We start from the raw sequence: 44,546 nt of genomic DNA on the forward strand, positions 1-44,546 counted from the left end.
GATCGATTGCCGGCTGATTCCGATCCCCAGCGCCGAGTATCCGGTGCCGGCGCCGCGGCCGTCCAATTCGGTGCTGTGCTCGGACCGCCTGATCGGACGCTTTTGCGATCTGCCCGATTGGCGCGAGGCGCTGCGATTATGCCTGGAGGAATAGGCGGCGGCGCGGAACGGCAAGGATGAAGAGAAACCGGGCGTCGCCCCCTCCGGTTCTTATTGCCGATAAATAATATTTATTTCAACCGCGCTTATCGCCGCGGCGGCATAGCGGCGCCATAGCGCGCGAATATATGCCGCGATGCCGGCATAATCCGATCCGATCGCGTATAGGATGCGCTTCGGATAAGAAGAACCGGTGTTGTCCTGATAATGTAGTATATTCCGCTCACCGCTAAGGTTTTATGCCTATAACTCGTACAAAAGGAATCACGATGGATTTATCGAATATGTCGGCGCCCGAGCTGCGCAACCTTCAGGACAAAATCAAGCAGGAAATGAAAAAGCGCGAGCACCGCGATATCGCCAAGGCGCGCGAGCAAATTCTGGCGATCGCCCAGAGCGTCGGCATTCCCTTGAAAGAGCTGGTCGCCAGCGGCGTGCGCGCCAAGACCGGCAGCGTGGCGGTGCGTTACCGCAACCCCGACGACGAGTCGCAGCAGTGGACCGGCCGCGGCCGCCAGCCGAAATGGGTGAAGCAATGGACCGATTCGGGCAAATCGATCGATCTGCTGCGGGTATAATTCGGTATACTTCCTCGGCGCGCGGAACCGCAGTCCGGTTCGGCGAGCCGCCCTTGGCGCCGCGGCGGACGTCGTTTGACGCCGCCCGGGCCTTCCCGTTGATGTTTGGCGATACCGCGGCGCCGGCCGGTTTGGCATGGCGCGCGGCTTCGCGCGTTTTGAAAATACTATGGTCTCCCTGTCGAAAACAATCTTTAAAGCTTACGATATTCGCGGCATCATCGGCAAAACCCTCGACGCCGATGTGGCGCGGCAGATCGGCCGCGCCTTCGGCCGGGCCGCGCTGGCCAAGGGCCAGAGCCGCGTCGTCATCGGCCGCGACGGCCGCTTGTCCGGACCCGAACTGATCGCCGCGCTGGCCCAGGGTTTGCAGGCGGCCGGCGTCGACGTGATCGACCTGGGCGTGGTGGCCACGCCGATGGTCTACTACGGCACCAACGTGCTCGACACCCAGTCCGGCATCATGGTCACCGGCAGCCACAACCCGCCCGACTACAACGGCTTTAAAATGGTGTTGGCGGGCGAGGCGATCCACGGCGAGACGATCCAGGCGCTGTACCACGGCATCGTTGCGCACCAGGCCGACGCCGGCGCCGCCGACGCCGGCAAGACCGGCGCCTACTCGACCCACGACATCCGCGCCGCCTACCTCGAACGCATCCTCGGCGACGTCAAGCTGGCGCGCCCGATCAAGATCGCGGTGGACTGCGGCAACGGCGTCGCCGGCGCCTTCGCCGGCGACCTGTTCCGCGGCATGGGTTGCGAAGTGATCGAGCTGTTCTGCGAAGTCGACGGCACCTTCCCGAACCACCATCCCGACCCGGCCCATCCGGAAAACCTGCAAGACCTGATCCGCTGCCTGCGCGACTCCGACGCCGAGATCGGCATCGCCTTCGACGGCGACGGCGACCGCCTCGGCGTCGTCACCAAGGACGGCCAGATCATCTACCCGGACCGGCAGATGATGTTGTTCGCCGCCGACGTGCTGACGCGCCATCCTGGCGAGCAGATCTTGTACGACGTCAAATGCACGCGCCACCTGGCGCCGTATATCGCCAAGCACGGCGGCCGGCCGCTGATGTACAAGACCGGCCACTCGCTGGTCAAGGCCAAGCTACGCGAAACCGGCGCCCCGCTGGGCGGCGAAATGAGCGGCCACATCTTCTTCAAGGACCGCTGGTACGGCTTCGACGACGGCATGTACGCCGGCGCCCGCCTGCTGGAAATCCTGACGCGCGAAAGCGACCCGTCGGCGTTGCTCAACAGCCTGCCGCAGTCCGACAGCACGCCCGAGCTGCACCTGGAGTTGAAGGAGGGCGAGAACGTCGCGCTGATGGAGCAGTTGCACGCCAACGCCGAGTTCCCCGGCCACCAGCAGATCATCACCATCGACGGCTTGCGCGTCGAGTACGCCGACGGCTTCGGCCTGGCGCGCTCGTCGAACACCACGCCGGTGATCGTGATGCGCTTCGAGGCTGAAACGCCGGCCGCGCTGGCGCGCATCCAGGCGCAGTTCAAGAGCGTCATCCTGGCCGCCAAGCCGGACGCGCAACTGCCTTTCTGAGCCGGATGGGGGCGCCTGCCGGCTCGGCCAAGCCGTTGAACATCCTGCTGGTGCGCGTCTCCTCGATGGGCGATGTGCTGCACAACCTGCCGATGGTGGCCGACATCGCCCGCCATTTCCCCGACGCCCGTATCGACTGGGTCGTCGAGGAGGCTTATACCAGCCTGGTGCGGCTGAACGGCCGGGTCGGCACGATCCTGCCGTTCGCGCTGCGGCGCTGGCGCAAAAGCCTGGGCAGCAAAGCCACCCGGGCCGAAATCGGCGCCTTCTTCAAAACCCTGCGCGAAAAACGCTACGACTACGTGTTCGACACCCAGGGCCTCTTGAAGACCGGCGTCGTCATGGGCGCGGCGCGGCTGGCGCCGGGCGGGCACAAGGTCGGCCTGGCCAACGGCAGCGAAGGCTCGGGCTACGAAGGCATCTCGCGCCTGTTCCACAGCAAGAGCATCGCGCTCGATCCGCGCACCCACGCGGTGGCGCGCGGCCGCCTGGTGGCCGGCGCCGCGCTCGGCTACCAGGTCGACACGCCGGCCGATTTCGGCCTGCCCGACGGCCCCCGGCCGGAACCGCGGCCGGACTGGATGCCGGCGCAGCCGTACGCGGTGTATTTCCACGGCACCGCGCGCGACGCCAAGAAGTGGGCGGCGCAAAACTGGATAGACCTGGGCGCGCAACTGGCGCCGATGCCGATCCTGCTGCCCTGGGGTTCGGCCGCCGAGCTGGCCGAGGCCGAACTGCTGGCGGCGGCGCTGCCGAACGCGCGCGTGCTGCCGAAGCTGTCGATGGCCGACGCCGTCACGCTGGCGCGCCACGCCGCGCTGGCGGTCGGCGTCGACACCGGCCTGACCCACATCGCCGCGGCGTTCACGCGCCCGACGGTGGAACTGTACTGCGATTCGCCGCGCTGGAAAACCGAGGGCAACTGGTCGCCGATGATCATCAACCTGGGCGACCGCGGCGCGCCGCCGGGCGTGGCGCAAGTGCTGGCCGCGGCCAAGAGCTTGCTGGCCCAGAGTTTGCCGACGCCATAGTGTTACGCTTCTATTCCCTGATGTGGTGGTTGGCGCTGCCGCTGGTGTTGGCGCGGCTGTGGCTGCGCGGGCGCCGGGAACCCGGCTACCGCCTGCACTGGGCCGAGCGGCTCGGCTGCTACGGCCGGCGTCCGCCGGGCGCCGCGCCGATGACCGTCTGGCTGCACGCCGTCTCGGTCGGCGAGACCCGCGCCGCCGAGCCGCTGGTGGATGCCCTGCTGGCGGCCTGGCCCGAGTGCCGCATCGTCCTGACCCATATGACCCCAACCGGGCGCGCCGCCGGGCGCGCGCTGTTCGCCCGGCACGGCGCGCGCCTGCTGCAATCCTATCTGCCCTACGACACCGGCGGCATGGTGGCGCGCTTCATCGCCCGTTTCGAGCCGCGCCTGTGCATTTTGATGGAAACCGAGGTGTGGCCGAACCTGATCGCCCAGTGCGGCCGGCGCGGCGTGCCGGTGGCGCTGGTCAACGCGCGCCTGTCGCAGCGATCGCTGGGCAAGGCGCGCCGCTTCGGCCGCCTGCTGCTGGACGCCGCGCGCGGCATCAGCCTGGTGGCGGCGCAGACCGAGGCCGACGCCGCCCGCGTGCGCGAGCTGGGCGTGGCGCGGGTCGCCGTCACCGGCAGCATCAAATTCGACGTCGCGCCGGCGCCCGCGGCGCTGGCCGCCGGCGCGCGCCTGCGCGGCCAGATCGGCGCCCGTCCGGTGCTGCTGTGCGCCAGCACGCGCGACGGCGAGGAGGCGCTGATCCTGGACGCCTACCGCCGCGCCGCGCTGCCGCCCGAGCTGCTGCTGGTGATCGTGCCGCGCCACCCGCAACGCTTCGACGAGGTCGCCGCGCTGGTCGGCGGGCACGGCCTGGCGCTGCGCCGGCGCACGCAACTGGCGTCCGACGGCGCCGCGCTGGCGGCCGGCGTGCAGGTGCTGCTGGGCGACTCGATGGGTGAAATGTTCGCCTATTACGCCGCCTGCGACTGCGCCTTCGTCGGCGGCAGCCTGCTGCCGCTGGGCGGGCAGAATCTGATCGAGGCCTGCGCGCTGGGCAAGCCGGTGCTGACCGGGCCGCACACCTTCAACTTCGCGCTGGTGACGCAGGACGCCATCGAGGCCGGCGCCGCCGAACTGGCGGCCGACGCCGACGCGCTGCTGCGCCAGGCCGGCGCCCTGCTGCGAGACGAGGCCCGCCGCGCCGCGATGGGCGCCAGCGCGCTGGCCTTCGCCGGCCAGCACCGCGGCGCCACCGCGCGCACGCTGGCGCTGCTGCGGCCGCTGCTGGCGTAAGCCGACCGACGACAATCGCGTTAACCGAGCGGCGCGCTACCACAGCGCCGGCAGTTCCTGCGAGCGTTTGCGCAGCGCCTGCTTGGCGCCGTCGTAGTCCGGGTAGACCGATTCGACGGTGGCCCAGAAGCGCGCGCTATGGTTCATTTCCAGCAGGTGCGCCAGCTCGTGCGCGACGACGTAGTCGACCAGCGGCAGCGCGAAGTGGATCAGGCGCCAGTTCAGGCGGATTTTGCGCTGCACCGTGCACGAGCCCCAGCGCGTGCCGGCCGACGACAGCGCGAACGAGTGGAAGCTCACGCCCAGCTTGGCGGCGTAGACGTCGAGCCGCTCGGCGAACAAGCGCCTGGCCTCGTCCTGCAGCCAGGCGCGAACCTTCTCCTTCAATTGTTGTTCGGTGCCGGCCGGCGGGACCCAGACGTGCAGCTCGCCCGAGTCGCGGTTGATGCTGGCGCGGTGGCGCGCCGCGTAATGCAGGCGCAGCGTGATGGAGCCGCCCAGGTAGGGCAGCGCGGCGCCGTCCGTCCACACCACCGGCGGGCGTTGCAGGCGCTGGGCGCGGCGTTCGCGCCGTTCGTGCAGTTTGGATAAAATCCAGCCCTGCTTGGCGCGGATGGCGTTGTCGATTTCGGCCAGCGTGATGCGCTTGGGCGCGGTCACGCGCAGGCCGTCGTCGTCGATCATGAAGCCGATCGAGCGCCGCGTCGAGCGGCGCAATTCGTATTCGATGCTGTGCTGGCCCAGTTGCAGCTGGCGTAGCGGCGGCGCGTCGGGCGCGCGCGGCGGCGAGGGCAGGGCGGCCGGCGGCGGCGCGCTCCATAGCAGCGACGGCGGCGTCGATGGCGGTGCTGGCGGCGTCGGCGGCGCGCCCGGCGCCTTGGCGGCGGCCGGGGCGTCCTGCGCGAACAAATCCAGTTGCTGACCGTTGACCTCGAGTGACTTCATTTGCTGTCGCAGTGTCGGTTCCTGGATCGTCGCGCCGATGCCGTCTAGCCAGCGCTGTAGGCGTGAGGCGAAATGACGCGCATTTCTGATTCTATCCAATTTTCCACCTGTTGCATCATGCTGTCCGGCGTGTGGCCTTCCGGCGAAATCGGTTTGCCTATCGAGACCGTGATCAAGCCCGGCCGCTTCAAAAACGATTGCTTGGGCCAGCATTCGCCCGAGTTGTGCGCAATCGGCACCACCACGGCGCCGGTGTCGATCGCCAGCCGGGTGCCACCGCTTTTGTATTTGCCCTTCTGTCCGACCGGAATGCGCGTGCCTTCAGGGAACATGATAATCCATTGGCCGTCCGCCAGGCGGCGTTTGCCGTGCGCGACCACGTTCTTGAAGGCGTTCTTGCCCTGTTTGCGGTCGATCGGGATCATGCGCAGCAGCGCCATGGCCCAGCCGAAGAAGGGGATGTACAGGATTTCCTTCTTGAACACGTAGACCAGCGGGCGCGGCAGGCTGGGCAGCAGGAAGATGGTTTCCCAGGCCGACTGGTGCTTCGAGAGCACGATGGCCGGCGCGTCGGGGAAGTTGTCGGCGCCCTTGACCTGGTAGCGGATGCCGCAGATGACCTTGGCGCACCACAGGATGAAGACGTTCCAGCGCGAGGTCACCCAGTAGCGCTTGTTGTACGACAGCGGCGCGGCGAAAAAGCACACGCAGGCCCAGACGATGGTGGCGACGATCATGATGACCATGAACAGCAGGGAACGCAGAAACAGGGAAGTATTACGCAATGCGGGCTCCAGATTAAGTGCTAAGGGCGGTGTTCGGGGGCGCCGCCGGCGCCGTTTTCAACAGGTGGCCGACCATCCCCGCCAAGTCGGGGAAGACCAGGGTGCCGGGCGGCAGGCCGCCGTCGGCGTGGGTTTTCTCGCCCTTGCCGGTCAAAACCAGGTAGGGCGCGCAGCCGCTCTTGAAGCCGGCCTGCAGGTCGCGCAGCGAGTCGCCCACGGTCGGCACGCCTTTCAGCGTGGTCTTGTAGCGCTGCGAAATTTCATCGAACATGCCGGGCTTGGGCTTGCGGCAGTCGCAGCCGTCGACCGCCGCGTGCGGGCAGAAGAAGATCGCGTCGATGTTGGCGCCGACCTGCTGCGCCAGCGCGTGCATCTTCTGGTGGATCGCGTTGAGGATCGTCATGTCGAAGAACTCGCGCGCGATGCCGGACTGGTTGGACGCCACCACGACGCGGTAGCCGGCCTGGTTCAGGCGCGCGATCGCCTCCAGCGAGCCGGCGATGGGCAGCCATTCGGCCGGCGATTTGATGAAGTCCGGCGAGTCGTGGTTGATGACGCCGTCGCGGTCGAGGATGATCAGTTTCATCGCCGGTGCTCCCATCAGGCGGCCAGTTTCGAGATGTCGGCGACGCGGTTCATCATGCCGTGCAGCGACGACAGCAGCGCCAGGCGGTTGTTGCGCAGCGCCAGGTCCTCGGCCATTACCATGACGTCGTTGAAGAAGGCGTCGACGTCGTCGCGCAGCTGGGCCAGGGTCTTCAGCGTGCCGGCGAAGTCGCCGCCGGCGAACGCCGCGTCGACCTGCGGCTGCACCCGCAGCAGCGCCGCCGCCAGGTTCTTCTCGGCCGCGTCCCGCAGCAGCGCGGCGTTGACGCCGGCCGCCGCGACCTGGCTGAGCGCCTCCTCGTTCTTTTTCAGGATGTTGGTGATGCGCTTGTTGGCCGCGGCCAGCGAGGCGCTCTCCGGCAGCGCGGCGAAGGCTTGCACCGCCTCCAGGCGCTGCACGATGTCGTCCAGGCGGTCCGGGTTCTGCGCCACCACGGCCTCGATCTCGTTGGGCGAGAAGCCGCGCTCGCGCAGGATGCCGCGCAGGCGTTCGAGCATGAAGACGGTGACGTCGGCGACCGGGTCCTTGAAGCCGGGCAGCGCGGCGAAGGGCCGCGCGGCGTCGGCCAGCAGGCCGCCGATCGACAGCGGCAGGCGTTTTTCCAGCAGCATGCGCAGCACGCCCAGGGCGTGGCGGCGCAGCGCGAACGGGTCCTTGTCGCCGGTCGGCTGCAGGCCGATGCTCCAAATGCCGACCAGGGTTTCAAGCTTGTCGGCCAGCGCCACGGCGGTGCCGGTGGCGCTGCCCGGCAGGCCGTCGCCGGCGAAGCGCGGCTGGTAGTGCTCGGAGGCGGCCAGCGCCACCTCGTCGTGCTCGCCGTCGTGGCGCGCGTAGTAGGTGCCCATGATGCCCTGCAGCTCGGGGAACTCGCCGACCATGTCGGTCAGCAGGTCGGCCTTGGCCAGCATCGCGCCGCGTTCGGCCAGGCCGACGTCAAAGCCCAGCTTGGCGGCGATGGCGCCGGCCAGCGCCTTGACGCGCTGCATGCGCTGCGCCTGGCTGCCCAGCTTGTTGTGGTAGACCACGTTGGCCAGCAGCGGCAGGCGCGCCTCCAGGGTTTTTTTCTTGTCTTGCTCGAAGAAGAACTTGGCGTCCGACAGGCGCGGGCGCACCACCCGCTCGTTGCCGCCGACGATGTGCTCGGGCGTCGCCGTCTCGATGTTGGAGACGATCAGGAAGCGCGAACGCAGCTTGCCGGCGCTATCGGTCAGGGCGAAGTACTTCTGGTTGGTCTGCATCGTCAGGATCAGACATTCCTGCGGCACGTCGAGGAACTCCTCCTCGAAGTGGCACTCGTAGACCACCGGCCATTCGACCAGCGCGGTCACTTCGTCGAGCAGCGCTTCCGGCATCAACACCAGGTCGGCGCCGGCCTTGGCCAGCAGCTGGGCGCGGATGCTGTCCTTGCGCGCGTCGTTGCCGGCGACGACCTTGCCTTCGGCTTGCAGCTGCTCGGCGTAGTTGTCGGCGTGGGTGATGCTGACGGCGTGGGCGCGCTCGGCGCACAGGAAGCGGTGGCCCAGCGTGGTGCGACCCGCTTGCAGGCCCAGCAGCGTGAGCGGCACGACGTTGATGCCGTGCAGCGCCAACAGGCTGTGCGCCGGGCGGACGAATTGCACGGTGCTGGCGTCGGGGCGCTGATAGCTCATCAGCTTGGGAATCGGCAGCTTGGCGGCCGACTCTTCCAGCGCGCCCTGCAGGCCGCTGGCCAGCGCGCTGCCGGGCGCGGTGTGGGTGTAGAAGAAGCTGTCGGCCTTGCCGTCGGCGGCGCGTTCCAGCTCGGCCACGGTGACGTGGGAAAAGCCCAGCGCCGCCAGTTTCTTGGCCAGCGGCGCGGTGCCGGCGCCGCTGGCGTCGAGCGCCACGCTGACCGGCAGGATTTTTTCGCGGATCGCCTTGTCGGGCGAGACTTCGCGCACGTTTGTGATGGCCACGGCCAGGCGGCGCGGCGTGGCGTAGGTGGTGGCGACGCTGTCGGCTTCGAGGAAGTCGCGCGCCTTGAGGCCGTTGTAAATGCCGGCGGCGAAGGCGGCGCCCAGTTTGGCCAGCGCTTTCGGCGGCAGTTCTTCGGTCAGCAGTTCGATGAGCAGTGTGTGGTTCATGGTGTCTTGGTGCGTTACGGTGAAGCGGCGCTTACGCGGCGCAGGGCGCGGCGGCTGGCGCGGCGGGGCGGTCGGCGGCGTCGAGCATCGGGAAGCCGAGGCGCTCGCGCGACTCGTAATACGCTTGCGCGACCAGGCGCGACAGCGTGCGCACCCGGCCGATATACGCGGCGCGCTCGGTCACCGAGATGGCGCCGCGGGCGTCGAGCATGTTGAAGCTGTGCGAAGCCTTCATGATTTTCTCGTAGGCCGGCAGGGTCAGCTGCAAGTCGATCAGGCGCTTGGCCTCGGCCTCGTAGTTGGCGAACTGGGCGAACAACAGCTCGGTGTTGGCGTGCTCGAAGTTGTAGGTCGACTGCTCCACCTCGTTCTGGTGGAAGACGTCGCCGTAGGTCAGCTTCTTGGCCACGCCGTTCTCTTCCCATTCGGTCCAGACCAGGTCGTAGACGTTTTCCACGCCCTGCAGGTACATCGCCAGGCGTTCGATGCCGTAGGTGATTTCGCCCAGCACCGGCTTGCAGTCGAGGCCGCCGACTTGCTGGAAGTAGGTGAACTGGGTCACTTCCATGCCGTTCAGCCAGACTTCCCAGCCCAGGCCCCAGGCGCCCAGGGTCGGGCTTTCCCAGTCGTCTTCGACGAAGCGCACGTCGTTTTGCTGCAAGTCCAGGCCGAGCGCGGCCAGCGAGCCCAGGTACAGGTCGAGGATGTTTTCCGGCGCCGGCTTCAACACCACCTGGTACTGGTAGTAGTGTTGCATGCGGTTCGGGTTGGCGCCGTAGCGGCCGTCCTTCGGCCGGCGCGACGGCTGCACGTAGGCGGCGCGCCAAGGCTCCGGTCCGATCGCGCGCAGGAAGGTGCCGGTGTGGAAGGTGCCGGCGCCGACTTCCATGTCGTAGGGTTGCAGCAGGGCGCAGCCCTGTTTGTCCCAGTAGGATTGCAGCGTCAGGATAATTTGTTGAAATGTGAGCATCGTGGTTGGTCTCTACGCGAATGACGGCGCGCGCCGGGCGAGGGCCTGGCGTCGCAAAGCGCTTAATTTTAGCGGGTTTTAAAGGCAGGCTGTGACTCTTCCAGCAACTATCTGCCGACTATCAGCAAATTCGTGCGTTCAGGCGTCATCGGCCCGGTTGTTGCGTTTCATTGGGACCGGCGCCGGCCCGCCTGCGCTGGCGCCGCGCCAGCAGGCCGGCGCCGGCCAGGGCCAGCGCGGCGATGGCGAGTATGAGTTTATTGCCAAACAATATATACGGCGTCACGCCGCCCATGCCCTGCACCGTCGCCGCCAGCGTGGCGCGGGTGTGCGGCGCCAGCGCGCTGGCGATGGCGCCGCGGCCGTCGACGACGGCGGTGCCGCCGGTGTTGCCGGCGCGGAGCATCGGCCGACCCGTCTCCAGGCTGCGCATTTGCGAAATTTGCAGGTGCTGGGGCATCGCCGTCGAGTCGCCGAACCAGGCCAGGTTCGACATATTGATCAGGATCGAGGCCGGTTGCCGGCCGGCGCGGTGCGCCGCCGCCAGCTGGTCGGCGATTTCCTCGCCGAACAAGTCTTCGTAGCAGATGTTCGGCAGCACCAGCTGCTCGCGCACCGCGAACGGCGCCTGCACCGGCGCGCCGCGCTGCATGTCGCCCAGCGGAATGGCCATCATCGCCACCAGCCAGTGCAAGCCGTCCGGGGTCGATTCGCCGAACGGCACCAGGTGGTGCTTGTCGTAGCGGTAGGTCGGCGCGCCGTCGCGCGGGGCGAAGCCGACGGCGCTGTTGGCCACCTGCGACGGGCGTTCCAGCAGCGGCATGCCGAGTAGGACGTGGCTGTCCGACTTGACGGCGAATTGGGCCAGGCTGGACAGGTATTCCGCCGGCAGCTGGTGCGGGAACAGCGTCACCGCCGTTTCCGGCGTGGCGATCAGGTTGGCCGGCGCGGCGGTGACGGCGCCGTGGTACATGCGCAGCGCGTCCTCGACGTTGGCGGGATTGAATTTCTGGTCTTGCGGCACGTTGCCCTGCACCAGGCGCACGCTGAGCGGGCGCCCGAACGGTTCGGTCCATTGGACCTGGGTCAGCGCGAAGCCGGCCGCGAAGGTGCCCAGCACCAGGGCGGCGGCGGCCAGGCGGGTGCGGTGCGCCAGCAGCAGCAGCGCGCCGGCGCTCAACGCCGCCAGCCAGCCCAGGCCGTAGACGCCGAGCAGCGGCGCGTAGCCGGCCAGCGGGCTGGCGTTGTGGGCGTAGCCGGCGACGACCCAGGGCAGGCCGGTGAAGAACCAGCCGCGGCACCATTCCTGCAGCGCCCACGCGGCCGGCAGCACCAGCAGGTTCATCAGCGGCAGCGGCAGCAGCCAGCGCCGGCGCAGCCAAGCCGCGCCGGCCATGGCCAGGCCGACGTATAGGCCCATCAGCGCCGCCAGCAGGGCCACCGCCAGCGCCGCCAGCGGCGCCGGCATGGCGCCGTAGCGGTGCATCGAGATGAACAACCAGTACATGCCGGCGCCGAACCAGGCCGCGCCGTAGGCCCAGCCGACCAGGAAGCCGCCCTTGACGGCGTTGGCGCGCAGCATTTGGTAGAACAGGACGGCCAGGCTGGCGATTTGCAGCGGCCAATAGCCGAACGGCGCGAACGCCAGCACGGCGCCGGCGCCGGCCAGCGCGGCGATCAGCATGCGCCCGCGGATGGGGCGGGGCGGGGCGGGCGGGTCGCCGGGGCGGGCGCGTCGAAAGCGCATTTAGACGTCGGACACGGCCGCGTCGGGCAGCTTTTCAACCAGCAGCACGTGGACCTGCCGGGCGTCGGCGCGCAACACCTCGAAGCGCAGGTTGCCCAGGTCGAACACGTCGCCCTTGTGCGGCATGCGCCCCAGGTGGTTCGAGACCAGGCCGCCGATGGTGTCGACGTCCTCGTCGGCCAGCGCGGCGCCGAGCGTGTCGTTGAACTGGCCGATCTCGGTGAGCGCCTTGATGCGCCAGCGCGGGCCGTGCTGGCCCTCTTTGATCGAGAGGATGTTGTCCTCCTCCTCGTCGAAGTCGTATTCGTCCTCGATGTCGCCGACGATCTGCTCGAGCACGTCCTCGATGGTGATCAGGCCGGCCACGCCGCTGTATTCGTCGACGACGATGGCCATGTGGTTGTGGTTGGCGCGGAAGTCGCGCAGCAGCACGTTCAGGCGTTTCGACTCGGGGATGAAGATGGCCGGGCGCAGCATGTCGCGCACGTCGAAGCTTTCCTCGGCGTAGTAGCGCAGCAGGTCTTTCGCCAGCAGGATGCCGATCACCTTGTCGCGCTCGCCCTCGATGGCCGGGAAGCGCGAGTGGGCCGTGGCCAACACGGTCGGCATCCATTCCTCGATGGGTTTGCTGATGTCGATCATGTCCATCTGCGAGCGCGGCACCATGATGTCGCGCGCGGACAGGTCGGACACCTGGAACACCCCCTCGATCATCGACAAGGCGTCGGCGTCGATCAGGTTGCGCTCGTGCGCATCGTGCAGGACTTCAAGAAGTTCCGCGCGGTTCTCTGGCTCGGGGGAAATCAGTGCGGTCAGGCGTTCAAACAGTGACCGGTGGGGCTTGGCGTCATTTTTGACGCCACTAGGGTGCTCTTGCATAGGAGGCGTGAGCCGTTGTTACGAAGGGGTATAGGATACACCAAAAGGCCGGCGTTGATGGATTTTGTCGGAAAGGCATGGCCGCGCCGGGCTAGGGGGCGTTGTTAATCGTGCGCGGCGACGCCGCGAAAGCGGGCCGGCGCGCCGCGAACGCTATGCCGCCACGCGCGCTTTCAGCGCCAGCACGGCGGCGCGCCACTCCTCGTAGTGCTCGCTTTCCTGCCATAGTTGGCGCAACTCGGACTGCTCGCCGAGGACCCGCTCGATGGCCCGCAGCGCCTTGCCGGCCAGCGCCGGCGAGACTTTCTGCTTGCGCTGGGCGACCCAGCGGTCGATGTCGGCGCCGCCGCCGTCGTCCTCGTCGCCGCCGTTACCTTGTAGCCGCGCCAGCACGTCGATCGCCGCCAGCGCCTCGGCGCCGAACGGCGCCTCCAGCTCGCCGTCGCCGAGGGCGTAGTCGAGCGTGCTCTCGATCGGCTCCAGGTTGCCCGCCTCCTGCAAATCCTGCGCCCAGTCCAGCGCGTAATCGTTGCCGTATGTATCGACAGACCATGTACCCATGTAGTGCTCCTTCAATGGCGATGTTCGTAGCTCGGGTGAGCCCGCCAGGGCGTAACCTGCCTGGCGCCGGCGGCCGCCAGGCGTCGGATGACGCCGCGCTAATCCGCGGCCTAGTGAGCGGCTTCTCAGCCTTGCGCTTCGGCGGCGTACGGGTCGGCGACGCCGAGCTTGGCCAGGATCTCGGTTTCCAGACCCTCCATCTCGGCGGCCTCTTCGTCGTCCATATGGTCGTAGCCCTGCGCGTGCAGCACGCCGTGGACGATCAGGTGCGCGGTGTGCGCCTCGACGGTTTTGTTCTGCTCGGCCGCCTCGCGCTCCAGCACGTCGGTGCACAGGACGATGTCGGCTTGGGTCGGCGCGTCGTCGGCCACGCCGCCGCCCATGTCCTCGCCCTCGTTGTAGGCGAACGTCAGCACGTTGGTCGCATAGTCCTTCTCGCGGTAGTCGCGGTTCAGGGTGCGGCCCTCGTCGGCGTCGACGAAGCGGATGGTCAGCTCGGCCGGGGCGAACAGCGCGGCCTTGACCCAGCGCCGCACCTTCGGCCGCGTGATGCTCCCTTGCAGGCGCGGGTCGGGGTATTGCACCGACAGGGATAGCTTATTTTTTTCGATCATTTTTTTTCGTCGATGTCAGAAGGGGGGCCAGCTCGTGCGCCACCGCTTGCGCGCTCTGCGCGCTTTCATAGGCGTCGACGATGCGCGCCACCAGCGGATGGCGCACCACGTCGGCGCTGGTGAACTGGGTGAAGGCGATGCCGCGCACGTCCTTCAGCACGGAAATCGCGTCGATCAGGCCGCTCTTCTGGCTCTTCGCCAGGTCGACCTGGGTGACGTCGCCGGTGATCACCGCCTTGCTGCCGAAGCCGATCCGCGTCAGGAACATCTTCATCTGTTCGACCGTGGTGTTCTGCGCCTCGTCGAGGATGACGAAGGCGTGGTTCAAGGTGCGCCCGCGCATGTAGGCCAGCGGCGCGATCTCGATGACCTGTTTTTCAAACAGCTTCTGGGTGCGGTCGAAGCCGAGCAGGTCGTACAGCGCGTCGTACAGCGGGCGCAGGTAGGGGTCGACCTTTTGCGCCAGGTCGCCCGGCAGGAAGCCCAGCCGCTCGCCGGCCTCGACGGCCGGACGGGTCAGGATGATGCGCTTGACGGCGTCGCGTTCCAGCGCGTCGACGGCGCAGGCCACCGCCAGGTAGGTCTTGCCGGTGCCGGCCGGGCCGACGCCGAAGCTGATGTCGTGTTCCAGGATGGCGCGCAGGTAGGCGATCTGGTGCGGGGTGCGCCCGCGCAGGTCGCTGCGGCGCGTCTTCAGCACCGGGCTCTGGATGTCCGGTTCGACGAAGGGCGTGGCCGGGTTGTGCTCGGACGCGGCCGACAGGTTGGCGCGCTGCTCGACCAGGGCCAGTTGCACCTCTTCCAACGGCACCACCTTGTTGGCGATGGCGTAAAACTGTTCGAGGATGGCGACGGCGCGCTCGGCGTTGCTGCCGCCGACGATGAAGCGCTCGCCGCGGCGGAAGATGGTGACGTCGAGCGCGGCGGAGATTTGCCGCAGGTTTTCATCGAGCGGCCCGCACAGGTGGGCCAGCCGGCTGTTGTCGAGCGGCTCGGGGACGAAGTAGTGCGGTTGGATCGGGGTCTTGGTTTTCAAGAGGCTCTTTTCAGGTCGACGGCGGCGGCCACCAGGTCGCCGCGCAGGGTGTAGGAGTGGCTGGCGCTGATGCGCACCTCGACCAGCTGGCCGATCAGGCGCGCCGCGTCGGCGCCGGCGTCGAAGTTGACGACGCGGTTGTTTTCGGTGCGCCCCTGCAGTTCGCCGGGGTCTTTCTTCGACGGGCCCTCGACCAGGATGCGCTGCACCGTGCCGACCATCGCCAGGCTGTACCGCTTGGTGTTGGCGTCGATCGCCGCCTGCAGTCTTTGCAGGCGCGCCAGCTTGACCTCGTGGGGGGTGTCGTCGGCCAGGCTGGCGGCCGGGGTGCCGGGGCGTTTGCTGAAGATGAAGCTGTAGCTGTTGTCGAAGCCGACGTCGGCGATCAGCTTCATCATCGCCTCGAAGTCGGCCTCGGTCTCGCCGGGGAAGCCGACGATGAAGTCGGACGAGATGGCGATGTTCGGCCGCACCGCGCGGATGCGCCGGATGATCGACTTGTATTCGAGCCCGGTGTAGCCGCGCTTCATGGCGCCGAGGATCTTGTCGCTGCCGTGCTGGGCCGGCAGGTACAGGTGGTCCACCAGTTGCGGGATCTTGGCGTAGGCGTCGATCAGGCGCTGGGTGAATTCCTTCGGATGGCTGGTGACGAAGCGGATGCGCTCGACGCCGGGGATGGCGGCGACGTATTCGAGCAGCAGCGCGAAGTCGGCCACCTCGCCGTCGCCGTCCATGACGCCGCGGAAGGCGTTGACGTTCTGCCCCAGCAGCGTGATTTCCTTGACGCCCTGGGCGGCCAGCCCGGCCACCTCGGCGAGCACGTCGCCGAAGCGCCGCGAGACCTCCTCGCCGCGGGTGTAGGGCACCACGCAATAGCTGCAATATTTGCTGCAGCCTTCCATGATCGAGACGAAGGCGGCGGCGCCGTCCACCTTGGCCGGCGGCAGGTGGTCGAACTTTTCGATTTCGGGGAAGCTGATGTCGACCTGCGGCTGGCCGCTGCTGCGGCGCGCGCTGATCATCTGCGGCAGGCGGTGCAGCGTTTGCGGGCCGAACACCATGTCGACGTAGGGCGCGCGCGCGACGATGGCGGCGCCCTCCTGCGAGGCGACGCAGCCGCCGACGCCGATCAGCAGGCCGGGTTTCGCCAGTTTCAGTTCGCGCAGCCGGCCCAGGTCGGAGAACACTTTCTCCTGCGCCTTCTCGCGCACCGAGCAGGTATTGAGCAGGATCACGTCGGCGTCTTCCGGATTGTCGGTGCGCACCAGGGCGTCGGAGGCGCCCAGCACGTCGGCCATCTTGTCCGAGTCGTACTCGTTCATTTGGCAACCGAATGTTTTGATGAAAACTTTTTTCTGCATGGAATAAGGCGCCTAAGGGTTGTGCCGGGGGCGCGCAGGCGGGCGCGGCGCTGTGCGCATGGCGAGCAATTCAGGACGCTAGTTTAGCGCAGTTTCGCGGCGCCGGCCACGGCGCGCCGGCCCGGCAAGCGGACCCGACGCTTTAAGGTACTGGCCTAAGCCGATGATTTGTAACAATTTCCTACGCGTCCTTGCGTGCGACGTTATCCATCCCTATGTGTTGAAATGACAGCGTTGCTCGGGATTCCAGCGGGTTGATTGATGTTGAACAACGTTCGCATCCGACGCTTAGGCTGCAAGCGGACGCTTTTGGCATAGAATATTGTTTAAAGGGCAATTTCACTGAAGAGATTGCCAACATGCCTCGCCCACGCCGACGCCCGCTCCATTTTATTCTTGGAGGAAATAAATCACGTGGGTCCGTTGTTTAACCCGCTGCTCAACCTGTAGTGCAACTCGTTCTTCAAACGTTTGTTCAATCCTGTTCAAGCGATATACGACACATTATTTGTGGAACTTATTTGGCGAAACTAAGTCTTCCTTAAGTTCGAAACGGCATTCTTTTCACAACTTACCAGACGAGGAAAATCATGGCACATCATTCTCTTGCTTCCCAAGAAAGCTACAACCCGAACCATCTGCTCGACATCCTGTTGGGCAAAATGCAGCTGAAAAACGACGCTGCGCTGTCGCGCCTGCTCGAAGTGGCGCCGCCGGTCATCAGCAAGATCCGCCACCACCGCCTGCCGGTCGGCGCCTCGCTGCTGATCCGCATGCACGAAGTGACCGGCATGAGCATCCGCGACCTGCGCGACCTGATGGGCGACCGCCGCACCAAGTACCGCCTGTCCGACGCGCAGGGCCGCCCCAAGGCGGAAGAGCGTCCGGATGCGTCGCAGGAGTCGTCGTCGAGCTATGCCCACTGAGGCCGGCGCGCTGTGGCGCTCGCTTGCCAACCGGCATAGTGCATCCGCCGCCGGGTCCTTCGGGTCCGGCGGCGGCCTCCCGCCCGTGCCCGTCTGACCTGACCGCGGCGACTTCCAGCCCGCCAACGCAAGTGCGCCAGCGCGCCCCGTATCGACCGCCCCGCTTGAGTGCGTCAAGGTCGCCCCACCGCTTTACGCCAGCAGTATCGTGGTGATCTCTTCGTACTGCAGCTCGGTTTCGCGGAACAGCTGCAAATACGCTTCCTCGTCCAGTCCGAGCGCGCTCCACGCCACCGTCGACACCCGCGGCACCAAGTCGTCGGCGCCGCCCGCCAGGTCGAGCGCATAGACCACCGCGTCGGCCACGTGGATGATGGAGGCCAGGAAACCGGCGCCCGGCGCCTCCGGATCGTGGTGCCCGGCGATGGCCAGGCGCATCGTGTCGGAAAAATTCCAGTGTTCCGCCAACGCCAGCCCGGCGTCGACATGGTCGACCCCGAGCACGGCGCGTTCTGCCTGCAGCATGCTGCAGTCGTGCGCGGCGCGGTGGGCGATGGCCTCGCTGAAACGCTGCGGAAAACTCGTCACCAGCACCAGCCGGCCAATGTCGTGCAGCAGCCCGGCGGTGAAGGCGTAGTCCTGGTTGAAGCGGATCTGCCGCGCCAGCACCTTGGCGCAGGCGGCGGTGGCGATCGAGTGGCGCCAGAACGCCTTGTCGTCGAAGCCGGCGCAGCGCCCCTCCGGGAAGCAGCCGGTGACGGCGGCGGCGGTGATCAGGTTGCGCGTGGTCTGGAAGCCCAGGTAGGTGATGGCTTGCTGGATCGTGGTCACCTTGACCTGCAGGCCGTACAGCGAGGAATTGGCCAGGCGCAGGGTTTTCGCCGTCAGCGCCTGGTCGTGGGACACCTTCTTGGCCAGCACCGAGATGTCGATGTCCTCCTGGTCGATGCTGTTGAGCAGCTCCATCACCACCGCCGGCAGCGACGGCAGGTCGGCCAGGTTGTGTACGATATCGTCGCGGGTCAGCGGCGCGGCGCTCATGGCGCCGGCTCCTTGCCCAGGCGGTAGTCTTCGACGAAGCGGCGCAACAGGCCGCTGGCCCAGTCCTGCTGGTCGTCGGGGTCGTTGTGGCGGAACAGCCGCGCCAGGCGCTGCTGGGCGTGGCCGTGGGCGCTCGCCAGCTCCTCCTCCGAGACGGCGCCGTTGGCGATGGGCAGCATTTCAATGCCGTGGCGCGGCATCAGCGCCAGCATCGCCTCGCTCAACACGGTGCCCTGCGGCAGCAGCACGTGGCCCTGCACGTCGAGCAGCTCATCGGATAAAACCATTCCCGCTTGCACTTGCGCCAGTGCAAGGTGCCGGTAGCTTGCCGTCATCGCGTGTCCCCCTGTTGAATAGCTCCGATCTTACCACTCACGGAATGTTCCGGGGTTTGGTCTTGCCAGCGCCTGGCTGGCCGGCTGGCGGCACGAAGTCGTCCCGCCGCTCCGACGGCGCCAAGTATTTCCGGGCGGCCCTCGGCCCGCACTTGTCGAGATTGGCACATTGGCGGCACCACGTCCCCCCTTTTACGGATGAGGCAACCGCCTGCCACTCGTGTCCCCGATGGCACAGCCAGGACAATTTCTGCGCCAGGGTGACGACGTGCCCCGAAAGCAGATGGCCGCCGCGTTCCTTTGCCAGTTCCGAGAGTTGCGCGTGGCGTTCCGCCGCCGGCATCCTTCCGCTGCATCTGGGGCACCATTTGCCACCCATGATATTGGATGGGGACGCCGACCAAAGGTGGCCTTCGCCACATTGCCATTGCATTTTCCGGTGGGCGGTCGTGTAGTCGTCTGACAGGCATAGCCCGCCGCGCTCCCTGGCGACGGCGTGGTATTTCCGCATCAGCGTGGGAGTGTGCTTATCAATAATCCCGCACTGCGGGCACCAGCGCCCATGGGTTTTCACCGAGGCGAGCGTGGCGTCCCATTGATGGCCGCGGCGGCATTCCCAGGTCAGCTTATCGCGCGCACCGAGATAGCATGCCGAAACCAGCCGGCCGCCACGTTCAACGGCCAACTGGCTAAGGATCGCGTGATGTTCTTCCTTCGAGCCGCGTCCGTAGCACTTCGGGCACCATTGCCCGCTCTTGATATTGCCGGGTGGCGCCTCGAAGGTATGACCCCGAGCGCAACGCCAAGCCAGCTTATTCCTATTGTCGAGGTAATGCGTCGACAGCAGTTGGCCGCCGCGCTCGAGCGCGATCTGGCGACACTGCGCCAGCATTTCCTGCTTCGGCAAACGGCCGCGGCATCGCGGGCACCAGGAAGGGCCATTTTTTACGGAACCGGGGGAAGCCATCCAGATGTGACCGTTCGCACACTGCCATTCCAGCAGATCGTGGCTGCCGACATAGACGGTGGAGAGCAACTGGCCGCCGCGCTCTTGCGCCAGGCGCGCCAACATGGCGTGTTGCTCGTCCGCCGGCATGTAACCGCGGCATTTGGGACACCATTTCCCTCTGCCGATATTGGCCGGCGTCGCCGGCCATTGGTGGCCCGCGGCACATTGCCATAGCAGTTTGGTGTGGGAATTCGCATATTCCGACGACAGGCACTGGCCATCGCGCTTCCCGGCTAAGCGCTGCATGTCTTCAATGGTGAGACGGCGCGACAAGCGCGTACAAGTAGCGCACCAAAAGCCTTTGAACAGAATTCTGAGTTCGGTTTCCCACTCATGTCCGCGGGCGCAACGCAGGCGGTAGCGTTGCCCGACGATGTGGGTAAAGCTCGGCGCCAGGCAGGTTCCCCCATGCAGTTCGGCGATCGTCTGCAGCAACAGCAGTCCGTTTTGCTGACGCACCGCGGCCGCTCTGCCCAGGATGGGGTAACGGCTGCGCAAATCGGCAATAGCGCGCAATGGCGCGACTAATCTCGTTGGTCGAATGATGGCGGCGCTCCTATTTGGGCGCAATGCCGCCGATGGCGAAGTGGCTGGCGCCGACACTGACGACTTGACCGCCATGACTGCTAGGGTCGTTTAAGCGTATGACGCTACGCATGGCTATCCCTCATTTGGTAAAACGGTCATGCATTATTGTCCGGCACACTACACACGAGTTTGCGCAAAGACAAAACAATGAGTTTTCCCGCTGACGTGCTTGGCCAGCAACAGGTCGTCGTTGACGCCCTCGCCACTGCCCAGGCGCAGCCGGATAGGGCGGTTGGCTTCGCTCAGACCGGGGGGCACGGCCGGGCCGGATCGCTTGGTGGATGTCATGGAGGAGGGTCCTGGCTGGTGGGCGGCCTGGCGCGGCCGGAAAAATCGCCTGCATTGCAAGCGACGCAATATGCTGGAAGTGTAAGCCGGTCCGGTCGACGGTATTTTTCCTTGAGGCAACATGTGCTGGCGTCCGTCATCTTTTAGTTTGCGCGAAATTCGGCCAAACCAGCTGCAAAGGCCGGGGGCGGACCGGAATGCCGCTAACTTAAATGAGCGCACGCGTAAGCCGACGCCAGTCGGGATACGCCCTGGCGGGCTAACCGATCTACGAAAATCCTGAACTTAGCGGCATTGGGGGCAGACCCCGAGGGTCCGATCCCGCTTCGCGGCCGCCGGTTCTATGCCGCGCCGGTCTAGCGGTTCGTCTTGCCAAGACGCGGGCCATACCGTACATTGGGACGTTGCCGTCAAATTCGCTTCCGCCCGCGCCGCGGCGGCCGAAGCCCTGGCAGAGGGAGAGTGCACCGATGGTCCGTATTCAAGTCCGGCTGACGCTGCTATTCGTGGTCATCGTCACGCTGGTGCTCGCCATTTCCGGCAGTTATACCCAGTACAGCCTGGGCAAGGACCTCGAATCGGGCAGCCAGCGCCTGCGCGAGGGCGTGCTGACGCGCCTGCAAACGAGCCTGCCGTCGGCGCTGTGGGACCTCGACAAGTCCAAGGTCGACAGCATCGTCGCCGCCGAGATGCTGCCGCCCGAGCTGGTGGCGATCCGCGTCTACGACTCCTCGGTCGGCCTGTTCTCCGGCAAGGCCCGCGACGCCGCCGGGCGCATCGTCTCGATCGCCTCGGAGCTTGTGGTGGCCGGCGCGCCGGTCGAGGCCAACCTGGTGTTCCGCGATTCGGTGGCCGTGTCGGCGTCGAGCAAGCCGGTGACGGTGGGCAAGGTGGTGGTCAATTTCAGCCGCGCCCAGATCGACGCGGCGCTGGTGGCCGAGGTGCGCCGCAAGGTCATCGAGGTGCTGCTGCTGGACTCGATCCTGGTGGCGGCGCTGGCGCTGAGCCTGCGCATCGTCTTCGACCCGCTCAAGCAGTTGCGCGACGGCCTGGTCGACCTGGCCACGCGCGGCAGCGACGACGTCGAGGAGTTGCCCGACAACCGCCGCGACGAGCTCGGCGACGTGATCCGCGGCTTCAACGCGGTGCAGCGCAAGCTCAAGTCGATCATCGAGCGCATCCGCGAGGCCGAGGACGCGGCGCGCCGCTCGGAGCAGCAGACGGCGCGGGCGATGGACGAGCTGCGCCGGGCGCAGGAGTCGCTGCTGCAGTCGGAGCGGCTGGCCTCGCTGGGCAGCCTGGTGGCCGGCGTCGCCCACGAAATCAACACGCCGGTCGGCATCGCCCTGACCAGCGCCTCGGTGCTCAAGGAGGCCACCGACGAGGTGCTCGCCGCCGTCGGCGGCGGCAACGTCAAGAAGTCCGACATCCTGCGCTACCTCGAGACGGCCGGCGAAAGCGCGCGCCTGATCATGAACAACGCCTACCGCGCCGCGCACCTGATCCACAGCTTCAAACAGATCGCCGCCGACCAGGTCAGCGAGGCGCGCCGCCATTTCGAGCTGCGCGAGTACATCGGCGAGGTCGTCTCGAGCCTGCAGCCGTCGCTGAAGAAGACCCGCATCGGCATCGCCATCGACTGTCCCGACGACATCACGCTCGACAGCTACCCGGGCGCGCTGGCGCAGGTGCTCACCGACCTGACGCTCAATTGCGTCGAGCACGCCTTCGACGCCGACACCGAGGGCTTGATCGCCATCGGCGTGCGGCGCGACGGCAGTTGGATCGAGATGCAGGTCAGCGACAACGGCAAGGGCATCCCGGCCGACATGCTCGACAAGGTGTTCGACCCGTTCGTGACGACCCGCCGCGGCCAGGGCGGCACCGGCCTGGGTTTGAATATCGTGTTTAACTTGATCGTCAAGCAGTTTGGCGGCACTATTTCGGTCAGTAGCACGCCCGGACACGGCGCCCGCTTCACCTTGCGCATCCCGCGCCAGACGCCGGCGCCGGACGACGCGGCGGGCGCCGAGCCGGCCGCCGCCGCGGCGCTGCCGTAGCGCGGCGGCGCAGACCAGGAGGAGAAGGCGATGAACGCAGAGCAGCACGTGGCATTGTTGCGGGGGATAAATGTCGGGCGGGCCAAGCGCGTGGCGATGGCCGACCTGCGCAAATTGTTGGGCGAACTCGGTTACAGCGACGTGCGCACCTTGCTCAACAGCGGCAACGTGGTGTTCGGCGCGGCCGGCTTCACGCCGGCCGAGTCGGCCGCGCGCATCGAGGAGGCGCTGGTGCTCAAGCTGGGCGTGGCGGCGCGCGCGACCGTGCTCGACGCGGTGCGGTTCGGCGAGATCATCGCCGGCAACACCCTGCTGGCGCTGGCCGACGACCCGTCCAGGCTGCTGGTGTCGGTGTTCAAGCAGCCGGCCGACCTGGCGCGCCTGGCGCCGCTGCTGCGGCAGGACTGGGCGCCCGAGGCGCTGGCGGCCGGCCCGTGGGCCGCCTACCTGTGGTGTCCGGCCGGGGTGCTGGCCAGCCGCGCGGCGGCGGCGCTGGGCGCGCTGCTGGGCGACGCGGTGACCTCGCGCAACTGGGCGACGATGCGCAAACTGCAGGCGCTGCTGGACGGGCCGCCGCCCCGCTGAGCGGGGCGCCGCGGCGCCGCCGCCTCGCATACAATGGCGCTTTCGAAGGGAAGCGCGCGCAGGCGCGGGTGCCGCAATGAACAAAGAAATACTCAAGGGCGTGCTGATCGTGTTGCTCGGCGTCGCCGCGCTGCTTGGCCTGTCGGTGCTGATGGCCGATTCCGGGCCGGACAAGGCCGGTTGCATCGCCCGCGCGCTGAAGAGCAACGTCGCGGTCGGCAACATCGAGCGCGTGTGCAGTCTGCGCAGCTATCCGTAATGGCTGGCACCGCCCAAAAAAATCCCGCGCGCGGCGGGATTTTTTTTTGGGGAGGGGGCGGGCGCTCAGGCTGGCGCGAACTTCTCGGTGTCGTTGCCGCGCGCCGTGCACAGCAGTAATACCAGGCCGAGCATCAGCATCGAATAGCTGCTCGGTTCCGGCACCGCCGACGCCACCGCGATATGGTCGATGAAGGCGGTGGAGTCGCCGCTGGCGTTGAGCCCGGCGAAACGCAGCACCCCCGGCGCCGCCGCGGCAAAGCTGAGCGCGTGGCCGGTCCAGCCGGCGCCAAAGCCGACCTGGACGGTTTCGAGCACGACGCCGTTGAACGACACTTGATAGGTTTCGGCGCCGCCGTAGTTGCCGCGGCCGGCGTCGGCCCAGGACAGCGCGTAGACGCCCGGCGCGGCCAGGGTCAGCGTCTGTTCCAGGTAGCTTTGGTTTTGCAGGCCGGCCAGCAGCGCGCCGTACGGCGAGTTCGGCACGCCCCACGGCGCGCTGTCGCTGTGGATCAGGGCGAACTGGCCGCTCCAGCCGGGCACCGCGCCGCACTCGTGGCCGGCCACGTTGAGATAGCAATAGGAACCGTCGACCATGTTGGCGCCGGCGTCTTCAAAGCTGCCGTTGGCGACGTGGCCGGTGGGCGCGGCGTGCGCTGCGCCGGCAAGGAAAAGTGTGACTAGTGCGGTGTGGACCAAGCAGAGCGGCTTCATTCTATGCTCCTGTTATCGACGTGGAAGGGTGTGGTACAGCCCGTCGCGGTCAGAAGCGTCCGCCCGGCGGGGGGCGGCTTGACTGTGATGCGCTGAAGTTTCCATTAGATCACAATCGCTAAAATTTTGATATCACTATTTTCTTTGTGTCATTATTGTTGCCTACAGGGAAACTTTCAGGCGGCGCCGGCGGCCGCCGCGCTCAGCCCGGGAAGCTGGCGGCGAACGCTTGCCGCGCCGGGTGGTGGACGATGTCGCGCCGCCACACCAGCACCGTGGTGACGCCGGCCAGCGCCGCCGGCAACGGGTGCGCGCGGATGCTTTTCGCCAGGCTGCGCTGGCGCAACACTTCCTTGGGCATCAGCGCCACGCCCATGCCGGCGGCGACGCAGCCGATGATGGCCTCGAAGGTACCGAACTCGGCGACGCGGCCGACGCCGACGCCGGCGTCGCCGAACCAGGCCTCCAGGCGGCGCCGGTACGAACAGCCGGCGCGGAACACCAGCAGCGCCTTCCTGGCGACGTCGTGCGGCGTGGCGACCGGGCCGTGCGCCAGGTCGGTCAGCAGCACCAGCTCCTCCTCGAACACCGCCAGTTGCGCCAGTTCCGGGCACGCCACCGGCGCCGCCACCAGCGCGCAGTCCAGGCGGTGCTGCACCACCGCCTGCACCAGGTAGTCGGTCGGGCCGGTGTCGAGCAACAGCTCGACGTCGGGGTGCAGGCGGTGGAAGGCCGCCAGCACCAGCGGCAGGCGGGCGGCGGCGGTGGTTTCCATCGCGCCGATCTGCAGCTTGCCCGACGGCGCGCGGCGCCCTTGCACCGCGGCGGCGGCCTCGTCGGCCAATTGCAGCAGCCGGTCGGCGTAGTCGAGCAGGCGCGCGCCCTCGGCCGTGATCAGCAGGCGCCGTGCGCTGCGGTGGAACAGCGCCACGCCCAGCGCCTCCTCCAGCTGGGCCAGGCGCGCCGAGACGTTCGACTGCACCCGGTTCAGCCGCGCCGCCGCCCGGGTGACGCTGCCTTCTTCCGCCACCGCCTTGAATATGCGCAACGCCGCCAAGTCCATCGCCGCCCTCGATTCTTAAAAAGTGATTGATGGTTTCATTATTATTCATTTTTTAAAATACGTGCGGCGATTTACAGTGCCCCATCCATCCACCCTACGCAAGGAGCAGGTATGCCATCGCTTCCCACCCCGGCGCCGGCGGTACTGCTGGCCAGCAGCTTCGCCTTCGTCGTCGTCCAGCTCGACGTCACCATCGTCAACGTCGCGCTGCCGCGGATCGGCCTCGAACTCGGCGCCGGCGTCGGCGCGCTGCAATGGGTGGTCGACGCCTACATGCTGGGCTTCGCCGCGCTGCTGCTGTCGGCCGGCGCGCTGGGCGACCGCTTCGGCCACCGCCGCGTGTTACTGGCCGGTTTCGCCTTGTTCGCCGCCACCTCGGCCGCCTGCGCGCTGGCGCCGCACGCGCCGGCGCTGAACGCGGCGCGCGCCGCCCAGGGCGTGGCCGCCGCGCTGCTGGTGCCGAGTTCGCTGGCGCTGCTGCGCGCCGCCTACGGCCACGACCGCCAGCGGCTGGCCGCGGCTGTGGCGTGCTGGACCGCCGCCGGCGGCGTGGCGATCGCCGCAGGTCCGCTGCTGGGCGGCTTGCTGCTATCGGTGGCCGGCTGGCGCAGCGTGTTCTGGGTCAACCTGCCGATCTGCGCGCTGGGCTTTGCGCTGACGCGCGCGCTGGCCGAGGCGGCGCCGGCGGCGCCGCCGGCCGGGACGCCGCGCCGCCCCTTCGACGTCGCCGGCCAGTTGCTGGCCATCGTCGCGCTGGTGGCCCTCATCGGCGCGCTGATCGAGGCCCAGTCGCTGGGGCAGTCGCACCCGCTGGTGCGCGGCGCCGCGCTGCTGGCGCTGCTGGCCGGCGCCGCCTTCGTCGCGGTTGAACGGCGCAGCGCCGCGCCCATGCTGCCGCTGCAACTGTTCGCCCGGCCCGGCTTCGCCGCCGCGGTGCTGTTCGGCGTCCTACTCAACTTCGCCTACTACGGCGTGCTGTTTGTGCTGAGTTTTTACCTGCAGGCGCTGCGCCACTTCTCGGCGCTGCAGAGCGGCCTGATGTTCCTGCCGCTGACGGCCACCTTCATCGCCTCCAACCTGGCCGGCGGCTGGATGGCGGCGCGCGCCGGGGCGCCGGCGACGATGGTGCTCGGCGGCCTGATCGGTTGCACCGGCTACGCGCTGCTCGGCCTGCTCGGTGTGTCGGCCCGCGCCGGCTTCCTCGACATGCTGCCCGGCCTGGCCTTGATTCCGGCCGGCATGGGGCTGGCGGTGCCGGCCATGACCACGGTGATCCTGGCCGGCGTCGAGCCGCGCCTGGCCGGCACCGCCTCGGCCGTGCTGAACGCGGCGCGCCAGGTTGGCGGCGCCGCCGGGGTGGCGCTGTTCGGCGCGATGGCGGCGGCCGGCTCGCGCGTCGAGGCGATCGGCGCGGTGCGCGCGGCGATGGTGTGGTCGGCGCTGCTGCTGTTGCTGGCGGCGACGCTGGCCTACCGCTGCCGCGGCGGGCTGGGGGCGCCGCGCCCGGCCGCGCAACCCGCCTGACGGCCCCTGCCGACACTATGCCCAAGGATATAATGTCGGCTTGGGCACATGACGGGGGGGGGCAATGGCGGGCGACGGCGGTTTCGATATGGCGGCGATGCGGCTGGCGGCCGGCAACGCCAGCGCGTTGCTGAAGGCGATGGCCAATCCGCAGCGCCTGCTGCTGCTGTGCCAGCTGGCGCAGGGCGAGCGCAGCGTCGGCGCGCTCGAGCAACTGCTCGGCATCGCCCAGCCGACGCTGTCGCAGCAGCTCGGCGTGCTGCGCGGCGAAGCGCTGGTGGCGAGCCGGCGCGAGGGCAAGCAAGTGTTTTACCGCGTCGCCAGCGCGCCGGCGCTGGCCGTGCTGCAACTGTTGTACAGCCAATTTTGCGCCGCCGAAGCGTTGCCGGACGCAGCGTAAAGCGCGCCGCCGATATACAATCGACGCCATTCCGACGACTTCGAACAGGCTGCCCCGACAATGATGAACACGACCGACAACGGCGCCGCGGCGCGCCCGGCGGCGCCGCTGCTGGCGGCGCTGGGCGCGCTGGCGCTGGCCGGCTGCGGCGCCGTCCAGCGCGCGCCGGCGCCGGCCGCGCCGCCGGCCAATCCGCAGGTGCTGCTGCTGGGCGAGGTGCACGACAACGCCGCCGGCCACCGCGCCCGCTTCGACGAGTTGCGCCTGCGCGTCGAGGCCGGCTGGCGCCCGGCCATCGCGATGGAGCAGTTCGACCGCGAACACCAGGCCCTGCTGAGCAAGGCGCAGCGCGACTGCGCCGACGCCGAGTGCGTGATCCGCGTAATGGCGGCGCCGCGCTGGGACTGGGCCTTGTACCGCCCGGTGATCAGCCTGGCGCTGCAATACGATCTGCCGCTGCTGGCCGCCAACCTGTCGCGCGCCGACGCCTCGCGCACGGTGCGCGACGGCATCAAGGCGAGCTTCGACGCCGCCACCGTCGCCGCCTACCAGCTGGACGCGCCGCTGCCGGCGGCGATCCGCGCCGGGCAGCAGCGCGAAATCGTCGCCGGCCACTGCAATATGCTGCCCGATTCGATGCTCGGCGGCATGGTCGACGCGCAGATCGCGCGCGACATCTGGATGGCCAAGATCGTGCGGGCGCAGGCGCCGCGCGACGTCGTTCTGCTGGCCGGCAACGGCCATGTGCGCAAGGACTTCGGCGTGGCGCGCTGGCTGGCGCGGACGGCGCCGGCGCTGACGTTGCGCAGCATCGGCTACCTTGAAGCGGGCGGCGCCGTCGCCGCCGATGCCTACGACGCCACCCGCACGGTGGCGCCGCAGACCCGGCCCGACCCCTGCGCCGGATTGCCGGTGAAATAGAAGGTGAAATAGGTGCGACGGCCGCCGCCCGCGGCCATCGTTGAATCGACGCCATAGGAGTTGCCATGCAATGTGTATTCCCCCCACCGGCCCAGGCCACCGTCGCGGTCGTCGGCAGCGACGCCGTGTTTCCGGTCCACCGCATCTACTGCGTCGGGCGCAACTACGCCGAGCACGCCAGGGAGATGGGCCACAGCGGGCGCGAGGCGCCGTTTTTCTTCATGAAGCCGGCCGGCGCCGTGTTGCCGGTCGCCGCCGGCGCGCTGGGGCGCATGCCGTACCCCGCGATGACGGCCGACCTGCAACATGAAATCGAGCTGGTGGTGGCGATCGGCAAGGGCGGGCGGGCCATCGCCGCCGCCGACGCGCCGGCCCACGTCTGGGGTTACGCGGTCGGTCTGGACATGACGCGGCGCGACCTGCAGGGCGAGGCCAAGCGGCTGGGGCGGCCCTGGTGCGCCGGCAAGGGCTTCGAGCATTCGGCGCCGATCGGACCGATCACCCCGGCGGCGGCGGCCGGCGCCATCGACGGCGCCGCCATTGCGCTGACGGTGAACGGCGCGGCGCGCCAGGGCAGCGCCATCAGCATGCTGATCTGGAACGTCGCCGACACCATCGCCCACCTGTCCACCTACTTCGAGCTACAGCCGGGCGACCTGATTTTCACCGGCACGCCGGCCGGCGTGGCGGCGGTGACGCGCGGCGACGTGCTCGAGGGCAGCATCGACGGCCTGGCCGGCCTGCGCGTCAAAATCGTCTGAGCGCGCCTGACTTGGCGGTCGCCGCCGGCTGGCCGGCCGCGCGCACGTCGGCCTTGCGCCGCGGAATCCGGCTGGCGCTGCTGTATTCGGCGTCGGCGCGCGCTGGCGCCGCCCAGGGCGCGCCTGGCGCGGCGGAAACGGCAAGCCGTTTCATGCGCGCGCGCTTGATTCAGCGCAAACGCGGCGCGGCGCGGCGCGCTTAGTCTGGACTCCAGCTCACCATTGCGCCACGGCGTGAAGGGCAGGAAACATGAAGGTCGACCAGGACCCATCGAAGCCGTGGCAGATACCGTTGTGGTATTGGTTGCTGCTGCCGCTCGTCATCCTGCTGGTGCAAGGCATCGGCGACGCCCGCACCACCGAGCAACTGGCCTACAGCGACTTCAAGCAGCTGCTCAAGGCCGGCAAGGTCGAGGAACTGCTGGTTGGCAACGACACAATCAAGGGCAAGCTGCTCACCGACGGGCTCGACAAGGTACTGCCGAAGCCGCGCGCCGACGCGCTGCGCCAGGAGGGCGCGCCGCGGCGCGATTTCATCACCGTGCGCGTCAGCGACCCGGAACTGACCGGCGAGCTGGACGCGGCCGGCGTCCACTACGCCGGCCAGGTCCGCAGCGAATGGCTGGCGACAATGCTGTCGTGGCTGCTGCCGCTGGCGCTGATCCTCTGGTTGTCGTCCTACCTGGGCCGGCGCGGCGGCGTGGGGGCCGGCTTGGCCTTCGATATCGGCAAGAGCAAGGCCCGCGCCTACGTCGAGAACGCGACCGGCGTCAGTTTCGACGACGTCGCCGGCATCGACGAGGCCAAGGAGGAATTGCGCGAAATCGTCGACTTCCTGAAAAACCCGCAGCGCTACCACCGCCTGGGCGGCAAGATCCCGAAGGGCGTGCTGATCGTCGGCGCGCCCGGCACCGGCAAGACGCTGCTGGCCAAGGCCGTCGCCGGCGAGGCCGGGGTGCCGTTCTTCTCCATCAGCGGCTTGGAATTCGTCGAAATGTTCGTTGGCGTCGGCGCCGCCCGCGTGCGCGACCTGTTCGCCCAGGCCGAGCAGAAGGCGCCGTGCATCGTCTTCATCGACGAACTCGACGCGCTGGGCAAGGCGCGCGGCAGCGGCTCGCTGCTGGGCGGGTACAGCGAGCAGGAGCAGACGCTCAACCAGTTGCTCGTTGAAATGGACGGCTTCGACGCCAACAAGGGCGTCATTATCCTGGCCGCCACCAACCGCCCGGAAATCCTCGACCCGGCGCTGCTGCGCCCGGGCCGCTTCGACCGCCACGTCGCCGTCGACCGGCCCGACCTGAAGGGGCGCGAACAAATCCTGCAAGTGCACGCGCGCCAGGTGCGGCTGGCGCCGCAGGTCGAGCTGGGCGTGATCGCCGCGCGCACCGCCGGCTTCGCCGGCGCGGACCTGGCCAACCTGGTCAACGAGGCGACCTTACTGGCGGCGCGGCGCGGCAAGGACCAGGTCGACATGCGCGACTTCGACGAGGCGATCGACCGCGTCGTCGCCGGGCTGGAAAAGAAAACCCGCCTGATGAACCCGCAGGAAAAAGAAACCGTCGCCTACCACGAGGCCGGCCACGCGCTGATCGCCGAGTTTCGCCGCTACGCCGACCGCGTCGCGAAGATTTCCATCATCCCGCGCGGCCTCGCCGCGCTCGGCTACACGCAGCAACTGCCGACCGAGGACCGCTACCTGCTCAAACGCAGCGAGCTGTACGACCGCATCGACGTGCTGCTGGGCGGGCGCGTGGCCGAGGAGGTGGTGTTCGGCGACGTCTCGACCGGCGCCCAGAACGACCTGCAAACGGCCACCGGGTTGGCGCGCCACATGGTCACGCAATACGGTATGAGCGAGCGGCTGGGGCTGGCCACCTTCGAGCAGGCGCGCGCGCCCTACCTGAACCCGGCCGCTCCGGGCGAGCGGCAAAGCTACAGCGAGCACACCGCCGTAACCATCGACGCCGAAATCGCCAGGCTGCTCGACGAGGCGCACAAGCGCGTGCTGGCGACGCTGCGCGAGCGGCGCGGCCTGCTCGACGCACTGGCGCGCATGCTGCTTGAGCACGAGACGGTGGACCGCGGCGCGCTCGACGCGCTGGTCCACGGCGCGGCCGGCGTCAAGCCGGCGGCGCTGGCCGCAGCGCCGCCGTAGCCCGCGCCGCCGATAAAAACCAAGGACTTGATTTTTGGCGCGCTAAGTTGGCGCGATTTTCGTAGGTCGGGTTGGCCCGCAAGGGCCTAACCCGACTGGCGTCGACAGCGGCTCGGCGTCGGATGATTCCCGCCTCGTCGGCCGCCGCATCCGAGCTGCGACGCGCCGATCGGATAAAAAACGGGCGCCTAGCGCGCCGCCTTGCCGCGCAGCGCTTCCAGCGTCTTCGGCAGGCTGTCCTTGCTCAGACTATCGACGATCCACCCCATGCCGATCGGCACCGGACCTGGATCGGTGTAGACAAAATACTTGACCACGGTTTTGCGCTTGTCGGCCGGGGCCGGCGTCAACTGCCAGTAGCCGGTGGTGTCGGCGATGGTCTCGTCCGGCGTCAAGCCGGCCGACGGCAGCATCTTCCACGACAGCTGGCACAACTGCGCGCTGCTCTTCGCGTCCATTTTTAAACGGTAGCGCTTGCTTTTACCCATCGGCAGTTTGAGCGTCATATCTACCAGCGTGGCGTCGACGCCGCGTGTCACCACGGTTTTCGCCACGCTCGGCATGAAGCCCGGGTAGCCGGAAAAATCCTGGATGATGGCGCACAGCGCCGGCAGCGGCGCGTCGATGATGGTGGCGGCCAGGAAGGACTTGCCGGCGGCGCCGGCCTGGCTGGCGTCGAGCATGGCCACCTTGGACTCGGACAGCGTGGCCGTGTCGATGCCCGGCTCGGCGGCGGCCGGGACGGGGTCGGCCAGCAGGCAGGCGGGCAGCAATACTGCGGTGATCTTGCGCATAATTGTGTTTGGCATCAGTTTGGCATCATGTTGGTGGCCTGCTCAGGCTTGTTCGACGCCGCGGCGGATCGCCTCGACGTCGACCTTGCGCAGATAGCGTTCGATATTCTTCCACATCGTATGGTAGCCGTAGCCGCCGTTCTTGAGTTCGTCGAGCGCCTGCTCCTTGCTGCGCTGCTGGTACAGCACGCGGTACATGGCCGCGACCAGCCCGGTGCGGTCGGCGCCGTGCAGGCAGTGCAGCAAGACCGGGCCGTCGCGCTCGGCGCCGCGGATCGCCCGCAGCGCCTGCACCATCTGAGCGTCCTTGATATGCCAGGTATTGATCGGAATGCGCACCGTGCGGATGCCGCTGTTGGCCAGCAATTTGTCGTCGGAGTGCAGCGCGCGCAGGCTGACCACGGTTTTCACGCCCAGCGCCTGCAGCCGCACCACATCGGGCCGTTTCAGCCTGGCGCTGCGGTAAAAGGTCGGCGTCACCCGGTGCAGGTTCGAGGCCGCCTCGACTTGCGTGGCCCACAGCGGATCGCGGGCGGACTGCGCCGGCGCCGGCTCCTGGGCCGCCGCCGGCTTCCACGCGGCGAACCCGACGGCGCCGGCCGGCGCCAGCAGGGGAGCGGAAAGGCGTTTTGTTTTATTCCTATAAGAAAAAGTGAGCAAGGCGGCGGCCAGCGCCAGCGACACCCAGTAATCGGTCGGCGCCAGCCACAGCCAGTGCTTGTGCCAAGCCACGTGGACCGGGTCGAAGCGTGCCAGGCCATAGGCCGGATTCAGGACGAACCAGAGGAAGTCCTCGACGATCCAGAACAGCATGATGCAGCCGAGCGCGCGGCACTCCAGGCGCGGCGACCACTGTTGCATGAAAAAGAATGGAAAATGGAAAAACAGCGCGATGAAGGGGAACACCCAGGCGTGGTAGCCGGTCATCGCCCGCCCGCCCCAAAAGATGTCGAGCAGCCAGTGCTGCTCGACGCGCCAGGTCGGCAGGTTGGCGGCCCAGCCGGCCGGCCCCTCGATCTGGATCTCGGTCTGCGCAAAGAACAGGCCGAGCAGCAGCACCCAGGCCAGCGTCAGGGCGATGCGCAGCGCCTGCCGCCGCGGCGGCAATAACGGCGTCGACGGCGCCGTCATGCCGGCAAGCCGCCCAGCACCCGTTGCAGCACTTGGCGCGCGGCGTCGGGGCGGCCCAGCGCCCTGGCCTTGGCGGCCATCTCGGCCAGCTTGGCCGGATTCTCCAGCAGGTGGCGCACGCGGTACTCCAGCGTCACGGCGTCGAAGGCCTTCAGCGCCACGCCCTGTTCGAGCAGGAAGTCGGCGTTGCGCTCTTCCTGGCCGGGAATCGGCGAATTGACGATCATCGGCAAGCCCATCGCTAGGCATTCCGAGCTGGTCAGGCCGCCCGGCTTGGTCACCACCAGGTCGGCGCAAGCCATCAGCCGCTCGACTTTGTCGGTGAAGCCCTGCGCCAGCAACCGGCCCGGGTGGCGCGCCGCCAGCGCCTGCAAGGCCGCCAGCGCCGCGGCGTTCTTCCCGGCCAATACGATCAACTGGAAATCGCCGTCCAGCGCCAGCAGCCGTTCGGCCACCTCGTCCAGGCTGCCCAGTCCGGCGCCGCCGCCCATCAGCAGGAAGGTGGTGCGGGCCAGGTCGAGCCCGAACCCGCGGGCGCACTCGGCCCGGTCGTGCGCCCGGGCGAAGGCCGGCATGATTGGAATGCCCGTCACGTGGATGCGCTCGGGGCCGATGTCGCAGGCGCGCATGCGGAACGCCACCTCGTCGCTGGCGGCGAAATAGCCGCTCATATGCTCGTGCACCCACATCCGGTGCAGGTCGAAGTCGGTGACCTGGACCCAAACCGGGCAGTGCAGTTCGCCCTTGCGCAGCGCCCGCGACAGGATTTCGGCCGGCAGGAAGTGCGTGCAGACGATCGCGTCCGGCTTGAACGCGGCGATTTCCTTCAGCAGCGCGCGGGTGTTGAGGCGCTCGACGCCGCGCCGCAGCCGCTGCATCGAACTGTCGGGCTGGGCCTCGTTGGTGGCGTGGTACAGATAGCCCCACAGCGTCGGCGCCTTGTTCACCAGCGTGATGTAAAAGTCGGTATACAGCTTGCGAAAGCCGGCCGTCACGAAGTTCATCACGTCCAGATGGCTGGCGACGACGTCGGCGCCGGCGTGGGCGCGGATCGCCTCGGCCGCGCGCATGTGGCCGGCGCCTGCGGAAACGCTTAACAAGAGGATTTTTTTCGGTGTCATCGGAACAGTGGGGTGGTCCCGGCATGCGCCGGAGGTGAATCGGGTAGCGGGAATCGGCTGGCCGCCGGCGCGATCCGGGGCGTTGCCGCCGCCGCGCGTGCGCGGAAGCAATCATACCAGATTGCGTAATTGATAAGTCGTCGCTGCTCAACGGGGAAAACCGCTAGACGGCGTAACTATCCCGAATCATTTTATGCCGCCAAATTCGGTAACGACTCTATAGCTCGACGACCGGCTTTCTCCGCACTACCGAGGTTTGCCAGCTGCGAGAGCGCACCTCAGGACGATCGTAAGCGGTAAGCCGACGGCGTTATTGACGTGACTGGCGTTCGTTGCCTTGGCAAAGGTCGGAGCGCAGTAAATTCTTGGCGAACATCGTCTTCCAAACGCGCGGCTTGGGTTGTTCGACCAACGACGCGCGGCGCATGCGTGAAGCAAATCTCGTCGCGTTCGCCGTATATCGGCCAGAAATAGGTTGCTTCATCTTGCCGGGGCTTGCCCGGCCGGCCTTGATCGGCACTTCGCCCATCGCCTTGACGCGGCTGGCCCGTATCGATTCGAGCTGCGCGTCGTAGATTGGTTCAAGAAGCGCCACGGTCGATTGCATTAGTTGTGTCAATTGCGGCCGGCTGACGCGGATGCTGGCGTCGTCGAGCCGGCGGTGCTGGCGGTGCAGCGGCAAGTGGTAGTCGAACTTGTCGATCACCATGCCAGCGACGAAGCTGACGTCGGCGCGGCTGCCGTCGATCACACCGACCGGCGCGGGCGGGCACGACAGCGCCTGCGAGTCCTTGCGCTTGATCCCGGGCCGCACGTACTTGAGCACGACATAGCTGCCTGGCCCTTGCGCCAAGCGGTGCGTGACCTTCTCGCCGATCACCTCGTACTGGTCCGGCTTGAGCAGTTCCATGTCCGGGTTGGGCACCGCGATCACCTCCACCGAAATTCCAATAGCGGCGTGTCGGCAATGGCGTCGAAACCCACGCCGAGAACGCCCTGAACACCTTCCGGATCGGGATGGCGCTTCGCTTTTCTGGCCGAAGATTTTGCGCTGGAACCAAGCGACCTGGCGGCGCAAATTGACGATTTCGGGCGCCTGCTTGCCCACCAAGTCGGCCAGTTGCACAGGCGTCAGCGAAGGCGCATCTGCAGGCTTAGGGTGGGCACAATTGAGATCGGCGAGCATGTGGAAATGGTATTTCATGCGCCCGCGTTTGTGCTCGTTTTTTGCGGCGCCAGCACAGTATTTTTATAGCGTCGCCGCATCAGACCTCATCGCTGCGGTCGGCAACCTCAAGCTTGAACTGCCATCCCTCGAAACACATCAACGCATGTCCAAGTTCGTCCCAGGAGAACTCTTGCCCATCGATTGTAACGAGCGGCAAGCGACCCTCGGCGGCATCGTCCCAGCCGATGCGCCCTCGGACGGTCACCTCGATGATTTCCAGACCGAGCCTGCCGCGTCTTACGTGCGTCACCGCCAGGGCGCGGCGCATCTTTTCCACGAGACGCCCACACAGGGAAAATAAGTCTTCACGCGGATCGCCGACGATCTGGAATTCGTAGCCGCCCGGCGCGCCGGGAACACAGCACCCGGTAGCCGACATCGATTGACCCGTAGTTGATGGTGTCGTAGCCCGCCGTGACGGCGTCACATCCTTCACAGACGATTTCAGACATGCTGCTCCCTCCTCAGTGCAGTGTTGATGGCGCCGTTGGCGTACCGCCACAGCATTTTTTGACTTTCTTACCGCTGCCACAAGGACAAGGATCGTTGCGCCCGACCTTCGGTGTCGCCCGGAGGATGGGCATCGCCGGCATGGGCGCGTGGCCGGGCATCGCTCGCCGCGAGTTCCAATAGGCTGCGATCTCGACCAACGACGGCACTATGGCATCGATCCATCGGGCAGCATCGCCTTGCGTGTCGGTGATCGCAATGCCGTCTTCGGTCCCCAAACGCATGAATGGCGCGAACCAGGTCGGTTGTCCGACGGCGAGCAGGCTCCACGCGCGCTCGTCGAACTGGAAACCGCAGAGGAAACCATCTGACCATGCGGCGGCGCCGTAGTCTGCGCCGCGCATGAACATGGGCTCGAAACCGGCCGGGTCGGTGTTGAAAGCCTCGACGACTGCGTTGTAATGCCGCATCAGCAGCGAGAGGACGCGGTTCGCATGCGAGTTCTTGTCGAACACGGGTTCGGCCCGGCCATCGGCATGGTCCCATACCCATGGCAACCATGCGGACGGGGGAATCAGCCCGGGACCGATGGCGATCGCGGCAAGGTAGCCGTCGAGCATCGCGAGATCCATCGACGTCGATTCTATCGATTCGTCGGCAAGAAAATCATCAAGCTCGCAAAGTTCAGCATCGGACAAGCCGTGCATGGTTGGGTTTCGCTTGTCCTGGCCGGGCGGCGGGCCGATCACCGCGTCGATGCCCTGTTCATCACTGATGCGCATGGCCTCGTCCAGCGCCGCCTGGTCGGTCGGGAATAGATCATCCCAAACGGTCGAGTTACCGTGCTCGTCGACCACCTCGAGTATCCAATCCTCATTCTCTGCGCGATAGATTTCCACCTCGACACTCCTTCCGTTACGGCTTACTGTCCGATTCAGAGGGGAATAGATGATGGGCGTGTCGTCGTCGATGTTTGTTACTTTTTTTTCAATCCTGGTTGTTCTGCTTGTCGGTGCGTTCTAAAAGGGGAGAACAGGGGAAACGGGAAAAATCGTACGCTAAGGTTTTTTCCGGGTTGCTCAGTTAATTTGTGAGTTTGTTGCGGGCCAGCAGCCGCGCCACCGTAGACGGATGGACATTAAACAGGCGCGCGGATTCGGCGGCCGTTTTCTGACCGGAATCGACCAAGTGGACAATTTCCTTTTGTTGTCGCGCCGTGAGCTTGGGGCGACGGCCGCCGATGCGGCCTTCTCCGCGGGCGGCCAACAAGCCGCTGCGGGTGCGCTCGCGCAGCATGGCGCGTTCGAACTCGGCAAACGATCCCACGATCTGCATCATCATGCGTCCGGCCGGCGACGTGGTGTCGACGGCTTCGGTCAGGCTGAGGAATCCCGCGCCCGCCTTTTCCACCGTCTCCATGAGGGTCAGCACGTCCTTGAGCGAGCGTGATAGGCGGTCGAGCTTCCAAACGACCAGCACGTCGTCCTTGCGCAACTGATCGAGCAGGCGGCTCAGTTCGGGGCGATCCCAGCGGCCCGCCGACGCCTTCTCCTCGAATATTCGTCCGCATCCCGCCGCGGTTAACGCCGCGATCTGTGCCGTGTTGCCCTGGTCCTGGGTGGAGACGCGGGCATATCCGATTCGCATGGGGCAGTCCTTTCTTACTTGACTTCGGTTGCGGCCGGGCCGGGCCGATCCGGGCCGGGCCGATTATCCAGCCGCGCCCTCGACAGCGCCACCGCTTCATGCAGCTTTTGCTCCAGCAGTTGCCGGGACGGCAAGCCGGTCAGATACTCGGCGACGTGAATGCCGCTGTGGTCAAGTTCCAGCAGTTCTATCTGTTCACGGTTCTTGCTCGAGCAAAGAATAATGCCCAGTGGCGGCGCTTCGCCCGGCTCTTGTTCATGTTTGGCCAGCCAGCGCAGGTAGAGCTCCATCTGGCCCTTGTCGGCCGCCTTGAATTCGCCGAGCTTGAGTTCGATGGCGACCAGGCGCCGCAAGCGGCGGTTGTAGAACAGCAGGTCAATGTAAAAATCGTTGTTGTCGATTTGCAGCCGTTTTTGGCGGGCGACAAAGCTGAAACCAGCCCCCAGCTCCAACAGGAAATCTTCCAATTCACGCAGGATGGCGTCTTCGAAATCTTTCTCAAGGTAGCGATCGCGCAGCCCCAGGAAGTCCAGCACGTAGGGATCCTTCAGCACGAGGTTCGGGCCAAGTACCCCCTGGTCGCGCAGGGTCGCCAATTCGCTCGTCAGCAATTCGTCGGGCTTGCGCGAAAGCGCCGTGCGCTCGAACAGCATGGAGTCGAGCCGGCCCTGCAAGGTGCGCGTGCTCCAGCCCTCGTCGCGACACATCTCCAGGTAGAACTCCCGCTTGAGGGGATCGTCGATGTAAATTAGGCTGCGCAAATGGGTCCAGCTCAATTGTCTACTCAGCGCGTAGACAATCTCCTCGGTCTCGAACACCTCGCCAAAGCGCAGCATGTGGCGCAGGTTCTTGGCGCCGAAGCCGCGCCCGTGTTCGACTTCTAATTGTCGCGCTAGCGACGCGACGATCTGTTCGCCGTAGCCGGCCCGCTCCCCTTGGAGCACCTCGGCACATATGCGCCGGCCAATGCGCCAGTAAAGCATGGTTAAGGCGGAATTGACCGTGGCGGCCAGTCCGGCCCGCGCTTCGCCGATCAGGACGCGAATGTCGCCGGCCAGACCGGTTGTTGCTGCTGCGGCTTGCGTGTCTTGCGGTTCCACCAGCTTGCTCCTCGATACGGTTCGTTCAGCACAAACCTGTTGCCAATGACAATCATTATGCAATATATTTAAGCACCATGTGAACGCCATCGGAATCGTGTGCGGTGTCGTTTTCAGAAGGCGACTGCTCGAATGTCAGGAGTCGGTTGCATCGACTGAAACAGCTTAGCCCCCTGTGTCAAACTGTTGTGAGACAACTTCATCGCTCTAATTGAGGAAGTTGACACACATGGATTCTAAAATGACAATAATGGTTGAGCAGCCAGATGTTGGTCCGGATGGTTTTTCTGACGGGGCCTCGCAGGGAACCCGGTGGTGTCCGTCTGAGGTCAGTGTTGGCGCCATGGCTTGACGTTGGGATCCAAAAGGCCGGATGTCGACGAACGTCCTCGAACGTCAGCGAACAAAAAACCCGCAGGTCTCAAAGGGAGAGCTGCGGGTTTTCGGCCTTCTTGGTACTTCTTAAGACTAATTCTTGGTGGTGATAGGTGGACTTGAACCACCGACCCCAGCATTATGAATACTGTGCTCTAACCAACTGAGCTATATCACCCAACAGCCCGGCATGACCCGGTCGCTGGTAAAACAGAAATGGCGCAGTCTTGAACCGCTCCGTGCCGCCTCTGGATGTTCTTGGTGGTGATAGGTGGACTTGAACCACCGACCCCAGCATTATGAATGCTGTGCTCTAACCAACTGAGCTATATCACCCAACAGCCGAGCATTATCCGGGCTTCGCTTTTCTTTGTCAAGACAGGTGCCGGAAAAACTGCGTTTTCGCCTGCCGGCCGCTTCCAATGTTATTTATTTGACACCGTCATGTGCGCCAGCATCGCGCCGGCGGGGTCCGCGCCCAGGCAGTCGACGACGACGCGCTCGGGCATCGAGCGCAGCCAGGTCATCTGGCGCTTGGCCAGCTGGCGCGTGGCGATGATACCGGTCTCGCGCAGCGCGGCGAAGTCGATGCGCCCGTCCAGGTAGTCCCAGGCCTGGCGGTAGCCGACGCAGCGCATCGACGGCAGGCCGGGGTGCAGGTCGCCGCGCCGGCGCAGCGTCTCCACTTCGCCGATCAGGCCGCCGTTGCCGTCGTCCTCGGCCAGCATCGCGTCGAAGCGCGCGGCGATGCGGGCGTGCAGCACGGCGCGGTCGGACGGTTCAAGCGCGAACGACAGCAGCGTGAACGGCAGCACGGTTTTTTCGCGCAGCGCCAGCAGTTCGGACATCGGCTTGCCGCACAGGGCGATGATTTCCAGCGCGCGCTGGATGCGCTGGGCGTCGTTCGGCGCCAGCCGCGCGCCGGTGGCCGGGTCCAGCGCCTGCAGGCGGGCGTGCATCGCCGGCCAGCCCACCACGGCCGCTTCGGCCTCCAGTTCGGCGCGCAGCACCGGGTCGGCGCCCGGCAGCTCGTCGAGGCCGTCGGCCAGGCCTTTGAAGTACAACATGGTGCCGCCGACCAGCAGCGGCAGCTTGCCGCGCGCCGTGATGTCGGCCACCAGGGCCAGCGTATCGGCGCGGAACTGCGCCACCGAGTAGGCGTCGAGCGGGTCGAGGATGTCGATCAGGTGGTGCGGCGCGCTGGCGAGTTCGGCGGCGGTGGGCTTGGCGGTGCCGATGTCCATGCCGCGGTACACCAGCGCGGAGTCGACCGAGATGATCTCGGACGGGATGTGGCGCGCGATGGCCAGCGCGGCGGCGGTCTTGCCGGACGCGGTCGGACCCATGATGGCGACGGCGAGCGGTTTGGTGGTGTTTGTCATGGTGCGGTTCTTTGAGACGTGTGGGTGTTAAAGCAAGGGCGCAAACCCGGGGCCAGACCCTTCGCGCCAAGGCGAGAAGGCACGGCCCCGGCTGGTTGCCCGGAAGGGTAGTTTTTTGCGGCGGCCCGCTTGCGCTTATTGGCCGCGCAGGAACAGTTTGTCGAGCGCGCCGATGTCGACTTGCACCCAGGTCGGCCGGCCGTGGTTGCACTGGTCGGCCCGCTCGGTATGCTCCATCTGGCGCAGCAGCGCGTTCATTTCCTGCACCGACAGGATGCGGTTGGCGCGCACCGCCGTGTGGCAGGCGAGGGTGCCGAGCAGTTCGTTCTGGCGCTCGATCAGCACGCGCGAGCCGCCGTATTCGCGCACGTCGCGCAGCACGTCGCGCGCCAGCGTCTGGGCGTCGGCGTTCTTCAGCAGCGTCGGCACCGAGCGCACCGCCAGCGTGGTCGGCGACAGCGCGGCGATGTCGAAGCCGAGCGCCTTCAGCGTCTCCTGGTTGTCGTTGGCGGTGGCCACTTCGATGGCGTCGGCGTAGAAGGTGATCGGAATCAGCAGCGCCTGCACCTGCATGTCCTGGCCGCAGACTTGCGCCTCCAGCGCCGTTTTCAACTGCTCGTACAGGATGCGTTCGTGCGCGGCGTGCATGTCGACCAGCACCAGGCCCTTGGTGTTCTGCGCCAGGATGTAGATGCCGTGCAGTTGCGCCAGCGCGAAGCCGAGCGGATGCTCGTCCTGCGCCATCGCCGCCGCCGAGGCCGTGTATGGCGTGGCCGGCTGCGCCGCCGCCGGGCCGGCGCCGGCGCCGAACAGCGCGCCGTAGCTGCTGCTGCTCTGGGCCACGCCGCCGCCGGCGGCGGCGTCGTGCAGCGCGCGCGCCGACGGGCCGAACGGCGACGGCGAGAACGTCGCCGAGAACTGCGGTCCGAACGAGGTCTGGGTTTGCTCGCGGCGCCACATGCCGGCGCCGCCGCCCGCCGCCTGGTCCGCCGCGCCCGGCTCGGCCGCGCCGCCGCCCAGGCCGGCGCCGGCCGGTTGCGGCGACTGCACGCTGCCGAAGGCGGTGGCCGAGGTCTGCGCCAGCGCGCGCTGCACCGCGTGGAAGACGAACTGGTGCACCGCGCGGCCGTCGCGGAAACGCACCTCGATCTTCGACGGGTGCACGTTGACGTCGACCAGCGACGGGTCCAGGTCGAGCGCCAGCACGTACGAGGGGAAGCGGTCGCCGTGCAGCACGTCCTGGTAGGCCGCGCGCACCGCGTGCACCAGCAGTTTGTCGCGCACGTAGCGCCCGTTCACGTAGAAGAACTGGCCGTCGGCGCGCGCCTTGGAGGCGGTCGGTAGGCCGGCGAAGCCGTGCAGGCGCAGCGGCCCGGCCGTTTCGTCGAGCGCCAGCCGGGCCTGGGCGAAGCCGTCGCCGAGGATGTGGGCGCTGCGCCTGGCCATTTCGCTGACGTTCCAATGGTCGATGGCGCGGCCGTTGTGGGTCAGCGAGAACGACACGTCCGGGCGCGCCAGCGCGATGCGCCGCACCACCTCGGCGCAGTGGCCGAACTCGGTCTGCTCGGACTTCAGGAACTTGCGCCGCGCCGGCGTGTTGAAGTACAGGTCGAGCACGTCGACGGTGGTGCCGTGCGCGCCCGACGAGGGCGCCACGCCGCCGGTGTGCGAACCGACGATTTCCCAGGCGTGGGCGGCGTCGGCGGTGCGCGAGGTGACGGTGACGGCGGCGACCGAGGCGATCGAGGCCAGCGCCTCGCCGCGAAAGCCCAGCGTGCCGACGTTTTCCAGGTCGCTCAGCGAGGCGATCTTCGAGGTGGCGTGGCGCGCCAGCGCCAGCGGCAACTGCTCGGCCGCGATGCCGCGGCCGTTGTCGGTGATGGCGATGCGCTTGACGCCGCCTTCCTCCAGCCGCACGGTGATCTGCGTCGCGCCCGAGTCGAGCGCGTTCTCCAGCAATTCCTTAACGACGGCGGACGGCCGCTCGACCACCTCGCCGGCGGCGATTTGCGAAATCAGTTGGTCGGGCAGGGCCTGGATCGGGCGGTGGGGCGTGATGGGAGCGTTCATGCCCAGATTATAGCGTTTTGGCGGGCCGCCGCGCCGCCGGGTTTTTCTCAGTTTCCGGCTTGCTCGCGCACCGGAATGGGCGCGTTGCATAGCTCGACGTAGCCGGCCGCGACCTTGCTCCATGGGCCGCCGCGGTTGCGCTGCGCCTCGACGGCGGCCTGGTAGGTCGCCGTCTCGGTGCGCATCACCTCGATATGGCTGCGCTCGGCCGGGGCGACGTCGGCGGCCAGGCGGATCGCGCTGATCGGCACGTTTTTCCCCGGCTGGTCGTAAAAGCCCATCGCCGCGGCGCCGCGCGGCAGCGTCGACAACAGCGGCATGCCGGCGACGACGCGGCCGATGACGGTGATGTTGCGGTCCAGGTGGCGCGGCGCGTGGCCGATCACCGCGTACAGCTCGGCGCCGCCGCCGCTGTCGCTGGCGTTGTCGCGTCCGACCCCGACCGTGCCGTAGCAGTGCGCCAGCCAGGCCGTGCCGCTTTTCGGGTCGCGCGCCGACGGGAAGCCGTTCGAGTGGCCGACCTGCGCCGCGTAGCCGTCGCGGTCGGGCAGGCGGGTGAAGGCGCCGGCGCTCTTCAGCGGCACGGTGAATTCGCCGGCCAGCGTGCGCTGCGCCGTTTTCATCGGCTTGGGGTTCTTCTCGTCCGGGTCGCCCCACTGCACCACCCAGTTGTCTTGCGAACGCAGGATCGCCAGGCCGTCGTAATACCGCTCCCGCACCAGCGCCTTGATGTTGGCGACGTGCCTGGGCGCGAACGCCGGCGCTATCTCGATGACGACGCGCCCGGCCGGGATCTCCAGGTACAGCGTGTGCTCCGCGTCGAGCGGGCGCCAGTCGGACGCCTTGGACGCCTTGATGACGTCGGCCAGGGTCGGCTTGGCGGCGGCCGGGCCGGCGCCGGCCAACGCCGGCAAAAGGGCCAGCGCCAGCGTCGCGGCGGCGCGGCCGGTTGGTACGGAGGTGAAAGCGTGCATGTTGAAGACTCCTGGCAGGGGCCGGAACGGGGCGGCGCCGCGGTCTCGGTTGCCGGCGATTGTAAACTGGAATATAGTCAATTAGGAAACTTCCGGCTTGGCCGGATTGGCGCCGGCGCCGCGTTGGCCGGCGCCGCCCCGGCCGATCACGCCGCCCGGCGACTATTACCGTGATAATCACGAAAATTCCCGACGCGGAGCGCCGATCCGTCTCTGCCTTGGTGTATGATTCCGCCGCGACCTTTAGGAAAATATATGGATTTTGTGCAATTACTCGACATGCTCGTGCATGTCGACAAGACGCTTGGCATTCTCATCGCCCAATATGGCACGCTGGTCTACGCGGTGCTGTTCGCAATCATTTTTTGTGAAACCGGGGTGGTGTTTCTGTTTTTCTTCCCGGGCGACACGCTGCTGTTCATTGCCGGCGCCTTTTGCGCGACCGGGCACATGGACCTGCGCCTGTTGATGTTCCTACTAGTGACGGCCGCCGTTTCCGGCAGCACCCTCAATTACTGGATCGGCGAGGCCATCGGCCACCGCGTGTTCACCCACGACTACCGTTGGATCAACAAGGATGCGCTGCGCCGCACCCACGATTTCTTCGAGAAACACGGCGGCAAGACCATCATCCTGGCGCGCTTCGTGCCGGTGGTGCGCACCTTCGCGCCCTTCGTCGCCGGGGTTTCCGACATGACGCACACACGCTACCAGTTGTACAACGTCACCGGCGCGCTGATCTGGGTGGTCGGCCTGGTGACGGCGGGTTACTTCTTCGGCAATATTCCGCAGGTGCGCGACAACCTGACCCTGATCGTGTTGATCGGCGTCGGCGTGGCGGTTGTCCCGATCATGCTGGGCGGGCTGTGGAAGCTGAGCCGCAAAATGCTGCGCCGCTAAGCCATTTCCCGCACGCAAGGCTGCGGCGCCCGCCGCAGCCGGCCGTTTTCAAGATATTTCTCCAGTGCATGGCCGGCACGTCTCAAGTTTCCCCCTGTTACTGCCGTATACCAGAGTGTATTTTTCACTTTCTGGAATCCCATGCGCAACCTGATCGCCCTGTTAGCTGGCAGTTTCATCACGATGGCGGCGGGCGCGAACGACGCCCCGGCGCCGGCGGCCAAGGCCGCGGCGGCCAAAACCATTACCGACTCGGCCTTGCCGAAGCAGATCTCGTCGCCGGTGATGCAAAAGAACGTGCTCGCGCCGGTCGGGCCGGGCGCCGCCGCGCTGTCCAGCCGCGCCAAGGAGGAACAGGCCGAGGTCGACCTGTCGGCGAAGATCGCCGCGCGCCTGGCCGAGATGCGCGCCACCCAGGCCGCGCGCGTGGCTGGCGCCGCGCGCGCCCGCAAGGCGGCCGGGGGGGGGGGGGGGGGGGGGGGGGGGGGGAGGGAGGGGGGGGGGGGGGGGGGGTGTTCACAGAACCC

General features: G+C 67.1%; 43 protein-coding genes, 2 tRNA genes and 3 pseudogenes. 16 read left to right on the forward strand and 32 right to left on the reverse strand.

Annotated features, from left to right (window positions below; translation table 11 throughout):
* Window positions 1-22 precede the first annotated feature (22 nt).
* The 5 genes from ACFDR9_RS10455 to waaA all read left to right on the forward strand — a co-directional run bounded on the left by ACFDR9_RS10455 (window position 23) and on the right by waaA (window position 4,612).
* Window positions 23-154, forward strand: coding sequence for a hypothetical protein (locus ACFDR9_RS10455; RefSeq protein ID WP_409030984.1), 132 nt, complete (start codon window positions 23-25; stop codon window positions 152-154).
* A gap of 274 nt (window positions 155-428) precedes the next feature.
* Window positions 429-737: an H-NS family nucleoid-associated regulatory protein gene (locus ACFDR9_RS10460; RefSeq protein WP_409030960.1), complete on the forward strand. Its 309-nt coding sequence runs from the start codon at window positions 429-431 to the stop codon at window positions 735-737.
* Window positions 738-906: 169 nt separating this feature from the next.
* Window positions 907-2,301, forward strand: a complete 1,395-nt coding sequence (locus ACFDR9_RS10465) for a phosphomannomutase/phosphoglucomutase (protein ID WP_026133004.1) — start codon at window positions 907-909, stop codon at window positions 2,299-2,301.
* Between the two features lie 5 nt (window positions 2,302-2,306).
* Window positions 2,307-3,332 (forward strand): lipopolysaccharide heptosyltransferase I, encoded by a 1,026-nt coding sequence (gene waaC, locus ACFDR9_RS10470; protein WP_409030961.1) that lies wholly within the window; start codon window positions 2,307-2,309, stop codon window positions 3,330-3,332.
* Entirely contained in the window at window positions 3,332-4,612 is a 1,281-nt protein-coding gene (gene waaA / locus ACFDR9_RS10475; RefSeq protein WP_409030962.1) for a lipid IV(A) 3-deoxy-D-manno-octulosonic acid transferase, read from the forward strand. The genes waaC and waaA overlap by 1 nt, the downstream gene beginning before the upstream one ends.
* 36 nt (window positions 4,613-4,648) lie before the next feature.
* On the opposite strand, the gene ACFDR9_RS10480 is transcribed toward waaA, so the two are convergent.
* The 11 genes from ACFDR9_RS10480 to miaB all read right to left on the reverse strand — a co-directional run bounded on the left by ACFDR9_RS10480 (window position 4,649) and on the right by miaB (window position 16,219).
* Entirely contained in the window at window positions 4,649-5,557 is a 909-nt protein-coding gene (locus tag ACFDR9_RS10480) for a M48 family metallopeptidase (protein ID WP_409030963.1), read from the reverse strand.
* A 44-nt stretch (window positions 5,558-5,601) separates the two neighbouring features.
* Window positions 5,602-6,342: a 1-acyl-sn-glycerol-3-phosphate acyltransferase gene (locus ACFDR9_RS10485; protein ID WP_026133003.1), complete on the reverse strand. Its 741-nt coding sequence runs from the start codon at window positions 6,340-6,342 to the stop codon at window positions 5,602-5,604.
* A 13-nt stretch (window positions 6,343-6,355) separates the two neighbouring features.
* Window positions 6,356-6,928 (reverse strand): D-glycero-beta-D-manno-heptose 1,7-bisphosphate 7-phosphatase, encoded by a 573-nt coding sequence (gmhB, locus tag ACFDR9_RS10490; protein WP_017877276.1) that lies wholly within the window; start codon window positions 6,926-6,928, stop codon window positions 6,356-6,358.
* Between the two features lie 14 nt (window positions 6,929-6,942).
* Window positions 6,943-9,051: a glycine--tRNA ligase subunit beta gene (glyS, locus tag ACFDR9_RS10495; protein ID WP_017877275.1), complete on the reverse strand. Its 2,109-nt coding sequence runs from the start codon at window positions 9,049-9,051 to the stop codon at window positions 6,943-6,945.
* A gap of 31 nt (window positions 9,052-9,082) precedes the next feature.
* A complete protein-coding gene (gene glyQ, locus ACFDR9_RS10500; protein ID WP_017877274.1) occupies window positions 9,083-10,021 on the reverse strand; it encodes a glycine--tRNA ligase subunit alpha in 939 nt (312 codons plus the stop codon).
* Between the two features lie 145 nt (window positions 10,022-10,166).
* Entirely contained in the window at window positions 10,167-11,705 is a 1,539-nt protein-coding gene (gene lnt, locus ACFDR9_RS10505; protein WP_409030964.1) for an apolipoprotein N-acyltransferase, read from the reverse strand.
* A 63-nt stretch (window positions 11,706-11,768) separates the two neighbouring features.
* Window positions 11,769-12,647 carry an HlyC/CorC family transporter gene (locus ACFDR9_RS10510; RefSeq protein WP_017877272.1) on the reverse strand — a complete coding sequence of 293 codons (879 nt, stop codon included), beginning with the start codon at window positions 12,645-12,647 and terminating at the stop codon, window positions 11,769-11,771.
* Window positions 12,648-12,800: 153 nt separating this feature from the next.
* Window positions 12,801-13,208, reverse strand: a complete 408-nt coding sequence (locus ACFDR9_RS10515) for a DUF4259 domain-containing protein (RefSeq protein ID WP_409030965.1) — start codon at window positions 13,206-13,208, stop codon at window positions 12,801-12,803.
* Between the two features lie 125 nt (window positions 13,209-13,333).
* Window positions 13,334-13,822 (reverse strand): rRNA maturation RNase YbeY, encoded by a 489-nt coding sequence (gene ybeY / locus ACFDR9_RS10520; protein ID WP_017877270.1) that lies wholly within the window; start codon window positions 13,820-13,822, stop codon window positions 13,334-13,336.
* Complete coding sequence (locus ACFDR9_RS10525) at window positions 13,806-14,858, reverse strand: PhoH family protein (RefSeq protein WP_409030966.1); 1,053 nt, start codon at window positions 14,856-14,858, stop codon at window positions 13,806-13,808. The genes ybeY and ACFDR9_RS10525 overlap by 17 nt, the downstream gene beginning before the upstream one ends.
* Window positions 14,855-16,219, reverse strand: coding sequence for a tRNA (N6-isopentenyl adenosine(37)-C2)-methylthiotransferase MiaB (gene miaB / locus ACFDR9_RS10530; protein WP_017877268.1), 1,365 nt, complete (start codon window positions 16,217-16,219; stop codon window positions 14,855-14,857). The genes ACFDR9_RS10525 and miaB overlap by 4 nt, the downstream gene beginning before the upstream one ends.
* Before the next feature lie 590 nt (window positions 16,220-16,809).
* Between miaB and ACFDR9_RS10535 the strand changes: the two genes are divergently transcribed.
* Window positions 16,810-17,145, forward strand: a complete 336-nt coding sequence (locus ACFDR9_RS10535; protein ID WP_026133001.1) for a hypothetical protein — start codon at window positions 16,810-16,812, stop codon at window positions 17,143-17,145.
* Window positions 17,146-17,337: 192 nt separating this feature from the next.
* On the opposite strand, the gene ACFDR9_RS10540 is transcribed toward ACFDR9_RS10535, so the two are convergent.
* From ACFDR9_RS10540 to ACFDR9_RS10555, 4 genes are all read right to left on the reverse strand, one after another.
* Window positions 17,338-18,186 (reverse strand): HDOD domain-containing protein, encoded by an 849-nt coding sequence (locus ACFDR9_RS10540; protein ID WP_017877266.1) that lies wholly within the window; start codon window positions 18,184-18,186, stop codon window positions 17,338-17,340.
* Window positions 18,183-18,473 carry a hypothetical protein gene (locus ACFDR9_RS10545; protein ID WP_017877265.1) on the reverse strand — a complete coding sequence of 97 codons (291 nt, stop codon included), beginning with the start codon at window positions 18,471-18,473 and terminating at the stop codon, window positions 18,183-18,185. The genes ACFDR9_RS10540 and ACFDR9_RS10545 overlap by 4 nt, the downstream gene beginning before the upstream one ends.
* A gap of 85 nt (window positions 18,474-18,558) precedes the next feature.
* The gene (locus ACFDR9_RS10550) at window positions 18,559-20,046 is read right to left on the reverse strand and encodes a zinc-ribbon domain-containing protein (RefSeq protein ID WP_409030967.1); all 1,488 of its coding nucleotides are present in this window, start codon (window positions 20,044-20,046) and stop codon (window positions 18,559-18,561) included.
* Window positions 20,047-20,235: 189 nt separating this feature from the next.
* Window positions 20,236-20,406: a hypothetical protein gene (locus ACFDR9_RS10555; protein WP_409030968.1), complete on the reverse strand. Its 171-nt coding sequence runs from the start codon at window positions 20,404-20,406 to the stop codon at window positions 20,236-20,238.
* A gap of 470 nt (window positions 20,407-20,876) precedes the next feature.
* On the opposite strand from ACFDR9_RS10555, the gene ACFDR9_RS10560 reads away from it, so the two are divergent.
* From ACFDR9_RS10560 to ACFDR9_RS10570, 3 genes are all read left to right on the forward strand, one after another.
* Window positions 20,877-22,466: a sensor histidine kinase gene (locus tag ACFDR9_RS10560; RefSeq protein ID WP_409030969.1), complete on the forward strand. Its 1,590-nt coding sequence runs from the start codon at window positions 20,877-20,879 to the stop codon at window positions 22,464-22,466.
* A 30-nt stretch (window positions 22,467-22,496) separates the two neighbouring features.
* Complete coding sequence (locus ACFDR9_RS10565; RefSeq protein ID WP_035787723.1) at window positions 22,497-23,051, forward strand: DUF1697 domain-containing protein; 555 nt, start codon at window positions 22,497-22,499, stop codon at window positions 23,049-23,051.
* Between the two features lie 76 nt (window positions 23,052-23,127).
* Window positions 23,128-23,310 (forward strand): hypothetical protein, encoded by a 183-nt coding sequence (locus tag ACFDR9_RS10570; protein WP_409030970.1) that lies wholly within the window; start codon window positions 23,128-23,130, stop codon window positions 23,308-23,310.
* 65 nt (window positions 23,311-23,375) lie between these two features.
* Here ACFDR9_RS10570 and ACFDR9_RS10575 read toward each other — a convergent pair whose 3' ends face one another.
* A complete protein-coding gene (locus ACFDR9_RS10575) occupies window positions 23,376-24,023 on the reverse strand; it encodes a PEP-CTERM sorting domain-containing protein (RefSeq protein ID WP_409030971.1) in 648 nt (215 codons plus the stop codon).
* A 202-nt stretch (window positions 24,024-24,225) separates the two neighbouring features.
* Complete coding sequence (locus ACFDR9_RS10580; RefSeq protein WP_409030972.1) at window positions 24,226-25,071, reverse strand: LysR substrate-binding domain-containing protein; 846 nt, start codon at window positions 25,069-25,071, stop codon at window positions 24,226-24,228.
* A gap of 126 nt (window positions 25,072-25,197) precedes the next feature.
* Here ACFDR9_RS10580 and ACFDR9_RS10585 point away from each other — a divergent pair, with 126 nt between their 5' ends.
* The 4 genes from ACFDR9_RS10585 to ACFDR9_RS10600 all read left to right on the forward strand — a co-directional run bounded on the left by ACFDR9_RS10585 (window position 25,198) and on the right by ACFDR9_RS10600 (window position 28,692).
* Window positions 25,198-26,610: an MFS transporter gene (locus tag ACFDR9_RS10585; protein ID WP_017877257.1), complete on the forward strand. Its 1,413-nt coding sequence runs from the start codon at window positions 25,198-25,200 to the stop codon at window positions 26,608-26,610.
* Between the two features lie 64 nt (window positions 26,611-26,674).
* Window positions 26,675-27,010 carry a helix-turn-helix transcriptional regulator gene (locus ACFDR9_RS10590; protein WP_017877256.1) on the forward strand — a complete coding sequence of 112 codons (336 nt, stop codon included), beginning with the start codon at window positions 26,675-26,677 and terminating at the stop codon, window positions 27,008-27,010.
* A gap of 60 nt (window positions 27,011-27,070) precedes the next feature.
* Window positions 27,071-27,931 (forward strand): ChaN family lipoprotein, encoded by an 861-nt coding sequence (locus ACFDR9_RS10595; RefSeq protein WP_409030973.1) that lies wholly within the window; start codon window positions 27,071-27,073, stop codon window positions 27,929-27,931.
* 65 nt (window positions 27,932-27,996) lie between these two features.
* Window positions 27,997-28,692, forward strand: a complete 696-nt coding sequence (locus ACFDR9_RS10600) for a fumarylacetoacetate hydrolase family protein (RefSeq protein WP_017877254.1) — start codon at window positions 27,997-27,999, stop codon at window positions 28,690-28,692.
* Here the strand turns inward: ACFDR9_RS10600 and ACFDR9_RS10605 are convergent.
* On the reverse strand, window positions 28,679-28,846 hold the full coding sequence (locus tag ACFDR9_RS10605) for a hypothetical protein (protein WP_327075734.1): 168 nt from the start codon (window positions 28,844-28,846) through the stop codon (window positions 28,679-28,681). The two genes, ACFDR9_RS10600 and ACFDR9_RS10605, sit on opposite strands and share 14 nt — an antisense overlap.
* Window positions 28,847-28,942: 96 nt before the next feature.
* On the opposite strand from ACFDR9_RS10605, the gene ftsH reads away from it, so the two are divergent.
* Window positions 28,943-30,847, forward strand: coding sequence for an ATP-dependent zinc metalloprotease FtsH (ftsH, locus tag ACFDR9_RS10610; protein WP_409030974.1), 1,905 nt, complete (start codon window positions 28,943-28,945; stop codon window positions 30,845-30,847).
* A gap of 188 nt (window positions 30,848-31,035) precedes the next feature.
* Here ftsH and ACFDR9_RS10615 read toward each other — a convergent pair whose 3' ends face one another.
* The 14 genes and pseudogenes from ACFDR9_RS10615 to ACFDR9_RS10680 form a co-directional block, all read right to left on the reverse strand.
* Window positions 31,036-31,656, reverse strand: a complete 621-nt coding sequence (locus ACFDR9_RS10615; RefSeq protein WP_409030975.1) for a hypothetical protein — start codon at window positions 31,654-31,656, stop codon at window positions 31,036-31,038.
* Window positions 31,657-31,683: 27 nt separating this feature from the next.
* Window positions 31,684-32,121 (reverse strand): tyrosine-protein phosphatase, encoded by a 438-nt coding sequence (locus ACFDR9_RS10620; protein WP_269746272.1) that lies wholly within the window; start codon window positions 32,119-32,121, stop codon window positions 31,684-31,686.
* A 159-nt stretch (window positions 32,122-32,280) separates the two neighbouring features.
* A pseudogene (locus tag ACFDR9_RS10625) lies at window positions 32,281-32,772 on the reverse strand (hypothetical protein); the annotation flags it as partial.
* Window positions 32,769-33,893, reverse strand: a complete 1,125-nt coding sequence (locus ACFDR9_RS10630; protein ID WP_409030976.1) for an MGDG synthase family glycosyltransferase — start codon at window positions 33,891-33,893, stop codon at window positions 32,769-32,771. The gene ACFDR9_RS10630 and the pseudogene ACFDR9_RS10625, both read right to left, overlap by 4 nt.
* A gap of 425 nt (window positions 33,894-34,318) precedes the next feature.
* A pseudogene (locus tag ACFDR9_RS10635) lies at window positions 34,319-34,833 on the reverse strand (transposase); the annotation flags it as partial.
* A gap of 325 nt (window positions 34,834-35,158) precedes the next feature.
* Entirely contained in the window at window positions 35,159-35,500 is a 342-nt protein-coding gene (locus tag ACFDR9_RS10640; protein ID WP_409030977.1) for a hypothetical protein, read from the reverse strand.
* An 85-nt stretch (window positions 35,501-35,585) separates the two neighbouring features.
* Window positions 35,586-36,470 (reverse strand): UPF0149 family protein, encoded by an 885-nt coding sequence (locus ACFDR9_RS10645; RefSeq protein ID WP_409030978.1) that lies wholly within the window; start codon window positions 36,468-36,470, stop codon window positions 35,586-35,588.
* A 184-nt stretch (window positions 36,471-36,654) separates the two neighbouring features.
* Window positions 36,655-37,218 (reverse strand): recombinase family protein, encoded by a 564-nt coding sequence (locus ACFDR9_RS10650; RefSeq protein WP_409030979.1) that lies wholly within the window; start codon window positions 37,216-37,218, stop codon window positions 36,655-36,657.
* A gap of 14 nt (window positions 37,219-37,232) precedes the next feature.
* The gene (locus ACFDR9_RS10655; RefSeq protein WP_409030980.1) at window positions 37,233-38,318 is read right to left on the reverse strand and encodes a YhcG family protein; all 1,086 of its coding nucleotides are present in this window, start codon (window positions 38,316-38,318) and stop codon (window positions 37,233-37,235) included.
* 476 nt (window positions 38,319-38,794) lie between these two features.
* Window positions 38,795-38,871: transfer RNA gene (locus ACFDR9_RS10660), tRNA-Met, on the reverse strand.
* A gap of 81 nt (window positions 38,872-38,952) precedes the next feature.
* Window positions 38,953-39,029, reverse strand: a tRNA-Met gene (locus tag ACFDR9_RS10665).
* Window positions 39,030-39,118: 89 nt separating this feature from the next.
* A complete protein-coding gene (gene miaA, locus ACFDR9_RS10670; protein WP_409030981.1) occupies window positions 39,119-40,075 on the reverse strand; it encodes a tRNA (adenosine(37)-N6)-dimethylallyltransferase MiaA in 957 nt (318 codons plus the stop codon).
* Window positions 40,076-40,210: 135 nt separating this feature from the next.
* On the reverse strand, window positions 40,211-42,145 hold the full coding sequence (gene mutL, locus ACFDR9_RS10675) for a DNA mismatch repair endonuclease MutL (protein ID WP_409030982.1): 1,935 nt from the start codon (window positions 42,143-42,145) through the stop codon (window positions 40,211-40,213).
* Window positions 42,146-42,192: 47 nt separating this feature from the next.
* Complete coding sequence (locus ACFDR9_RS10680) at window positions 42,193-43,119, reverse strand: peptidylprolyl isomerase (protein ID WP_409030983.1); 927 nt, start codon at window positions 43,117-43,119, stop codon at window positions 42,193-42,195.
* 255 nt (window positions 43,120-43,374) lie between these two features.
* Here ACFDR9_RS10680 and ACFDR9_RS10685 point away from each other — a divergent pair, with 255 nt between their 5' ends.
* Window positions 43,375-44,019 (forward strand): VTT domain-containing protein, encoded by a 645-nt coding sequence (locus tag ACFDR9_RS10685; RefSeq protein ID WP_017877245.1) that lies wholly within the window; start codon window positions 43,375-43,377, stop codon window positions 44,017-44,019.
* 141 nt (window positions 44,020-44,160) lie between these two features.
* Window positions 44,161-44,546, forward strand: a pseudogene (locus ACFDR9_RS10690) (hypothetical protein); the annotation flags it as partial.

The sequence above is a fragment of the Janthinobacterium sp. CG_23.3 genome (genome assembly GCF_046115965.1).
Taxonomy (GTDB): Bacteria; Pseudomonadota; Gammaproteobacteria; order Burkholderiales; family Burkholderiaceae_D; genus Janthinobacterium.

Coding starts and splice junctions, on each gene's coding strand:
- ACFDR9_RS10480 (WP_409030963.1), bottom strand. CDS start 5,557: ATGAAGTCACTCGAGGTCAACGGTCAGCAACTGGATTTGTTCGCGCAG.
- ACFDR9_RS10565 (WP_035787723.1), top strand. CDS start 22,497: ATGAACGCAGAGCAGCACGTGGCATTGTTGCGGGGGATAAATGTCGGG.
- ACFDR9_RS10555 (WP_409030968.1), bottom strand. CDS start 20,406: ATGACATCCACCAAGCGATCCGGCCCGGCCGTGCCCCCCGGTCTGAGC.
- ACFDR9_RS10535 (WP_026133001.1), top strand. CDS start 16,810: ATGGCACATCATTCTCTTGCTTCCCAAGAAAGCTACAACCCGAACCAT.
- ACFDR9_RS10515 (WP_409030965.1), bottom strand. CDS start 13,208: ATGGGTACATGGTCTGTCGATACATACGGCAACGATTACGCGCTGGAC.
- ybeY (WP_017877270.1), bottom strand. CDS start 13,822: ATGATCGAAAAAAATAAGCTATCCCTGTCGGTGCAATACCCCGACCCG.
- ACFDR9_RS10640 (WP_409030977.1), bottom strand. CDS start 35,500: ATGTCGGCTACCGGGTGCTGTGTTCCCGGCGCGCCGGGCGGCTACGAA.
- ACFDR9_RS10560 (WP_409030969.1), top strand. CDS start 20,877: ATGGTCCGTATTCAAGTCCGGCTGACGCTGCTATTCGTGGTCATCGTC.
- waaC (WP_409030961.1), top strand. CDS start 2,307: ATGGGGGCGCCTGCCGGCTCGGCCAAGCCGTTGAACATCCTGCTGGTG.
- ACFDR9_RS10460 (WP_409030960.1), top strand. CDS start 429: ATGGATTTATCGAATATGTCGGCGCCCGAGCTGCGCAACCTTCAGGAC.
- ACFDR9_RS10590 (WP_017877256.1), top strand. CDS start 26,675: ATGGCGGGCGACGGCGGTTTCGATATGGCGGCGATGCGGCTGGCGGCC.
- glyQ (WP_017877274.1), bottom strand. CDS start 10,021: ATGCTCACATTTCAACAAATTATCCTGACGCTGCAATCCTACTGGGAC.
- ACFDR9_RS10615 (WP_409030975.1), bottom strand. CDS start 31,656: ATGCCAAACACAATTATGCGCAAGATCACCGCAGTATTGCTGCCCGCC.
- mutL (WP_409030982.1), bottom strand. CDS start 42,145: ATGAACGCTCCCATCACGCCCCACCGCCCGATCCAGGCCCTGCCCGAC.
- ACFDR9_RS10680 (WP_409030983.1), bottom strand. CDS start 43,119: ATGCACGCTTTCACCTCCGTACCAACCGGCCGCGCCGCCGCGACGCTG.
- ACFDR9_RS10585 (WP_017877257.1), top strand. CDS start 25,198: ATGCCATCGCTTCCCACCCCGGCGCCGGCGGTACTGCTGGCCAGCAGC.
- ACFDR9_RS10605 (WP_327075734.1), bottom strand. CDS start 28,846: ATGAAACGGCTTGCCGTTTCCGCCGCGCCAGGCGCGCCCTGGGCGGCG.
- miaA (WP_409030981.1), bottom strand. CDS start 40,075: ATGACAAACACCACCAAACCGCTCGCCGTCGCCATCATGGGTCCGACC.
- ACFDR9_RS10510 (WP_017877272.1), bottom strand. CDS start 12,647: ATGCAAGAGCACCCTAGTGGCGTCAAAAATGACGCCAAGCCCCACCGG.
- ACFDR9_RS10540 (WP_017877266.1), bottom strand. CDS start 18,186: ATGAGCGCCGCGCCGCTGACCCGCGACGATATCGTACACAACCTGGCC.
- lnt (WP_409030964.1), bottom strand. CDS start 11,705: ATGCTGATCGCCGCGCTGGCCGGCGCCGGCGCCGTGCTGGCGTTCGCG.
- glyS (WP_017877275.1), bottom strand. CDS start 9,051: ATGAACCACACACTGCTCATCGAACTGCTGACCGAAGAACTGCCGCCG.
- ACFDR9_RS10570 (WP_409030970.1), top strand. CDS start 23,128: ATGAACAAAGAAATACTCAAGGGCGTGCTGATCGTGTTGCTCGGCGTC.
- ACFDR9_RS10545 (WP_017877265.1), bottom strand. CDS start 18,473: ATGGTTTTATCCGATGAGCTGCTCGACGTGCAGGGCCACGTGCTGCTG.
- ACFDR9_RS10575 (WP_409030971.1), bottom strand. CDS start 24,023: ATGAAGCCGCTCTGCTTGGTCCACACCGCACTAGTCACACTTTTCCTT.
- ACFDR9_RS10630 (WP_409030976.1), bottom strand. CDS start 33,893: ATGACACCGAAAAAAATCCTCTTGTTAAGCGTTTCCGCAGGCGCCGGC.
- ftsH (WP_409030974.1), top strand. CDS start 28,943: ATGAAGGTCGACCAGGACCCATCGAAGCCGTGGCAGATACCGTTGTGG.
- ACFDR9_RS10650 (WP_409030979.1), bottom strand. CDS start 37,218: ATGCGAATCGGATATGCCCGCGTCTCCACCCAGGACCAGGGCAACACG.
- ACFDR9_RS10595 (WP_409030973.1), top strand. CDS start 27,071: ATGATGAACACGACCGACAACGGCGCCGCGGCGCGCCCGGCGGCGCCG.
- ACFDR9_RS10600 (WP_017877254.1), top strand. CDS start 27,997: ATGCAATGTGTATTCCCCCCACCGGCCCAGGCCACCGTCGCGGTCGTC.
- miaB (WP_017877268.1), bottom strand. CDS start 16,219: ATGCAGAAAAAAGTTTTCATCAAAACATTCGGTTGCCAAATGAACGAG.
- gmhB (WP_017877276.1), bottom strand. CDS start 6,928: ATGAAACTGATCATCCTCGACCGCGACGGCGTCATCAACCACGACTCG.
- ACFDR9_RS10685 (WP_017877245.1), top strand. CDS start 43,375: ATGGATTTTGTGCAATTACTCGACATGCTCGTGCATGTCGACAAGACG.
- ACFDR9_RS10465 (WP_026133004.1), top strand. CDS start 907: ATGGTCTCCCTGTCGAAAACAATCTTTAAAGCTTACGATATTCGCGGC.